The organism is Streptomyces sp. NPDC094032 (assembly GCF_040303965.1).
Lineage (GTDB): Bacteria > Actinomycetota > Actinomycetes > Streptomycetales > Streptomycetaceae > Streptomyces.
Genome location: NZ_JBEOUE010000013.1, coordinates 113,785 through 169,135, shown reverse-complemented (window position 1 = coordinate 169,135; position 55,351 = coordinate 113,785). Strand labels below are relative to the sequence as shown.

Here is a 55,351-nt window from a genome sequence, read left to right as displayed (position 1 = left end):
GTCGTACAGGAGCAGCCCGGCACCGCCGAGCAGGACGACGGCGAGCAGCGCGGCGGGGATCCGGCGGACCGCCCAGAAGCGGCGGCCGGGGGGTTGCGGGTCGGGGGTGTCGGGGGGCCGGTCGGGGTCCTGGCCGGGTTTCGTGAGCACGGGGACGGGGGTGGGGGCGGCGCCCCCGTCCGGGGCGCCGCCCGAACCGGAGCCGGAGCCGGCCCCGTCTCCGGGATCCGGACCCCGCCCGTCCTCAGGGCCAGTCGTCATCGCAGGCGCTCCCGGGCCTTCTCGTGCGCGGTGTGCGCGGAGTGGAGTTTCTCTACGTGGACGGCCACCTCGTGGACCTCCAGGCCGGCCAGTTCCTCCACCCGGTGGCGGACCCGGCCGCGGACGGCGCCGCACTGGCGGCCGATGTCGGAGGGGTAGGCGAGTTCGAGGCTCACCGCGACGCGGGCGCTCTCGCGGTGGACGACCACCGAGGCGTGCGGCTTAGAGGCGCCCTTGGGGAGGGTGTCGAGCGCCTCACGGGCCGCCTGCGCGGCGATCTTCGCGACGACGCGGTCGGCGACGGTGGTCGCGCCCCGTGCGGCCGCCCCCACCCGGTCCCTGGCCAGGTCCGCTGCCACCCCGGGTCACCTCCGCCGGTCGCCGCGCTCGCGGCTCCGGAAGAACTCGCCGACCTCCAGGTCGCCGTCGAGGAAGCGCCCGGCGATGAAGCCGACCGCTCCCAGCGCGGCGACCAGGACGAACGCCCCGAAGCCGCCGAAGTACCCGGCGAAGCCGAGCGCCATGCCGGCCACCAGGCCGACCACCGCCATGCTCATGCTGAGCCCTTTCGTCGTCGTGCCGTCGGCTACTGGAGCCGCGACTCCGGCTCCTCGTCCTCTTCGTCCGGCAGCTTGACGTCGCTGACGGCGATGTTGACCTCGACGACCTCAAGTCCTGTCATCCGCTCGACGGCGGCGATGACGTTCTCCCGGACCGCCCCGGCGACATCGGAGATGGAGACCCCGTAGTCGACGACGATCTCCAGGTCGAGGGCGGTCTGCACCTCGCCGACCTCGGCCTTGACGCCCCGCGTGACGCCGGACTTGCCGCCGCCGGGCACGCGGTCCCGGACGGCGCCGAGGGTGCGGGAGAGCCCGCTGCCCATGGCGTGGACGCCGACGACGTCGCGGGCGGCGAGGCCGGCGATCTTCTCGACCACCCCGTCGGCGATCGTGGTCCGTCCCCGGGACGCGGGGTCGCCGCCGCCGCGCCTGGTCACCGGGGTCTGCTGGTCGGAGTGCGCGCTGTCAGCCATCAGCGTCCGTCCTTCCGTGAGGCTTTTGTCTTGTTTGCCCACACTAAGGGTGCTTGCCCGGTCTCGCGCCGGGGATGCGGCAGGCTGGGGCCATGACGACGGTGGAGATGGGGCGCGCGACGGACCGGCTGCTGCCGCTGGGCGGGCCGGCGGACGGGGCGTGGATCGCGGAGCGGGCGGTACGGGAGGTGCTCGCCGAGGCCGCGCGGACGGTACGGGGCACGGTGCCGGAGCCGCCGCGGTTCCGGCTGGCAGTGGCGGCGGCCGAGGCGCCGTTCCCGGTGCCACCGGGCGGACTCCCGCCCGGGGAGCTGGGCATCGCCCTGGAGTTCGCGGCGGTCGCGGGGCGGCCCCTGCCGGAGCTGGCCGGGCGGCTGCGGACGGCGCTGCTCGGGGCTGCCGAGGAGAGCTTCGGGCTGGTGGTGGCGGGGGTGGACCTCCGGGTCACGGAGCTGCTCGACACCCCACCGGATCCGGTGACCCCCACTCCCCCGCCCGGGCGAACCTCGCCGCCCGCGCCGCCGGACCCGGCGGCCCTCGCCGCGCTCGCGGTGGAGGGCGTGGCCGCCCTCACGGACGCCTACGGGGGCCCGGTCCAGCGCGCGGCCGGGGATCTGCGGCTCGAACTGGCGGTGACCGCGGGCCGCCGCGCCCTGGACGTGGCCCGCGCCGTCCGTACGGCCGTGACCGCCGCCGCCCCGGAGGCGACGACGGTCACGGTGGTGGTGTCGGAGCTGCGCTGAGCCCCAGGGCCTCAGTCGCCGAGGCCCGCGAGGTCGCGCAGGCGGCGGGCCTGGGCGGCGCGCTCGGCGGTGCGCTGCTCCTCGTACGAACGGCCGGTGGCGCCCTGGAGCAGCGCCTTGGTCTCGATGACGGCGGAGCGCGGCGCGGAGAGCAGCGCGGCGCTGAGGTCCCGTACCGTCGCGTCGAGCTCGGCGGCGGGCACGGCGATGTTGGTCAGGCCGGTGCGCTCGGCCTCCTCGGCGTGGACGAACCGGCCGGTGGCGCAGATCTCCAGCGCGCGGGCGTAGCCCACGAGGGAGACGAGGGGGTGCGTACCGGTGAGGTCCGGGACCAGGCCCAGGCTGGTCTCGCGCATGGCGAACTGCACGTCGTCGGCGACGACCCGCAGGTCGCAGGCGAGCGCGAGCTGGAAGCCCGCGCCGATGGCGTGCCCCTGGACGGCCGCGATCGACACGATGTCGCTGCGGCGCCACCAGGTGAACGCCTCCTGGTACTCGGCGATGAGCGCGTCGAGGTCCTCCTCGGACCCGCGCGCCATCTCCAGGAAGGACGGCTCTCCGTCGAAGCCCTCGGGCGTGAACGCCTGCCGGTCGAGGCCCGCGGAGAAGGACTTGCCCTCACCGCGCAGGACCACGACCCGCACGCTGCCCGGCAGTGACCGGCCGGCCTCCGTCAACGCCCGCCACAGAGCGGGAGACTGGGCGTTGCGCTTCGCCGGGTTGGTCAGGGTCACCGTGGCAACGGCGTCCTCGACGGTGAGCCGTACACCGTCCTTGTCGAATACGAGCTCAGAGTCGTCGAGCGTAGTCATGGGGGCGCCTCCGGTCCGGTACAGCACGTCAGCCGATGCTAAGTGACTGCACAGTAACCACTCGGTCGACCACGCGGTCGACCGAGTGGCCACCGGGAGACCCGGTGGTCCGGTCGGGCCGCCCCGATGTCAGGCCGAGGCCGCCTTCTTGCCCCGTGTCGCTCCGCCGCGTCCCCGCAGCGTGACTCCGGACTCGCTGAGCATCCGGTGGACGAATCCGTAGGAGCGGCCGGTTTCCTCGGCCAGCGCCCGGATGCTCGCACCGGAGTCGTACTTCTTCTTCAGGTCTGCCGCGAGCTTGTCGCGCGCGGCGCCGGTCACCCGGCTGCCCTTCTTCAGAGTCTCGGCCACCCGTGCCTCCTCATGGGAAGTGCGCTCTGGACTTCTCATGATCACCCCTCCCGGACTTCCTGGCCACCCATTCGACAAGGTCCGTGCCATCGGCTTGGCGCGGGCGGACGGGAACGACACGAACGGAATCGACCGTTCCGCCGCGTCCGGGCGCGGCCTCCGAGCCCCCTGGGGCGGGAAGTGCCAGGTCAGCGACACGGCGGGAACACCAGTGCGGCGCGGGTCCTGGCGGAAGGATTCCGCAGGGCCCGCGCCGGGGGTACGAGACGCTCTCACTCAGATGAAGGATCACCCATGAGCCGAATGATCCAGCCCGGCATGATCACTCCGGGCCCGGGCGGTCCGCGCCGGTCAGGCCAGGGCGACCAGGTCCGCGTAGTCCGGGCCCCACAGGTCCTCGACGCCGTCCGGGAGCAGGATGATCCGCTCCGGGTCGAGCGCCTCCACGGCACCCTCGTCGTGGGTGACGAGCACGACCGCGCCCTTGTACGTGCGCAGCGCGCCGAGGATCTCCTCGCGGCTGGCCGGGTCGAGGTTGTTGGTGGGCTCGTCCAGGAGCAGCACGTTGGCCGAGGAGACGACCAGGGTCGCCAGCGCGAGCCGGGTCTTCTCGCCGCCGGAGAGCACCCCGGCCGGCTTGTCGACGTCGTCGCCGGAGAACAGGAAGGAGCCGAGCGTCTTGCGCACCTCGACCAGGTCGAGGTCGGGGGCGGCGGAGCGCATGTTCTCCAGGACCGTGCGCTCGGGGTCGAGGGTCTCGTGCTCCTGCGCGTAATAGCCCAGCTTGAGGCCGTGGCCCGGGGTGACCTCGCCGGTGTCGGGCCGCTCGACCCCGCCGAGGAGGCGGAGCAGGGTCGTCTTGCCCGCGCCGTTGAGGCCGAGGATGACGACGCGGGAGCCCTTGTCGATGGCCAGGTCCACATCGGTGAAGATTTCGAGCGAGCCGTACGACTTGGACAGGCCCTCCGCCGTGAGCGGGGTCTTGCCGCAGGGCGCGGGCTCCGGGAAGCGCAGCTTGGCGACCTTGTCGGAGACGCGGACCGCCTCCAGGCCCGACAGCAGGCGCTCGGCGCGCTTGGCCATGTTCTGCGCGGCGACCGTCTTGGTGGCCTTGGCGCGCATCTTGTCGGCCTGCGAGTTGAGCGCGGCGGCCTTCTTCTCGGCGTTCTGGCGCTCGCGCTTGCGGCGCTTCTCGTCGGCCTCGCGCTGCTGCTGGTAGAGCTTCCAGCCCATGTTGTAGACGTCGATCGTGGAGCGGTTGGCGTCCAGGTAGAAGACCTTGTTGACGACGGTCTCGACCAGGTCGACGTCGTGGGAGATCACGATGAAGCCGCCGCGGTAGGTCTTCAGGTAGTCGCGCAGCCAGGTGATCGAGTCGGCGTCGAGGTGGTTGGTCGGCTCGTCGAGGAGCAGGGTGTCCGCGTCGGAGAAGAGGATGCGGGCGAGCTCGATGCGGCGGCGCTGACCGCCGGAGAGGGTGTGCAGCGGCTGGCCGAGGACCCGGTCGGGCAGGCCCAGCGCGGCGGCGATGGTGGAGGCCTCGGCCTCGGCCGCGTACCCGCCCTTGGTGAGGAACTCGGTCTCCTGGCGCTCGTACTGCCGCATGGCCTTCTCGCGGGTGGCGCCGGCGCCGGAGGCGATGCGCTCCTCGTTCTGGCGCATCTTGCGGATCAGGACGTCGAGGCCGCGGGCCGACAGGACGCGGTCGCGGGCCAGCACGTCGAGGTCGCCGGTGCGCGGGTCCTGCGGCAGGTAGCCGACCTCGCCGGAGCGGGCGATGGTGCCGGCGGCCGGCTGGCCCTCGCCCGCGAGGCACTTGGTGAGCGTGGTCTTGCCCGCCCCGTTGCGGCCGACGAGGCCGATGCGGTCGCCCTTGGCGACACGGAAGGAAGCGGACTCGATGAGGACGCGGGCGCCGGCGCGCAGCTCGATACCGGAAGCGGTGATCACGGACAGACTCCTGGGCGGTGGGAAGGGCGGAAGGACGGCTGATGGCGGGCTTCGACGCCGCTAATGCACCCAGAGGAGACAGACCATGTGGTCAGTCTAACGGGCTCCTGCAACTGATTTTGGGCCATGCGGCATACCTCACATGCTTCACAAAAGGGGTGGCATACGGCGGAGCCGTCGATACTCGGCTCAAACGCGGAGGGCGGTGGGCATGCAGTTCGACGACGACGCCGACCTGGACACCTCGGAGGTCAAGGACGTCCGGGGCAGCCGGGTGCCGGGCGGCAGGGCCACCATCGGCGGCGGGGTCATCGGTCTGATCGCGCTGGTCCTGGGGCTCCTCTTCGGGGTGGGCCCCGAGCAACTCGGCCTGTCCTCGGGCGGCGACGAGCCGGCCGCGACGGCCTCCTCGGCGACCCAGGTGAGCCAGACCTGCAAGAAGGGGTCGGACGCGAACACCCGGGAGGACTGCCGGATCGTGGCGGTCGTCAACAGCGTGCAGGACTTCTGGCGGGCCGAGTACGCCCGGCGCGGCGGGCGGTACACGCCCGCCGCGACCGTGATGTTCACCCAGCGGGTGCCCACCGCCTGCGGCACGGCCACCTCGGCCGTCGGCCCCTTCTACTGCCCCGGCGACCGCCAGGTCTATCTGGACCTCGGCTTCTTCGACGAGCTGCGCACCAAGTTCGGCTCGTCGGGCGGCCCCTTCGCGCAGGCGTACGTGGTGGCGCACGAGTACGGGCACCATGTGCAGAACCTCATGGGGACGCTGGCCAGGGCCCAGGACGGGCGGACCGGTCCCGACTCCAACGCCGTGCGGGTGGAGCTCCAGGCCGACTGCTACGCGGGGGTGTGGGCGCGGCACGCGACGACCACCCCCGACGACCGGACCGGCCGGCCGCTGATCACCCGGCTGACCGAACAGGACATCCGCGACGGGCTTGACGCGGCCGCGGCGGTGGGCGACGACCGGATCCAGGAGCGCTTCCAGGGGCGGGTGACGCCGGAGAACTGGACGCACGGCTCGGCGGCGCAGCGGCAGCAGTGGTTCTCCACCGGCTACTCCACGGGCGACCTGGCCCGCTGCAACACCTTCCGGTGACGCGGCGGCCTCCGGCGCTGTGTCGGTGGCGACTGCCAGACTGAGACCCAGGTCACATTCGTCATGGAGTTCCGTCAGGGACTCCGCACAGGAGAGGAAGTGGTCGGGATGGCCGAGGCACCCGACATCTGTCCGACACTGCGGTACGAGGACGCGAAGGCCGCGATCACGCTGCTGACCGAGGCCTTCGGCTTCACGGCGACCGCGGTGTACGAGGGCGAGGACGGGCGTGTGATGCACGCGGAGCTCGCGTACGGGAACGGGATGGTGATGCTCGGCAGCTCGGGCTCCGGCAGCGAGTTCGACAAGCGCATGGCGGGCGGCGGCCCGACGGGGGTGTACGTGCGGGTGGCGGACGTGGACGAGCACCACGCGCGGGCCGTGGCCCACGGCGTGGAGATCGTGATGCCGCCCACCGACCAGGAGTACGGCTCCCGCGACTACATGGCCCTGGACGGCGAGGGCAACGTCTGGAGCTTCGGTACGTACGCCCCCGGCGCCGCGGCCGGGTAGCGACAGCCCGGACGCGGCCCGGAGGGGGTCAGGACCCGCCCGTGTGGACCTGGAAGGCGGCCCGGCGGACCGCCTTCGCCAGGGCCGGGTCGGGGTGCGCCGCGGCGAGCGCGACCAGGACCTGCACGGTGCGTGGGTGGCCGACGGCCCTGACCGCGTCGAGCAGGGCCGGGACGGTGCCCTGCACGGCCGAGTCCAGGTGGCGTACGAGCAGGGTGCTCTCGCCGTGGTCGGCGACGGCGGCGGCGGTGTCCACCCAGAGCCAGGTCGCCTCCTCGCGGGTGAGCACCTCGGGGGCGTCGTCGGGGTCGGCGCCCTCGTACTCGGCGAGCCAGAGCAGCGCGTACGGGCGCAGCGAGGGCTCGGCGAGGGCGGCGCGGACCTCGGGCTCGGCCGGGGCGCCGACCACCCGCAGGGCCTCGAAGGCGAGGCCGCGCAGCAGGGCGTCCTCGCCGCGGGCCACGGCGAGGAGCTCGCCGACGGCGCCGGCGAGGGTGCGGGCGGCGAGCCAGGCGCGGTACTCGTCGCGGGCCGGGCCCGGGGTGAGGCGGGCGCAGCCGCGCAGCATGTCCTCGGCGGACTGCTCGATGTTGCCGGCGGGGCTCTGGGCGGCGACGCAGATCTGCTCCAGCTTGACCCAGACCGCCCAGTTCCCGAGCGGGGTCAGGGTGGCCTGGCCGGTGCCCAGGGTCAGGGCGCCGACGGCGGCCAGGCCTTCGAGGGCCCAGTCGAGCAGCGCGGGCAGTCCCTCGGCGGCGGGGGCGGTCTCGACGGCGGTGCCGGGGGCCGGGACCTCGCAGCGCTCCTCGCGCAGCTCCTCGACGCGCTGCCCGAGCAGGTCGAGCAGGGTGGGCACGGGGACGGGCCCGGCGGAGAGCTGGAGCAGCGAGAGGATCTGCGGGACGGCCTCGACGACCTCGGCGACGGCGCCGGGGGCGACGGCCTCGGGCACCGGGTGGACCAGCGACCAGGCGTCGAGGAGGGCGACCCAGCCGCGCAGCACGGCGGAGTCGTCGCGGTCCCAGGCGTGCAGCCGCCAGCCGGGGCGGGCGGTGCCGCCGTGCAGTTCGACGAGTCCGGCGAGCCGGGCGCGGTCCCAGCCGGCCCGGACCTGGGCGGGTGTCAGATCGAGCGCGGCGGCGGCCCGTTGTCCGTCGCCGACGTCCGCGGGTGCGGTCTCGGTGTTGCGGTCCACGGCGGCCCAGCGGGCGATCCGTACGGCGTCGGCCAGCACGGCACGGGCCTGGCCGGCCAGTTCCGCCCGGGGCGGTGTCCCCTCGGGCGGCCGCGGCGCCGGGCGGGTGCGCCGGGTCGTCACGGCCCGCCGCGCGGTGGCGAGGGCCCGCGGACGGACGAGTCGGAGTCTGGAGTTGCGCGCCAATGGTTCATCGGGCTTTCGAGACGTCACGGGGGCAGTCTTCCCGCTGACGGCCCGAAAGCCCAATCGGAATCCGCAACGCCGCTGCATCGGGCCCGGCGTCGGGTGCTGGGGCCTGTCCTAGACGAGCGGCGTCAGGAAGCGCCGCAGGGCCTCCTCGTAGCGGAGCGGGTCCGCGTTCCACATGGCCGCGTGGGGGGCGTTGCCGACCGTGGTGAGGGTGACCAGGTCGGGGCGGAGGGCGGCCAGCCGCTGCGAGCGGTCCCAGGGGGCGATCGTGTCGTCGGGTCCGTGGAAGAGGAGGGTCGGCACCCGCAGGCCGGAGGGGTCGGCGGCCTCCGCGAGCCGGTCGCCGTGCAGGCCGGTCCTGCCCTGGGCGGCGCGGACGGCGAGCGGGACGAGGGGGCCGGGGATGCCGCGGGCGGCGACGAGGTTGCGCAGGGTGGCCTCCCAGTCGAGGACCGGGGAGTCGAGGACCAGGCCGCTGACGCGGTCGCGCACCCCGGAGCCCGCGGCGGCGTGCAGGGCCATCGCGGCCCCCGCGCCCCAGCCGTGCAGGACGACCTGTTCGGCGCCCCGGCGGACGGCGTAGCGGATGGCGGCGTCGACGTCGCGCCACTCGGAGTCGCCCAGGTGGGCGAGGCCGTCGGGGGCGGGGGGCGCGCCCTCGTCGCCGCGGTAGGCGGGGACGAGGACGGGGACCTGCCGGCGCTGGAGGAAGGGGACCAGGTTGAGCGCGTGCTCGCGGGTGGCGCCGAGGCCGTGCAGGGCGATCACCCAGGTGGAGTGGGCGCCGGGGACGAGCCAGGCGGGGAGGTTGCCGAGCTCGCCGGGGATCTCGACGTCCTCGTAGGAGAGGCCGAGGGCGGTCTCGGGGGTGCCGCAGTGCAGCTGGGGGGTGAAGCGGACGCGGGCGCCGGTGGAGAGGGTGCCGAGCTCGACCCGTTCGAGCCGGCGCACGACGGTGTCCGCGGTGTGCGGGACCCGGTCGAGGACGGGGCCGACGACCGCGTGCAGTCCGGCGGCCTCGATCCCGTAGGTGCCGGGGCGCAGGGAGGCCAGGCTGCGGGTGAGGGTGATCCGGCCCGGTCCGGTGGCGTGCACCGTCAGTTTCGGATCCCCGGGGAGGGGCCGTCCGGACGGCACCCCCAGGGCGGCGTCGCTTGCGTACCGGCCGGCCGCCACCGCGGCCGCGCCGACACCGATCACTGTGGTGACGGCCACTGCCGTCGCTGTAGCCGGGCGCACGCTCCCAGTGTCGGCAGAGGGCGGGAAGGCTGCCACCGGACGGCACCCCGGACGAGTGACAAGGGTCTCCCCCGCGGGGTCGTCCGTACGGCTGACGGGGTCGGTGGCGGGTCCACGGGACGGAACGGGTGGAGAGTGGTGGAAGGGGGGTGAGTCGTATCCGTCCCGGTACGCCAGGGCTTACCCCGGGTCGCACCGTGACCGCATGGTGGACGGCCCTGCCGTCGGGGCGGGATCGGGGACGTATCGGGGACGTAAGCGGAATCTCCGGACCCTGGTTGGGGACACCACACAGCCCGACCCAGTTCATCTTCCGTTCACCCAGGTTGCGTACGTTCGACGAGTCACTGACGTCAAACGATTGCCTGGGTAAATGGAACACATCACGCTGCTGCTCGCGATTGTGGTCGTGACAGCTCTCGTGTTCGATTTCACGAACGGTTTCCACGACACCGCCAACGCGATGGCGACGACCATCTCGACCGGTGCTCTCAAGCCCAAGACGGCGGTGGCCATGTCCGCCGTGCTGAACCTCGTCGGCGCGTTCCTGTCCGTGGAGGTCGCCAAGACGATCTCCGGCGGGATCATCAACGAAGAGGGCATTCGCACAGAAGTGATCTTCGCGGCGCTCGTCGGCGCCATCCTGTGGAACCTGCTGACCTGGCTGCTCGGTCTGCCGTCCAGCTCCTCCCACGCCCTGTTCGGCGGCCTCATCGGCGCCGCCGTGATGTCGGCCGGCTGGGACGCGGTCAACGGCCCGACCATCGTCACCAAGGTCCTGATCCCGGCCGTCGCCGCGCCGATCGTCGCCGGTCTGGCCGCGATGGTCGCGACCCGCCTGACGTACCGCCTCGGCGCCAAGTCGAACACCGGCACGAAGGCCACCGCCAAGGGCTACCGGGCCGGCCAGATCGCGTCCGCCGGTCTCGTCTCGCTCGCCCACGGCACCAACGACGCCCAGAAGACGATGGGCATCATCACCCTCGCCCTGGTCACCAGCGGCGTCCTGGCCCCCGGCGCCAACCCGCCCATGTGGGTCATCGTCTCCGCCGGTGTCGCCATCGCGCTCGGCACCTACCTCGGCGGCTGGCGCATCATCCGCACCATGGGCAAGGGCCTCACCGACCTCCAGCCGCAGCAGGGCTTCGCCGCCCAGACCAGCGCCGCGACGGTCATCCTGGCCTCCTCCCACCTGGGCTTCTCGCTCTCCACCACCCAGTCCTGCTCGGGTGCCGTGATGGGTGCCGGCCTCGGCCGCAAGGGCGGTGTCGTCCGCTGGTCGACCGCCACCCGGATGTTCGTCGCCTGGGGTCTGACCCTGCCCGCCGCGGGCCTGGTCGGCGCCGCCGCCGAGTTCCTCACCAAGCAGGGCACCTGGGGCATCGCCGCCGTCGCGGTCCTGCTCGTGGCCGGCTCGGCCGTGATCTGGTCGCTGTCGCGCCGCAAGCCGGTCGACCACACCAACGTCACCGCCGACGACATCGACGCCCCCGCCGCCCCGGCCGAGCCCGCGGGCGTCGTGACCACCGCCATCGCGGCCGTCACCCCGCCGCCGCCGGCCGGCTCCGTCGCCGCCGTCGCGGACGCGGACCTGAAGACCACCATCCCCACCCCGGGCCCCACGGACCCGGCCGCTCCCCCGGCCCCCGCCGCCGCGGTCTAAGGAACTGGAACCAAGCATGAAGATCGACTGGGCAGCCCTCGGCTCCGTCTTCGGAGTCAGCCTCGTGGCGACCGTCGCGCTGGTGGGCCTCTTCACCCTCGGTGTCATGGGCCTCTCCAAGCAGGAGGAGGCCGCCGAGAACGGCGGCTCCGCCACGCTCGCCGTCACCGGCGCCTACGCCTGCTTCGCGCTGTGCCTGGCGGCCGTCTCCTACGGCATCTACCTGATCGTCGCCTGACGCACCGAGCACACCGGCCGGGCGGTCCGCACCACGAGGTGCGGGCCGCCCGGTCCTCGTGTCTGTGGCGCTCCGCACAGTGACCCGACGCAGGTCAAGGGTGAGTTGACGGCTGTTCGCACAGCGTGGTGGACTGCCGGGGCCATTACGGCGGCAGTAGAGGAAGTCCGGTGCGATTCCGGCGCGGTCCCGCCACTGTGACCGGCCCCCCGGGGCCGGGAGTCAGGAACTCTCGCCGCCGGTCACGTCGATCCAGGGCGCGGACCCTGAGTGAGGACAGAGCGCCATGCCCGGCCGCGGCCTCAGCATTCCCGGTGCCTTCTCGGGTGCCACCAGCGCCTTCGCGTACGGAGCGGCCGCCGGCCTCGCCGTCGACCTGCTCGCCGGCGACCCCCGCCGCGGCCATCCCGTCGCCGCCTTCGGGCGCGCGGCCGGCGCCGTCGAGGAACACCTGCTGCGCGACCACCGCGGCTGGGGCGCCCTGCACACCGCCGTCTGCGCCGGATCCACCGTGGCGCTCGGCGCGCTGGCCGCCCGTACGGTACGGGGCAGCCGCACCGCCACCGTCGCCCTGACCGCCGCCTCCGTGTGGGCCGTCGTCGGCGGTACGACCCTGGGCCGCGAGGCCCGCGCGATCGGCGGGGCGCTCGCGGCCGGGGACCTGGAGGTCGCCCGGGAGCGCCTGCCGCACCTGTGCGGACGCGACCCGCACTCCCTGGACGGTCCCGCGATGGCCCGCGCGGTCGTCGAATCGGTCGCCGAGAACACCTCCGACGCCGTGGTGGGCGCCCTGTTCTGGGGCGCCGTCGCGGGCGTGCCGGGCCTGCTCGGCTTCCGGGCGGTGAACACCCTGGACGCGATGGTCGGCCACAAGTCGCCGAAGTACCGCCGCTTCGGCTGGGCCTCGGCCCGGCTCGACGACCTCGCGGGATGGCCCGGCGCCCGGCTCACCGCCGTGCTCGCCACCGTCGCGGGCGGCGACCCGCGCGGCGCGGCACGCGCCTGGCGCGCGGACGCCTCGAAGCACCCCAGCCCCAACGCGGGCCCGGTGGAGGCCTCCTTCGCGGGCGCGCTCGGCGTACGGCTCGGCGGGACGCTGGCGTACGGCGGCCGGGTCGAGCACCGGCCCGTGCTCAACGGCGAGGGGCGGCCCGTCGAGGTCGCCGACATCGACCGGGCGGTACGGCTGTCCCGCCGGGTCACCGGACTGACCCTGGCCGCCTGCGTGGGCGGCCGGATGATCGCGAGCGCGCTGAAGCGGAGGAACGCATGAGGGGTGGGGGGCTGCTCGTCGCCGGGACCACGTCCGACGCGGGCAAGAGCGTCGTCACGGCCGGCATCTGCCGCTGGCTGGTCCGGCGGGGGATCAAGGTCGCGCCGTTCAAGGGGCAGAACATGTCCCTGAACTCCTTCGTGACCCGGGAGGGCGCGGAGATCGGGCGCGCCCAGGCCATGCAGGCGCAGGCCGCCCGCGTCGAGCCGAGCGCGCTGATGAACCCGGTGCTGCTCAAGCCCGGCAGCGACCGCTCCAGCCAGGTCGTGCTGATGGGCAAGCCGGTCGGCGAGATGAGCGCCCGCGGCTACCACGGCGGACGCCAGCAGACGCTGTTCGAGCCGGTGATGGCGTGCCTGGAGGAGCTGCGGGGCACGTACGACGCCGTGATCTGCGAGGGGGCGGGCAGCCCGGCCGAGATCAACCTGCGGCGCACGGACATCGTCAACATGGGCATCGCGCGGGCCGCGCGGCTGCCCGTCGTGGTCGTCGGCGACATCGACCGGGGCGGGGTCTTCGCCCAGTTCTTCGGGACGACGGCGCTGCTGGCGCCCGAGGACCAGGAGCTCGTCGCCGGCTACCTGGTGAACAAGTTCCGGGGCGACGTGACGCTCCTGGAGCCCGGCCTCGACATGCTCCACGGGCTCACCGGACGCCCGACCCTCGGTGTCCTGCCGTACGCGCACGGGCTGGGCATCGACGAGGAGGACGGGCTGCGCGTCTCGCTGCGGGGCACCGTCCGGGAGTCGGTGGTGGCGCCGCCGGTCGGCGCCGACGTGCTGCGGGTCGCCGTCTGCGCCGTACCGCTGATGTCCAACTTCACCGACGTGGACGCGCTGGCCGCCGAGCCGGGCGTCGTCGTCCGGTTCGTGGACCGGCCCGAGGAGCTCGTCGACGCGGACCTGGTCGTCGTGCCCGGCACCCGGGGCACCGTCAAGGCCCTCGCCTGGCTGCGGGAGCGCGGGCTCGCCGACGCGCTGGCGCGACGCGCCGCCGAGGGGCGCCCGGTGCTCGGCATCTGCGGCGGCTTCCAGGCGCTCGCCGAGCGGATCGAGGACGACGTCGAGTCGAGGGCCGGCGTGGTCGACGGGCTCGGGCTGCTGCCCGTACGGGTGCGCTTCGGGGTCGAGAAGACCCTGGCCCGGCCGGTCGGCGAGGCGCTCGGCGAGCGGGTCGAGGGGTACGAGATCCACCACGGCGTCGCCACCGTCGAGGGCGGCGAACCCTTCCTCGACGGCTGCCGGGTCGGCGCGGTGTGGGGCACCCACTGGCACGGCTCGCTGGAGAGCGACGGCTTCCGCCGGGCCTTCCTGCGCGAGGTCGCCGCCGCCTCGGGACGGCGCTTCGTCCCGGCCCCCGACACCTCGTTCGGCGCGCTCCGCGAGGAGCAGCTGGACCGCCTCGGCGACCTGATCGAGGAGCACGCCGACACGGACGCGCTGCTGCGGCTCATCGAGGAGGGCGTCCCGGCGGGGCTGCCGTTCGTGCCGCCGGGTGCGCCGTGAGCGCCCCGCCCGCGCCGACCCCGCCCGCACCGACCCCGCCCGTCCCCCTCTCCGTACGACTCGAAGGAGTGACCACCCGATGAGCACCCGCTTTCCGTTCACCGCCGTCGTCGGCATGGACGACCTGCGGCTCGCGCTGCTCCTGAACGCGGTCAGCCCGGCCGTGGGCGGTGTGCTGGTCCGTGGCGAGAAGGGCACCGCGAAGTCGACCGCCGTGCGCGCGCTCGCCGAGCTGCTGCCGGCCGTGTCCGTGGTCGCGGGCTGCCGCTTCAGCTGCGACCCGGGCTCCCCCGACCCCGGCTGCCCGGACGGGCCGCACGAGGCGGCGGGCGGGGCCTTGGGCGCGGACGAACGGCCCGCGCGGATGGTCGAGTTGCCCGTCGGCGCCTCCGAGGACCGGCTGGTCGGCGCGCTCGACATCGAGCGGGCGCTCGCCGAGGGCGTGAAGGCCTTCGAGCCGGGGCTGCTCGCCGACGCGCACCGGGGCATCCTCTACGTCGACGAGGTCAACCTCCTCTCCGACCACCTGATCGACCACCTGCTGGACGCCGCCGCCATGGGCTCCTCGTACGTCGAGCGCGAAGGCGTCTCCGTGCGGCACGCCGCCCGCTTCCTGCTCGTCGGCACCATGAACCCCGAAGAGGGCGAGCTGCGGCCGCAGTTGCTCGACCGCTTCGGGCTCACCGTGGAGGTCGCCGCCTCCCGGGTGCCCGAGCAGCGGGTCGAGGTGGTCCGGCGGCGGCTCGCCTTCGAGGACGACCCGGCCGCGTTCGCCGCGCGCTGGGCAGGCGAGGAGGCCGCGCTGCGCGAACGGATCGTCGCCGCCCGGGAGTTGCTGCCGCAGGTGACGCTCGGGGACGCGGTGCTGCTCCAGATCGCCGCGACCTGCGCCGCGTTCGAGGTGGACGGCATGCGCGCCGACATCGTGATGGCCCGTACGGCGACCGCGCTCGCGGCCTGGGCGGGCCGGACCGAGGTCACGTCCGAGGACGTCCGGCAGGCGGCGCTGCTCGCGCTCCCGCACCGGCGGCGGCGCAACCCGTTCGACGCGCCGGGCATGGACGAGGACAAGCTGGACGAGACCCTTGAGCAGTTCAAGGGCGAGGAGCCGGACGACGAGCCCGAGCCGGAGCCGGACGGTCCGGGCGACGGGGGTCCCGGTGGGGGCGGTGGCGGGATTCCGCCGCAGGGGGACGGGCCCGCGCCCGAGAGCGACGGTGCCGCGCCCGAGGAGGCCCCGGCGCCCGCGCCGCAGAGCGGGGCTTCCGGCTCCGGTTCCGGCTCCGGGGAGCGCGCCGCCGTGCGGGCCGCCGAGCCGTTCCGTACGAAGACGCTGAGCGTGCCCGGCCTCGGCGAGGGGGCCGCCGGGCGCCGCTCCCGGGCCCGTACCGAGCACGGCCGCACGACCGGCGCCACCCGCCCGCGCGGCGCGCTGACCAAGCTGCACCTGGCCGCCACCGTGCGGGCCGCCGCCCCGCACCAGAAGGCCCGGGGGCGCAGCGGCCCCGGTCTGGTGGTGCGCAGGGACGATCTGCGGCAGGCGGTCCGGGAGGGCCGGGAGGGCAACCTCGTGCTGTTCGCCGTGGACGCCTCCGGTTCGATGGCGGCCCGGCAGCGGATGAGCGCGGTGAAGGGCGCGGTGCTCTCGCTGCTGCTCGACGCGTACCAGCGGCGCGACAAGGTCGGTCTGATCACCTTCCGGGGGCGGGACGCGGAGCTCGCGCTGCCGCCGACCTCGTCGGTGGACGCGGCCGCCGCGCGGCTCGAACAGCTCCCGACGGGCGGGCGTACGCCGCTGTCGGCGGGGCTGCTGAAGGCGCACGACGTGCTGCGGGTCGAGCGGCTGCGGGACCCCTCGCGGCGCCCGCTGCTCGTGGTCGTCACCGACGGCCGCGCGACCGGCGGCGGCCCCGATCCGCTGGCGCTCGCCACCCGCGCCGCGCGGCTGCACGCCGCCGACGGCACGGCGAGCGTCGTCGTGGACTGCGAGACGGGACCGGTGCGGTTGGGCCTCGCCGGGACCCTCGCCCGTGAACTCGGCGGCACCGCCGTCACCCTGGACGAGCTGCGCGCCGACTCGATCGCCGGGCTCGTCAAGGACGTACAGGCAGGAGAACGGACTATGAGGAGGGCCGCTTAATGCCGCAGGGACAGGTCTCCGTCGTGCCCGACGACGGTCTCACCACCCGCCAGCGCCGCAACCGCGCACTCGTGATGGTGCACACGGGCGTCGGCAAGGGGAAGTCGACCGCCGCGTTCGGCATGGCGCTGCGCGCCTGGAACCAGGGGTGGCCGATCGGGGTGTTCCAGTTCGTCAAGTCCGCGAAGTGGAAGGTCGGCGAGGAGAACGCCCTCAAGGCGCTCGGCGAGACCGGCAAGGGCGGCACGGTCACCTGGAACAAGATGGGCGAGGGCTGGTCCTGGATCCAGCGCGAGGTCGCCGAGGGCGAGCAGTCGCACGAGGACAAGGCCCGCGAGGGCTGGGAGCAGGTCAAGCGGGACCTCGCCGAGGAGCGGTACAAGTTCTACGTCCTCGACGAGTTCGCGTATCTGCTGCACTGGGGGTGGATCGACGTGAAGGAGGTCGTCGAGGTGCTGCGGGACCGGCCCGGTCACCAGCACGTCGTGATCACCGGCCGCAACGCGCCGCAGGAGCTCGTGGACTTCGCGGACCTCGTGACCGACATGTCGAAGGTGAAGCACCCGATGGACGCGGGTCAGAAGGGCCAGCGGGGCATCGAGTGGTAGCACGTCTCGTCATCGCCGCGCCGTCGTCGGGCGCGGGCAAGACCACGGTCGCGACCGGTCTGATGGCCGCGTTCGCCGGCCGTGGTCTCGCGGTGTCCCCGCACAAGGTCGGCCCCGACTACATCGACCCGGGCTACCACGCGCTCGCCACCGGGCGGCCGGGGCGCAACCTCGACGCGTACATGTGCGGTACGGAGCTGATCGCGCCGCTCTTCCTGCACGGCGCGCGCGGGTGCGACCTGGCGGTCGTCGAGGGCGTGATGGGGCTGTACGACGGCGCCGCGGGCCAGGGCGAGCTGGCGTCGACCGCGCAGGTCGCGAAGCTGCTGCGGGCGCCGGTGGTGCTCGTCGTGGACGCGTCGTCGCAGTCGCGGTCGGTGGCGGCGCTGGTGCACGGCTTCGCGTCCTGGGACCCGGAGGTGCGGCTGGGCGGGGTGATCCTCAACAAGGTCGCGACGGATCGGCACGAGGTGCTGCTGCGGGAGGCGCTGGAGGAGTCGGGGGTGCCGGTCCTCGGCGTGCTGCGGCGGGCGCCGGCCGTGGCTACGCCGTCGCGGCATCTGGGGCTCGTGCCGGTGGCCGAGCGGCAGGCGCAGGCCGTCGATGCGGTGGCGGCGCAGGCGGAGCAGGTGCGGGCTGGGTGCGATCTGGATGCGCTGATGGCGCTGGCGCGGTCGGCGCCGGCGTTGCGCGAGGAGCCGTGGGATGCCGCCTCGTCGTTGTGGGCAGGCGTTCCGCAGGGCGGAACGGGTGGGCACAACGCGACCACCGGCCTGCAGACGGCGAACGCGCTGTGGGTGTCCGGGGTAGAAGAGCGGCTGCACGCCGGTGGTCCCGTGGTGCCCACCCGTCCCGCCCTGCGGGACGATTGCCCACCACGGCGGGTTGCCGTTGCCGGTGGGGCTGCCTTTACCTTCTCGTATGCCGAGCATGCTGAGTTGCTCAGCGCCGCCGGTGCCGAGGTCGTGACCTTTGATCCGCTTCGGGATGAGGTGCTGCCTGAAGGGACTCGGGGGCTTGTCATCGGGGGTGGTTTCCCCGAGGTGTACGGGGAGGAGCTGTCTGCGAACGTGCCTCTGCGGAAGGCCGTTGCCCAGCTTGCCGCGTCCGGGGCGCCCGTTGCCGCCGAGTGTGCTGGGCTGCTTTATCTGGCGCGGTCGCTGGACGGGCGGCCGATGTGTGGGGTGCTCGATGCCGACGCGCGGATGTCGGAGCGGCTCACGTTGGGGTATCGGGACGCGGTCGCCGTGAACGACAGTGTGCTGGCGGCGGCGGGGACGCGGATGCGGGGGCACGAGTTCCACCGCACGGTGATCGAGCCGGGCGCCGGGGAGCTGGCGGCCTGGGGGCTGCGGCAGCCGGAGCGCCGGGTGGAGGGCTTCGTGCAGGGCGGGGTGCACGCGAGTTACGTGCACACGCACTGGGCGGGGGCGCCGCTGGCCGCCGCGCGTTTCGTGGAGCACTGCGGCGCGTGAACTCAGCCGCCCGAAAGGCCCACCACGAGCCAGATGAAGGCCACGCCGGCCACCGTGCACAGCAGGGTGGTCAGGGCGGGGTGTTCGTGGTGGGCCTCCGGCAGGATCTCGGCGGCGGCGAGGTAGAGCAGGGCGCCGCCGAAGAACCCGAGATAGCTGCCGAGCAGTTCCTCCGGAAGGGTGAACAGCAGGGTGGAGGCGGCGCCGACGAGCGGGGCGACCGCGTCGGCGAGGAGCATGGCGAGGGCCTTGCGGCGGGCGTTCCCGTACAGGCTGGTGATCGTGTACGTGTTGAATCCGTCGGCGAAGTCGTGGGTGATGACGGCGAGCGCGACGGTCGCGCCCATGCCGCCGCCGACCTGGAAGGCGGCGCCGAGGGCGATGCCGTCCATGAGGCTGTGGCCGACCATGGCGGCGGCCGCCGTGAGGCCGACCTGCGGGGTCCGCTCCCCCGCCTCGGCGCCGTGCGCGGCGCTGCGGACGGCGAGGAGACGTTCCACCACGTGGGCGAAGAGGAAGCCGCCGACGAAGAGCAGCAGGGCCTGGGGGACGCCGAAGACCTTCTGTCCCGCGGCGTCCATGGCCTCGGGGAGCAGGTCGAGTCCGACGACGCCGAGCATGAGTCCGCCGGCGAGGCCGAGGACGAGGTGGCGCCGGTCGGTGACGCGTTGGGCCGTCCAGCCGCCGAACAGCGTCATGAGGAACGCGCCGAGCGCGACGACTACAGCCATGGGCCTTTGCTATCCGATGGCGGCTCGTCCCCGCACCTCGAAGCCGGGGGCCGGGTCGTGGTGGGGGTCGGGGCGCGGTCGGTCGCCGGGGCGGCGGAGGTGCTGGAGCTGATCGCGGCGGCGCTGCGCGAGGCCGGTCTGGGCGAGGGCGACGTGACCGCGCTGGCGACGCTGGAGGCGCGGGCCGGGGAGCCGGGGGTCGCGGGGGCGGCGGCGCGGCTCGGGGTGCCGGTGCGGGGGTTCCGGAGCGAGGAGCTTGCCGGGGTGCCCGTACCGCATCCGTCGGGTCGGGCGCTGGCCGCGACGGGGACGGCGTCGGTGGCGGAGGCGGCGGCGCTGCGGGCGGCGGGGCCGGGGGCGGTGCTGGTGGTGCCGAAGCGGCGGACGCGGAGCGTGACGTGCGCGGTCGCCCGTTCTGTGGCGGGTTGCCGGGATGATGCGGCTTTGTCGAACGAAGATGCCTTAGGCGTACGGTTGTTGGGCCGGGGCCACGGGTACATCGCAGGCGAGCCCGGCTCATCCCCCACACGCACTTCCCCCATCCCCACCCCCCACACGACGGCGGCCATGGACATCCACACGCATGCTGATGGACACGATCTGCGGCACCACGGCGACGCCGAGGTCCGGGACGAGAAGCTGACCGACCTCGCGGTCAACGTCCGGACGAACACGCCGCCGGACTGGCTGCGGGAGCGGATCGCCGATTCCCTGACCGGTCTGGCCGCCTACCCGGACGGGCGGGTGGCGCGGGCGGCGGTGGCCGAGCGGCACGATCTGCCGGCCCGGCGGGTGCTGCTGACGGCGGGCGCGGCGGAGGCGTTCGTGCTGCTCGCGCGGGCGCTGCCGGCGCGGCGGCCGGTCGTGGTGCATCCGCAGTTCACCGAGCCGGAGGCGGCGCTGCGGGACGCCGGGCACGAGGTGGGGCGGGTGCTGCTGCGCGAGGAGGACGGTTTCCGGCTGGATCCGGCGGCGGTGCCGGAGGAGGCCGATCTGGTGGTGATCGGCAATCCGACCAATCCGACGTCGGTGCTGCATCCGGCGGCGGACATCGTGGCGCTCGCGCGGCCCGGGCGGACGCTGGTGGTCGACGAGGCGTTCATGGACGCGGTGCCGGGCGAGCGGGAGTCGCTGGCCGGGCGGACGGACGTGCCGGGTCTGGTGGTGCTGCGGAGCCTGACGAAGACCTGGGGTCTGGCGGGGCTGCGGATCGGCTACGTGCTGGCGGCGCCGGAGACGATCGCCGCGCTGGAGCGCGTACAGCCGCTGTGGCCGGTGTCGACGCCGGCGCTTGTGGCGGCGGAGGCCTGCATGTCGCGGGCGGCGCTCGCGGAGGCGGAGGAGGCGGCGCACCGGATCGGGGTGGAGCGGGCCCATCTGCTGGCGGGGCTCGCGGAGTTCGACGAGGTGCGGGTGGTCGAGGCGGCCGAGGGCCCGTTCGTGCTGGTGCGGATCGAGGGGGCGGACGCGGTGCGGGACCGGCTGCGGGGGCTCGGCTTCGCGGCGCGGCGCGGCGACACCTTCCCGGGGCTCGACCGGAACTGGCTGCGGCTCGCGGTGCGGGACCGGGCGACGACGAACCGCTTCCTCCAGGCCTTGGACCAGGCGCTGCTGATGCTGGGCTGAGTCGGCGCTTCCGGGCGGGGTGGTGCCGCGCGTGCGGCACCACCCTCGCCCGTCCCCCCCGTCCCCCCGTCCCTCGTCCCCCCGTCCCCCGTTCTCTCCCTCGGTCAGCCGCGCGCGCGGGCGCGACCGCGCGCGAGGACCATGGCGCCGCCGCCGACGCCGAGGAGCAGCAGGGCGCCGCCGGCCAGGTACGGCGTCATGGAGCTGCCGCCGGTCTCGGCGAGGTTCTCGGTGGGGGTGGTGCCGCCGTTGTTGGTCGTGACGCCCGTGGCGTGGCTGGGCTCGGTGGAGGGCCGCTGCGAGGGCTGCTCGGACGGCCGCTGGGAGGGCTGCTCGCTCGGGCGCTCGCTGGGGCGCTCGCTGGGCTTGGTGCCGGCGGGGGTCGCGCAGGTGGCCTCGGCGAGGGTGACCTTGCCGCTGACCTCGGCGACGTTGAGGTTGAGCGGGTTGACCGTGACCGAGAGCTCCAGGGCGGTGGCGGCGGCGGTGCGGGAGGTGGTGGAGGTGCGGGAGAGGTCGAGGACGACCTCGCCGACGCCGGGCACGCTCACCTTGGTCTGGCCGCCGGTCGACAGGGTGGTCTTCTTGCCGAGGACGGTGATGTGGCCGAGCAGGTTGGACTCGGCGACCGGGCGCTTGCCGGCCTCGCAGACGGCCTTGGAGGTGACCTTCTCGACCTCGACGAGCGAGAGCAGCGGGAGTCCGGGGACGTGGACCCGCGCCTTGACGAGGTTGACGTATCCCTTGGCCGTGTTGCCCTGGACGGTCGCCTCGGAGGTGGCGACGTCGGCGCGCAGGACGTCGACCGGGCGGTTGTTCTCCGCTCCCTGGACCCGCACGGTGAGGGCGGTCCGCTGGGCGCTGGCCGGGGCCTCGACCTCGTTGAGGGAGGCGCGCAGCGGCACGCTCACCGCCTTGTTGAGCAGGTTCACGTCGAGTCCGGCGCGCAGGACGACGGCGGTGGCGTGCCCCTCGGCGCCCTCGCCGCCCGTGGCGTGGGCCGCCGGGGCCACGAGGAGCACGGGGCCGACCGCGAGCGCGGCGACGGTGGCGGCAGCGGCGGAACGGCGTACGGGCATGCGGAAGGTGTTGCTGTTCAAGACGGTGGAACCCCCACGAGAGACATGGCGTCGCCGGCCGCTCGCCACGGGGACTGTGGGTCGTTGCGGCAACGGCGACTGAGACACCGGAATCTTTACGCACTGTGGGTGAACTGGCAGACACCTGGCGTGAGTTCACCCCAAAGGGTGGTTTCCGAGTTCATATTCGAATCTATCGGCACAGGCGTTCTCACGAGCCCCGCGCGTCGCGGTGCGCGCGGGGCGCGGGGGCGCGTTCGGCGGCGCCCCCTGCCGACCGAGCGGAAGTGCTTCAACGATCCGCGCCGGGCGGGGGTAACGGATCGTCAACCCGCCGCGCGGTCCGCGACACGCTCCCGCGAGGGCCGCCAGTAGCCGAGGGCGCGCACCCGCTCCTTGGGCAGACCGAGCTCCTTGCGGACGTACGCGGCGAGCGCGCGGGTGGTCGCGGTGTCGCAGGCGATCCAAACGTACGGGTCGGAGGAGGCGGCCACCAGCGCCGGCAGCTCCTCGCGGACCCGGGCGACCAGCGCCGCCCCCGCGCCCTCGCGCGGCACCCGGCGCAGCTCGTGCCGGTCGGGGTCGAGCCGCACCGGGAGGGCGTCGTCGGAGGCGTGGGTGGTCTCGAACCAGAGCGTGGCGGGGGTGCCGGGGAAGGCGTCGAACAGGGAGTTCACGGCGGGCAGCGAGGCGGCGTCGCCGATCAGGAGGAGACGGCCGGGGGCCGGCTCGGGCGCGGTGAAGCCGGTGCCCTGGAGGGTGGCGTCGACGGTGTCGCCGGGGGAGCAGGCGCGGGCCCAGCGGCTGGCGATGCCGTCGTGGAGGGCGAACTCCAGGCTGAAGGTGCCGGATCCGGGGTCCGGGTCGACCAGGGTGTAGGCGCGCTGGTGCGGCTTGCCGTCCTGCTCGAACCAGAGCCGTACCCACATCGTGGGGTGGACGCCCGCGGCGGCGAGCAGCCCGCCGTCGGTGAAGCGCACCCTGCGGTAGTGCTCGGTCACCTGCTCGGCGCCGGTCACGGTGAATGTGAAGTCCCTGCCTCGGAACAGCTTGAGGACGACGCCCTCCCAGCCATGGCCCGTACGACCCACCCCGGTCTCCCCTGCTCTCGGTCCTGTAGATTAATTTAGGTCAGCCTAACCTAAGAAACGATGATCGGATCGGGGCCGAACGCAGTGAGCATCGAGGTCTACCGGGACGCCTACGGCATCCCGCACCTGCGCGCCGACGGTCCGCGCGAACTGGCCCGCGCCCAGGGCCTGGTGACCGCGCGGGACCGCGCCTGGCAGCTGGAGGTCGAGCGGCACCGGGCCCAGGGCACCACCGCCGCCTTCCTCGGCGCGGCGGAGACCGGCTGGGACACCTTCGCGCGGCAGGCCAGGCTGGCCGACACCGCGCGCCGCTGCCACGACCGGCTGGACGCGGAGACGGCCGCGTGGGTGCGGGCGTACGTGGACGGGGTCAACGAGGGCCTCGCGGAAGGCGCCTCGCGGGCACCGGAGTTCGCGGCGACCGGCCTGGAGCCGGGGCGCTGGGAGCCCTGGACGCCGCTCGCGGTGTGGCTCTCCACCCACATCCTGTTCGCCGGCTTCCCCACCAAGCTCTGGCGCGACCAGGTCGCGCGGCGGCTCGGCGAGGAGTGGACGGAGCTCTTCGCGACGGACGGCCCCGGCACCGCGGGCTCCAACGGCTGGGTCGTCTCCGGCGCCCGCACCGCGAGCGGCGCGCCGCTCGTGGCGGGCGACCCGCACCGCTTCATCGAGGCGCCCGGGGTCTACCAGCAGATCCGGCTCTCCTGCCCCGACCACGACGTCCTCGGCCTCGCCGTCCCGGGCGTCCCCGGCCTCGCCCACTTCGGGCACACCGGCCGCGTCGCCTGGGCGATCACCAACGCGATGGCCGACTACCAGGACCTCTACCGCGAGCGCCTGCGCCGCCGGCCCGACGGCCGCGTCGAGGCCCTCGGCCCGTCCGGCTGGGAGCGCGCGACCGCGCACACGGAGACGATCCGGGTCGCGGACGCGGCGGCCCCGGTCGAGATCGAGGTGATCGAGACGGCCCGGGGGCCGGTGATCATCGGCGCGGACGGCGGGAGCGACGCCGACGGCGGGAGCGACGCGGACGCCTCCGCCGAATGGGAGGCCGTCAGTCTGCGCCACCCGCCCCGGGTCACCGGCGAGCTGGGCTTCGCCGCGCTGCCCGCGCTGCTGCGGGCGCGGAACGTCGCGGACGTGGACCGGGCGCTCGACCCGTGGATCGAGCCGGTGAACGTCGTGCAGGCGGCCGACGCGGACGGCGGGCTGCTGCACCGGGTCGCCGGGTACGTGCCCGTGCGCGACCGGCTCAACTCGCTGCGGGTGGTGCCCGCCTGGGAGGCCGCGCACGCCTGGACGGGCGAGGCCGCGGAGCTGCCGCGCGCCGAGGTCGGGGAGCACGCGGTCATGGCCAACGCGCGCGGGCTCGCCGGGCCGCTGGGCGTCGAGTTCGCCCCGCCGCACCGCGCCGAGCGGATCACCGCGCTGCTTGACGCCTCCAAGGCCTGGACGCCGGCCGCGATGGAGGCCGTCCACGCCGACACCGACAACCCCGCCGCCCGCCGCCTGCTCGACGCCGTACGGGACGCTGTACGGGACACCGACGAAGCTGCGCTCTCCCCCGCCGCGCTGGCCGTGCGCGGCACGCTCCTCGGCTGGGACCGGCGGATGGACGCCGACAGCGTGGACGCCGGGCTCTACGCGGCGGTGCGCGGGGCGGTCGTCCGCCGGCTCGCGGCGCACGAGGCCTTCACGGACCTGCGCGCACCCGCCCCGTACCCCGCGCTGTTCCAGCCCTGGCTGGCGCTCGGCCCGCGGGTCGCCTTCGCCCTGGAGACGCTGCTGGTCGCCGGGCCCGTGCCGGCCGGGGACGTGCGGCGGATCGTGCGGGAGGCCCTGGAGGAGACCGGGGCCGCCGACGCCCCGCCCGCCTGGGGCGTCACGCACCGGCTCGCGCCCTGGCAGGCGCTGCCCGACACGGACGACGCGCAGTGGCCCGGACTCGCCGGTGACCACGACTGCGTGCTGTCCACCTCCAGCGTGCCCGGCTACACCGACCGGGCCGCCCGCGCCTCGGCCGCCCGCTACGTCTGGGACCTGGCCGACCGCCGCCGCAGCCTGTGGGTCGTGCCGTTCGGCGCCTCCGGGGTGCCCGGCGACCCGCACCACCGTGACCAGCTGCCCCTGTGGCTGCGGGGCGGTCTCGCCCCGGTCGTCACCGACTGGAACGACCTCGTGAAGGAAGAAGCATGAGCAGAACCGAGCACGTCCAGACCGTCGAGGGCTTCGGCACCGTCCGGGTCGACCGCATCGACCCCGAGCACCACGCCGAGCTCATCCACCGCTGGGTGAACGAGGAGCGCGCCCGCTTCTGGGGCATGAACGGCACGACCCTCGACCAGGTGCGGGAGATCTACGCGCACCTCGACTCGCTCACCACCCACCACGGCTTCCTGGTGCACCGGGACGACGAGCCGGTGGGCGTCTTCCAGACGTACGACCCCGAGGCCGACCGGATCTCCGAGTGCTACGAGGTCCGGCCGGGCGACATCGGCGTGCACCTGTTCCTCGCGCCCACCCTCGCCCCGGAACCCGGCTTCACCGAGCGCCTGTTCAGCGTCCTGCTCGACTTCGCGCTGACCGGCCGCAGCCGGGTCGTGGGCGAGCCGGACGCCGCCAACGAGAAGGTCCTCGCCCGACTGGCCCGCACCGGCTTCGAGCTGGGCCCGGAGATCGTGCTGCCGGAGGTGGACCTGCCGGAGGTCTTCATCCCGGAGAAGCGGGCCCGACTGGTCTACTACCCGCGGGCCTGACGGTCGCCGAGGGCCTGACTGGCCCGGGCCCCACGGTCAGCCGATCACCCGTCCGTTGACAACCACGCGCCGGGGCGCCGCCAGGGCGCGGACGTCGGCGCGCGGGTCCTCGCCGTAGACGACGAGGTCGGCCGGGGCACCCTCCTCCAGGCCGGGGCGGCCCAGCCAGGCGCGGGCGCCCCAGGCCGTCGCGGAGAGGGCGTCGAGGGCGGGGATGCCCGCCTTCGTCAGCTCCTCGACCTCCTCGGCGACCAGGCCGTGCGCCAGGGAGCCGCCCGCGTCGGTGCCGACGAAGACGGGGACGCCCGCGTCCCAGGCGGCGCGGACCGTGTCGTACCGGCGCTCGTGGAGCCTGCGCATATGCGCCGACCAGCGCGGGAACTTCTCCTGGCCGCCGTCCGCGAGGTGCGGGAAGGTCGCGATGTTGACCAGCGTCGGGACGATGGCGACGCCCCGCTCGGCGAAGAGCGGGATGGTCTCCTCGGTGAGCCCGGTGGCGTGCTCGACGCAGTCGATGCCGGCCTCGACCAGGTCGCGCAGCGAGTCCTCGGCGAAGCAGTGCGCGGTGACCCGGGCGCCGAGCCGGTGCGCCTCCGCGATGGCCGCCTCGACCTCGGCGCGCGGCCAGGACGGGGCGAGGTCGCCCAGGTCGCGCTCGATCCAGTCGCCGACCAGCTTGACCCAGCCGTCGCCGCGCCGCGCCTCGCGCCCGACGTACGCGACCAGTTCGTCGGGCTCGATCTCGTGCGCGTAGTTACGGATGTAGCGGCGGGTGCGGGCGATGTGCCGACCGGCCCGGATGATCTTCGGCAGGTCCTCGCGCTCGTCGATCCACCGGGTGTCGGAGGGCGATCCCGCGTCGCGGATGAGCAGGGTGCCGGCGTCCCGGTCGGTGAGCGCCTGCTTCTCCGCGGTGGCCCCGTCGACCGGACCGTGCTTGTCGAGCCCGACGTGGCAGTGGGCGTCGACCAGGCCGGGCAGCACCCAGCCCTCGACGGTCAGGGCCTCCCCGGCCAGGCCCCCGGGCCGCTCGAACGTGATCCGCCCGTCGACGCACCAGAGTTCGTCCCGTACGTCCTCCGGGCCGACGAGCACCCGCCCCTTCACATGCAGCACCACGTGATCGCTCATACGGGCACTCTACGGGCGCCAGTCGGCCTCCAGGTCGTGCGCGTCGGCCTTGGTCAGCTGGGTGAGGGCGGTGCCGTCGGCCCGTACCAGGAAGAGGTGCTGGGGGTCCGCGTCGTCCATGCCGCCCCGGGTGAAGACCACCCGCCGGCCGTCCGGCGACCACGCCGGGTACGTGTCGTTGGCGCGGGCCGAGGTGATGCGGTGCGCGCCCGTGCCGTCGGGGCGGACGACGTAGAGGTGAGCGAAGCCGGTGGCGTCCACGCGGCTGAAGACGATCCGGTCGCCGCGCGACCAGTCGGGCGTCCCGTCGTGGCTGCCGGGACCGGTGATCGGCGTCTGGGCCAGGGTGGCGAGCCGCAGGCGGATCAGGCGGCTGTTCCCGGCGGCGTCCGCGCGGTGGAAGACGAGGTACGTCCCGTCCGGCGACCAGGACGGGTGGAGGTCGTCGGCCGCGGTGTGGGTGAGCCGGGTCGCGGGGCTCCCGTCGGCGTCGGCGACGTAGATCTCGCGCTGGGTGCCGACCGGCTTGGCGAAGGCGATCCGGGTGCCGTCCGGGGACCACGCCGGGTCGGACGCGCCCTTGGTGCCGGGTACGGGCGTCAGGCCGCCGCCGGTGCTCTTCATCGTCCAGATGCCGTCGATCGCGCCCCCGGCCCCGTACCGGACGAAGGCGACCCGCTTGCCGTTCGGGGACCAGCGGGGCATGACGTCGCTGACGGTGGGGGTGTGGGTGAGCTGGACGGGCGTGCCGCCGGTGGGGGCGACGGTGTACAGGTCCTCGACGGGCGCGGTGGCGGTGTAGCGGGCGAAGACGAGGGACGGGGCCCCCGCCGCGCCCGCGTCTTGCGCGCCGCCCAGGGTCGTCAGCGGTGCGGTGACGGCGAGGACGGCGGCGGCCACGGCGGCGCGGCGCGGGAGCGCCCGGCCCGTCCGGTCGGTTGCCTCGACACCGGCGGTTCTCCCGGTTCTCCCCGGCATGGCGTCCACCCCGTCCCCTCGCGGCGGCTCCCCCGCGGGGCCGCTCCGGCGCGGAGCGTCCCACCGGCGGGGGCCGGGGGGAAGAGGGGCGGCGCATCGTTTCCGCGACGGTGTCGTTCTGTACCTCGGCGGGGGTCGGGAGCGGGGACAGGGGTGGGCATGGTCGAGGTCGACGCGCTGCTGCGGGGTGCGGGCGAGGTCTGCGAGCGGGAGTTACGGAAGTGGGTCGGCTCGCTGGACGGGACCGCCGCCGAGGTGGCCGCGTACCAGTTCGGCTGGTCCGGGAGCGGTACGCGCGGGGGCGGCAAGTTCGTCCGCGCCGCCCTGGCCCTGGCGTGCGCGCGGGCTGTCGGGGGCTCGGACGCGCGGGCGGTGCCGGCGGCCGCGGCGGTGGAGATGGTGCACAACCTCTCGCTGCTCTACGACGACATGCTCGACGGGGACGCCGTACGCCGCCACCGGCCCGCCGCCTGGCGGGTGTTCGGGCGGTCGGCCGCCGCCCGCTCGGCGGACGCGCTGCTGCTCACCGTGTTCGACATGCCGGGCGACGGAGGCGCGGTCGCGGAGGAGGCGGCGGCCGCGCTGCTGGACGCGGTGGTCGGGCTGGCCGTCGGCGAGGGTCTCGACCTGGTCTTCGAGGGGCGCGAGGAGGTGGCGCTGGAGGAGTGCCTGGAGATGGTCTCGGGCAAGACGGCCGCCCTCTTCGCCTGCGCCTGCCGCCTCGGCGCCCTGTACGGCGGCGCGGGTCCGGTCGCGGCCGACGGGTGGGCGGCGTTCGGGCAGGACCTCGGCATGGCCTTCCAGCTCGTGGACGATCTGCTGGGCATCTGGGGCGATCCGGCGGTCACCGGGAAGCCGGTCTTCAACGACCTCCGGAAGCGGAAGAGGTCCGTGCCGGTGGTGGCGGCGCTGGCCTCCGGCACCCCGGCGGGCCGGGAGCTGGCCCGCCGTTACGCGGCTGCGGAGGACGCCGACGGGGCCGAGGAGCTGGCCCGGCTCGTCGAGGAGGCCGGCGGCCGGCGCTGGACCGCCGCGCGGGCCGCGCGGCACGCCGCCGACGCGCGCGAGCGGGCGCACCGGCTGACGACCGTGCCCGGGGCGCGCGCGGAGCTGGACGCGCTCTGCGACCTGATCGTCAACCGCCCGTACTGACCGCCCAGGGGGCCGGCGCGTCCAGCAGGTGCGCGCGGCCCTGCCGGAACAGCTCGGCGTCGACCTCCTTGAGGCGGCGCAGCTCCTCCGGCTGGTGCGGGGTGTACACCTCGGCGGGCGGCGCGGGCTGCCCGGCCGCGTCGAGGAGGGCGTTCACGGCGAGCCGCGCGGCCTGGTTGGCGCCCTCCATGGTGGCCAGGTTCACGGGGCAGCGGACGTGGTCGCCGGCCAGGAAGAGGTTGGGCGTCGCCGTCACCGCGCGGGGGCGCGCGGCCCAGGAGCCGGTGGTGTTGATGAGCAGCGGCTCGTCGTTGACGGCGGGACCCGGTCCGTCCAGGCCGCGTACGGCCGGGTCGAGTTCCCAGGAGTGCAGCAGGCCGGCGTGCAGGAGCGTCCGGCCGCCGCCGTTGAGGCCGTCGCACAGCTGGGCCCAGACCTCCGCCGCGACCTCCTCGCGGGTGCAGTCGCGGGCGGGCTTCCCGTACAGGATGCCGGGGGTGTCCCAGGAGGAGATGTCGACCGAAAGGCAGTCGGCCACGGTGCCGTCGCCGTAGGTGGCGCGGAAGTCGGCGTCCCAGAACTGGGCCTGGCTGATCGAGGTGAGCGCCCAGGGCGAGTCGAGGAAGAGGGCGTGGCCGCGCACGACCGGCACCGGTTCGGTCAGGTAGTACTGGATGCCGACCATCCAGTCCGTGCGCAGGTCGGCCACGCTCTTCAACTCGGCGTCGGCCTCGGCCAGTCCGCGGTCGAGGAGGGCGCCGAGGCGGTGGACGGGGAGGGCGCAGACGTACCAGTCGGCGGCCAGCTCCCGCCGCTCGCCGCGCGGTCCGCGCAGTGCGGCCCCGGTGACGGCGCGCGCCCCGACGGTCAGCCGCTCCACCCGCCAGCCCAGCTCCAGGCGTACCCCGAGCGAGGCCAGGTGCCGGATCCAGGGGTCGATCCAGGCGGTGCTGGTGGGGCCGTTGAGCACCCGGTCGGCGGGCTCGGTCCCGGCGCGGCCGAGCAGGCCGTAGCCGAAGGCCTCCAGGAAGCCGCCGACGGTGTGGGTGCTGCACACCTCGGCCCGGGCCGCGACCACGGTCCGCGTCGCGCCCACCACGCACGCCTTGCGGTACTCCTCCGAGGCGCCGTCGGCCGCGTGGAAGTCCCACCAGGAGGTGTTCTCCCACTGGCCGAGGCGCCGCTCGTCGCTGCTGGTCGTGTAGACGAGCATCCGGTTGGCGAAGTGGAGGAGCTCGTCGCCGGTCAGGCCGTTCTCGCCGGCGCGGGGTCCGAAGGCGCGCAGGAACTCCAGCGGGCTGCGGGCCCCGCTCGCCGAGGACACGTCCGTGATCCGCTCGCCGCGGCGGCCGGAGCGGGCCGTGAGCATGTGGGTGGCCTCGCGGAGGTGGCCGGCCACGCCGTCCGGCCGCCCGTCGACGGGGATCCGGCGCAGGGTGTCCGGGAGGCTGCGGTAGAAGCCGGGGAAGAAGCGGAAGCCGTGCTCGCTGGGCAGGTCGAGCCGCCCGCCCCGGCCCGTTCCCGGCACCCAGGCGCTGCGGGCCTTGCCGCCCCAGCCGGCCGGCTCCACGACCGTCACCTCGAAGCCGCGCTCGGCGAGCTCCATGGCCGCCGTGAGCCCGGCGACCCCGCCGCCCAGGACGGCGACCCGTGAGCCGCGTCTCGTCGAAGCCCCCACGGCTCCCCCTCCCTCGTTCACGACAGACGAAGGCCGCCCACCGGCAGCGGAACCGCGATGGACGGCCTCGGGCGGGCGGGCTCAGACGCGCCCGAAGAACAGGCTGCCCGGGGCCTCCGGGTCGTCCGAGAAGTAGTACTCGCGCAGGGCGCGGATGAACTCCATGCGCGAGATCACCCCGTCGCCGTCGGTGTCCAGCGCGGCGAAGGACTCCATCGCGTCGGGCGCGTCGATCCGCCACACGTCCTTCAGGGCGCGGGCGAACTCGTCCTTGCTGATCTCGTTGTCCTCGTCGACGTCGACGACGTCGAAGATGGCGTGGCCGCCACCTTCCACCACGTTGAAGCGGCTGTTGTCCTCCACCATGAGCCGGCTGGCGGAGACGAACTGCTCCTTCGTGAGGCGGTCCGTCTCCACGTTGGCGTGGCGCATCAGCTCCAGCCAGTACATCTCGACGAAGACCTGGAGCGCCCTGGCCCGGCGGTCGTCCCTGCCCAGCTTGTACGCGTCGATGTAGCGGTCGGCGAGCTGCTTGTACTCCGTCCATTCGAGCTGACCGTCGCCGTTGGCGTCCATCGTGTCGAAGGAGCGCTCCAGCTTGGCGTTGATGACGTCCTGCGGGGTCGTGGTCATGGACCCGTCCTTTCGTGATCTTGCATGCGAGGCGAGCCCAGCATGGGGGCGGGCCCGCCCGGCCCGGCACCGAACAGTCCCCACATCACCTGATCGGGTGATCACACCGCGCGACCCGTAACCCTCCCGCCAACCCGCCCGTCCCCGGCCGGACCGCTTACGCTGACTCCAGCTCCATCCCGATGCATGCGACACGCATTCGATTCCGAAGAAGGCACCTCCGTGACCGTGACACATCCGCTTCTGGACCTGGCCCCGCTGACCGCCGCGCACTTCGCGTCGATCGAGCGCCGGGTCGCCGCGCTGCTCTCCACCGAGCAGGACGTGGTGATCACCCAGGGCGAGGCGCTGCTGCCCCTGGAGGGCTGCATCCGCAGCGGCGCGCGGCCGGGCTCGACCGCGCTGAACATCGTCACGGGACCGTACGGGCAGACCTTCGGCAACTGGCTGCGCGACTGCGGCGCCACGGTCGTCGACCTGGAGGTGCCGTTCCACACGGCGGTGACCGCCGAGCAGGTGGCGCGGGCCTTCGCCGAGCACCCGGAGATCGACTTCGTCTCCCTGGTGCACGCGGAGGCGGCGACCGGCAACACCAACCCGGTCGCGGAGATCGGCGAGGTCGTGCGGGCCCACGACGCGCTGTTCTACCTGGACGCGGTGGCCTCGATCGGCGCCGAGCCGGTGCTCCCGGACGCGTGGGGCGTCGACATGTGCATCATCGGCGCGCAGAAGGCCATGGGCGGCCCTGCGGGCGTCTCGGCGGTGTCGGTGAGCGCCCGCGCCTGGGAGCGCTTCGCCGCCAACCCGCGGGCGCCGCGCCGCTCGTACCTCTCCCTCCTTGACTGGAAGGAGCGCTGGATCGACGGCGGCCGCAAGGCGCTGCTGCACGCCCCGGCGCAGCTGGAGATGCTGGCCCTTGAGGCCTGCCTGGAGCGGATCGAGGCCGAGGGTCTGGACCCGCTGATGGCCCGGCACGCCTCGGCCGCGGCGGCCACCCGCGCGGGCGCGCGGGCGCTGGGCGGCGGCCTTGAGCCGTACGTGTACGAGGCGCGGGACGCGGCCCCGGTCGCCACGACGCTGCGCTCCCCCGCCGGGGTCGACGCCTCGGAGCTGGTGGCGAAGGCGCTGGCGGCGGACCCGTCGCTGCCGCTGATCGCGGGCGGCGGGGCGCTGGCCAAGGAGATGATCCGGGTCAACCACTACGGGGTCGACGCGACCCCCGGCGCCGTCCAGTCCTCGCTCGCGGCCCTGGGCGCGGCCCTCGCGGAGACGGGCCGCACGGTGGACCTGGAGGGCGCGCGCCGGGCGGTCACGGAGGCGTGGGCACGCTGACGCGCGCCGCCCCCCTGTCGTACAGAGCTCTTCGTACAGAGCTCTTCGTACGGAGCCGGGCTCAGCCCGCGATGACCTCCAGCGCGCGCTCCACGTCCGCCGAGGAGTTGTAGAGGTGGAAGGAGGCCCGCAGGTTGCCCACGCGGGCCGAGAGGAGGACGCCCGCGTCGCGCAGGGCGTCGGCGCGGGCGCCGAGGCCGGGGACGCCGACGACGGTCGACGCGTCGGCGACGGGGGTGTGGCCGAGCTCGGTGAGTCCGGCACGGAAGCGGGCGGCGAGGGCCTTGTTGTGGGCCTCGATGCGCTCGATGCCGACCTCCTCCAGGAGGGCGAGCGAGCGGGCCGCGCCGTGGTACGAGAGGAAGGCCGCGGGCTCGTCGAACCGGCGGGCCGAGCGGGCCAGTTCACGCACCGGGCCGTAGCTGTTGGTCCACAGCTCCTCGCCCGTGACCCAGCCCGCGTGGATCGGCAGCAGCGCGTCCTGGGCCTCCTCGGTGACGGTGAGGAAGGACGCGCCGCGCGGGCAGAGCAGGTACTTGTAGCCGCCGGCGACGGTGAAGTCCCACTCCGCCGCGTACAGCGGCAGCCAGCCCGCCGACTGGGTGGCGTCGAGGAGCGTGCGGGCGCCGTGCGCGGCGGCCGCGGCGCGGATCGCGGCGAAGTCGGCGGTCCGGCCGTCCGCCGACTGCACGGCGGAGAAGGCGACGAGGGCGGTCTCGGGCCGCACCGACTCCGCGAGCAGCTCCAGCGGCACGAAGCGGATCTTCAGGTCGCCGCGGACGGTGAAGGGCGTGATGACGGAGGAGAAGTCGCCCTCGGGGAAGAGGATCTCGGACCCGGCCGGCATGGACTGCGCCACCATGCCGACGTGGACGGAGACCGAGCTGCCGACCGCGACCCGGTCGGCGCCGATGTGGGCGAGCCGGGCGAAGGAGGCGCGGGCCTCGTCGACGATGTCGAAGCTGCCGGCGCCGTCGGGGCGCCCGGCCGCGGTCTCCTCGGCGAGGAGGGTGACGGCGTCGACCGTCCGGCGGGGCAGCAGGGCGCAGGCGGAGGTGTTCAGATAGGTCTGCTTGGGGGCGAACTCGGCTCCGCCCAGGGGCTCCAGAATGTCCATGCCCCCAGCCTGGATTCCCCACGATCTCCCGTCAATTGACATAGATCATGGGGAATCTCCAAGTGGCGCTTATGAGTCGGTCACCCGGTCGGCGCCTTGCGGACGCTCAGCAGTTGCCGCCGTCGATGTCGCAGGCGTCGGCGGCGGTGTCGCCGACGACGGGCTGGAGGGCGCGGCCCTGCCAGGCCTGCTCCAGAGCCTGGGTGAAGACCTCGGCGGGCTGCCCGCCGGAGACCCCGTACTTCCGGTCGAGGACGAAGAACGGCACGCCGTTGGCGCCGAGCTCGGCGGCCTCGCGCTCGTCCGCCCGTACGGCGTCGGCGTACGCGGTCGCGTCGGCGAGCACCGCGCGGACCTCGGCCTCGTCGAGACCGGCCTCGACGCCGAGGGCGACCAGGGTGTCGGCGTCGAAGACCGAGCGCTCCTCGGCGAAGTTGGCCCGGTAGGCGAGGTCGAGCAGCTCGCTCTGGCGGCCGCGCTCCTTCGCCAGGTGCAGCAGGCGGTGGATGTCGAAGGTGTTGCCGTGGTCGCGGCCCTCGGTCCGGTAGCCCAGGCCCTCGGAGTGGGCGTTGGAGGCGACGTGGGCCTCCATGGCGCGGGCCTCGTCGAGGGTGCGGCCGTACTTCGTGGCCAGCATCTCCAGGACGGGCGCGGTGTCGCCCTTGGCCCGGTCCGGGTCGAGCTCGAAGGAGCGGTGCACGACCTCGATGTCGTCCCGGTGGGCGAAGGCCGCGAGCCCCTTCTCGAAGCGGGCCTTGCCTATGTAGCACCAGGGGCAGGCGATGTCGCTCCAGATCTCGACGCGCATGGTGGGGTTCTCTCCAGACGGGGGCGGGGGTCGGGGTGTCCAAGGAGCGGAACGTCCCGACCCGCCGGATTCATTCCGCCGTGGGCCCGGGCGCGAGTGTGAGCCGGAGCACCAGGTGGTCCCCGGAGCGCGGACCGTCCGGGTCCGGGAGCCAGCCGCGAGCGGCGTAGAAGGCCTGGGCGCGGGTGTTCCGCTCGTACACCTCCAGGCGGGCCCGGCGCACCCCGGCGGCGCGCCAGGCCTCGGCGCAGGCGGCGTGCAGGGCGGTGCCAACGCCGCCGCGCCAGCGGACCGGGGCGACGTGGAGCTGGCTGAGGTGCATGACGCCGTCGCGCTCCCCGTACGCGGCGATGCCGAGGAGCTCCCCGGTCGTCGCGTCACGGGCGGCGAGCACCCGGCCTGCGTCGATCGCCGCGCCCCAGCCGGTCCGGGAGCGGTCCAGCTCCTCGGGCCCCTCGAAGGCGGCGTCGGGGAGGTGGCCGCGGCAGTAGGTCGCGCGGGCCTCGGCGTGGAGGGCGGCGACCGCGTCGAGGTCGGCGGGGGCCGCGCGGTCGATACGAAGGGGGGTTCCGGTCACGCACTCTCAGGACGCGGAGGCGGCGGGCGCGGTTGCGGGCGCGCCGACCCGGCCGAAGGACGCCCGGTAGGCACTCGGGGTCGGCCCGGTCCCGCGCGGCAGCGGTCGGGCCCGTGCCCGACGCCCGGGCCGCTCGCCTAGGCGGCCCTGCGGTACTGCCCGGGTGCCACCCCGTACTCCCGCTTGAAGGCCTTGGCGAAGGCGAACTCCGAGGAGTATCCCGAGCGTTGGGCCACGGCCCGCAGTGGCAGGTCGTCGGTGCGCAGCAGCCGTCCGGCGGTCGTCATGCGCCACCAGGTGAGGTACGCGAGCGGGGGCCGGCCCACCAGGGTGGTGAAGCGGCGGGCGAACGCGGCTCTCGACAGGCCGCCGAGGGCGCCGAGTTCCTCGACCGTCCAGGGGCGGGCCGGATCGTCGTGGAGGGCACGCAGGGCACCGGCGACGGCCGGGTCGCTCAGCGCGGCGGACCAGCCGGTGGAGCGGTCGGCGCGCTCGGCCAGCCACCAGGTGCGCAGCAGGTAGAGCAGCAGGGTGTCGAGGAGGGCGGGGACGATGGTGTCGGCGCCCGGCTGGGGTTCGGCGAGTTCGGCGCCGAGCAGGTCGACGGCGGCGCGCAGCCGGGGGTGGGCGCCGACCCGGGCCGGGATGTGGACGTACGGGGGCAGCTCGCTGAGCAGCGGGTGGGCGCGGGCCCGGCTGAGCTGGTAGGACCCGCACAGCAGCAGGGTCTCCCCGGCGCCCACGGGGCCCCGGTCGGGGAGGGTGGGCCAGGAGCCGTCGGGGGCGGGGACGGCGTCGACGAGCGGGGTGCCGGGGTCGTCGGCGAGGCCGTGTCCGACACCGTGCGGGAGCAGGACGACGTCGCCGGGGCAGAGCCGGACGGGCGGCGCGCCGTCCCGGGGCAGCAGCCAGGCGGTGCCCTGGAGCACGACATGGAATCCGGCGCCTCTGGAGGCGGGAAAACGGAAACCCCAGGGCGCGAATCTGACGGTACGGGAGGAGTGCGGCCGGCCGGTGCGCATGGCGGCGATGGCATCGCTCAGTACGTCCATGCCCCGCACCGTACCTCTCGTCCGCCGGGCGAGACGATCGGACATGGAAGGGAGTTGGGGAGACATGGATCGTCTCGTCGCCCCCTCTTAGCGTCGGGGACATGGGAAACGACATGACGACGAGGGCGGTTCTGTTCCACGAGCTCGGCGGCCCCGAGGTGCTGACCGTCGAGGAGGTGCCGCTGCGGGCGCCCGGGCCGGGCGAGCTGCGGGTGCGGGTGGAGGCGATCGGGCTCAACCGGGCCGAGGCGCTGTTCCGTTCGGGAACGTACTACTACCAGCCCACCTTGCCCGGCTCGCGGCTCGGCTACGAGGCGGCCGGGGTGGTCGAGGAGGTCGGCGAGGGCGTCACGGCGTACGCGCCGGGCGACGAGGTGATGGCGGCGGCCAACTTCGACTTCGGCGTGCACGGGGTGTACGCGGAGCGGGTGGTGCTGGCGGAGGAGTACGTGGTGCCGCGCCCCACGGGGGTGGACGCGGTGACCGCCGCGGCGGCCTGGCTGGCGTACTCGACCGCGTACGGCGGCATGGTGGAGGCGGGCGGGCTGCGCCCCGGGGACGAGGTGCTGATCACCGGCGCGTCCAGCGGGGTCGGCACGGCCGCGATCCAGACGGCGCTGCGGATCGGGGCGGTGCCGATCGCCACGACCCGGGGCGAGGCGAAGCGGCGGCGGCTGCTCGGCCTGGGCGCGGCGGAGGTGATCGCCACCGACTCCCAGGACCTGGTCGCGGAGGTGAGGCGGCGCACCGGCGGGCGCGGTGCGCGGGTCGCGTTCGACGCGATCGGCGGCCCCGGCTTCGCCGAGCTGGGCAACGCGCTGGAGCCGGGCGGCACGGCGGTGCTGTACGGCTGGCTGGACCACCGGCCGGCCGAGATGCCGATGAACTGGCCGCTGACCGTGCGGGGTTACGCCAACGGCGCGGTGGTACGGACGGCCGAGGGGCGGGCCCGGATGGCCGGTTTCATCGGCTCCGGGCTGCGCGACGGCTCGCTGGCGCCGGTGATCGCCGAGACCTTCGAGGGCCTGGCGGCGCTCCCGGAGGCGCACCGCCTGATGGAGTCCACCACCCACACCGGGAAGATCGTGGTGCGGGTGGTGGACTGACGGTCAGCTCCGGGGCACGCCCAGCGGGTTGTCGTCGCGCAGCTCCGGCGGGAGCAGGTGGCCGGGGGTCGACTGGTAGGTGACCGGGCGCAGCCAGCGCTCGATCGCCGTGCCGCCGACGGAGGTGCCGGTGGAGGTGGTCGCCGGGTAGGGGCCGCCGTGGTGCTGGGCGGCGGCGACGGCGACGCCGGTCGGCCAGCCGTTGACGAGGATCCTGCCTGCCAGCGGGGTGAGTTCGGCGAGCAGCGAGGCGGCGCCGGGGTCGTCGTCGGCGATGTGCAGGGTGGCCGTGAGGTTGCCGGGCAGCAGGCCGAGGACGGCGCTGATCTGCTCGCGGTCGGTGTAGCGGGCGACGACGGTGACGGGCCCGAAGCACTCCTCCAGGAGCGGCTCGTGGCCGCCCTCGGGCATCAGGCCCGCGTCGACGGTGAGCACCCCGGCGCTGACCGTGTGCTCCCCGCCCGCGCCCGGGGTGACGGGCGCGGTCACACCGGGCAGCGCGGCCCGCTCGCGCACCCCGTCGACGAAGGCGCCGCGCATCCGGTGGTCGAGCATCACGCCGGGCTCGGTCTCGCTGACGGCGGCGGTGAGGGCGGCGACGATCCGGTCGCCCGCCTCGCCCCGGGGCGCCAGGACGAAGCCGGGCTTGGTGCAGAACTGGCCCTCGCCCAGGGTCATGGAGCCGGCGAGCCCGGCGCCGATCTCCTCGGCCCGCTCCTCGGCGGCGGCCGGGGTGATCACCACCGGGTTGAGCGAGCCGAGTTCGCCGTGGAACGGGATGGGTACGGGGCGGGCGGCGGCGGCGTCGAAGAGCGCCCGCCCGCCGCGTACCGAACCGGTGAATCCGGCGGCGGCGACCAGCGGATGGCGGATCAGCTCCACGCCCGCGTCGAAGCCGTGCACGAGCGAGACCACGTCCGCCGGGAGCCCGGCCTTGACGGCGGCCCGGCGCAGCAGGGAGGCGCAGAGCTCGGAGGTGGCCGGGTGGCCGGGGTGGGCCTTGACCACGACGGGGCAGCCGGCCGCGAGGGCGCTGGCGGTGTCGCCGCCGGGGACGGAGAAGGCGAGCGGGAAGTTGCTCGCCGCGTAGACGGCGACGACGCCGAGCGGGACCTTCATGCGCCGCAGGTCGGGCGTGGGCGGGGTGGTGGCCGGGTCGGGCCGGGAGATCCGTACGTCGAGGAAGGCGGCCGCGTCGACGATGTCGGCGAAGGAACGCAACTGGGCGGTGGTGCGGGCGAGTTCACCGGTGAGCCGGACCGGCCCGAGGGCGGTCTCCGCGTCGGCGGCCTCGATGACGTGGTCACGGGCCTCGTCGAGGAGGTCGGCCGCGGTGCGCAGCAGCGCGGCGCGGGCGGTGCGGTCGGCGAGCGCGTCGAGGGTGCCGCGCGCCGAGCGCACGGCCCGGTCGACCTCCTCGGCCGTGGCCTCGACGGCGACCTGTTCGCGCGGCTTCCCCGTCCGAGGGTCCACGCTCCACACTGCTTCTGCCGCCACCGCCACGCACCTCGTTCGCTATTCTGAACACTGTCCTGATAGGTGAATCCCGCAGGGACTCTATTGACGGCCCGGCCGTCTCCACAAGTGGCTTCGGTACGAGGGGCGAGGGGCGGGCGCGATGCCGACGAGCGACACGGGCGGGGCCCCGGTCAAGTCCGCTGTGCGGACCGTGGAGTTGCTGGAGTACTTCGCCGGGCGGCCCGGCCTGCACGCGCTCGCCGCCGTCCAGGAGGCCGTCGGCTACCCCAAGTCCAGCCTGTACATGCTGCTGCGCACCCTCGTCGAGCTCGGCTGGGTGGAGACCGACGCGACCGGCACCCGGTACGGCATCGGCGTACGGGCGCTGCTCGTCGGCACCGCGTACATCGACGGCGACGAGGTGGTGGCCACCGCCCGGCCCACCCTCGACCGGCTGTCCGACGACACCACCGAGACCATCCAGCTGGCCCGCCTCGACGGCACGGACGTGGTCTGTCTGGCGACCCGCAGGTCCCCGCACCACCTGCGCCCGTTCACCCGCGTCGGACGCCGGCTGCCGGCCCACGCGACCGCGCTCGGCAAGGCGTTGCTCGCCACCCACACCGACGAGCAGGTGCGCCGGCTGCTCCCCGGGACGCTGCCCGCGCTCACCGAGCACACCCTCACCGACCGCGAGGAGCTCATCGAGGAGCTGCGCGCGATCCGCGAGCGGGGCTACGCGGTGGACCGCGAGGAGAACACCCTGGGGCTGCGCTGCTTCGGCATCGCGCTCCCCTACCGGACCCCGGCCCGGGACGCCGTGAGCTGCTCGGTGCCGGTGGCGCGGCTGACGCAGGGGCACGAACAGCTGGTCAGGGAGGCGCTGTTCGACGCTCGCGACCGGCTGGCGCTGGCGACCCGTCGGCTCTGAGGCCCCCTGGGTCCCCCGGCCTCCGGCCCCGGACCTCCGGGGTCCCCGGCCTCCGACCCCCACGCCTTCCGGTCCCCGGGGGGGCAGGCCGTCTCCCCCGTACGGCGGAGGCGGTTCACCATCGGGCAGGAGGTGCCGGGGCGGGTCCTGGCGGGACGGTGGGGACATGACCGCACCGATGCTCCCCGCTCCCGCCGCCCCGGCCCCCGCGCCCGCCGCCACCGTGCCGGCCGGCCCCCTCCGGCCGGTGCTGCGCGCCCTCGCGATCGTCGCCTGTCTCCCGTACATCACGCTCAAGGCCGTCTGGGTGGCCGGCGGCCGGGTCGGGATCCCGGACGGGAGCGTGCTGCTCGACCACCCGACGATGATGGCGGTCGCCAACGGGGTCTCCGTCCTCGCCGACGCCGTCGTGGTGCTCCTCGCGCTGCTGCTCACCCGCCCGTGGGGGCTGCGGGTGCGGGCCTGGACGCTGGCCTTCCCGATGTGGGCGGCGACCGGCCTGATCGGCCCGATCATGATCGCGTATCCGGCCCAGCTCGTCGTCTCCCTGCTCGGCGGCTCCGGCGACGGCTCCTCGGGCCCGCCCCGCGAGCCCTTCCTCGACTCCTGGGTCTTCCCCGTCGTCTACGGCGGTTTCATCGTCCAGGGCCTGAGCCTCGGCACCCTCTTCGCCCTGTACGCCCGCGAGCGCTGGGGCCGGGTCTGGCGCGGGCGGCTCGGGGAGCTGCCCGCCGCCACCGGCGGCCCCGTCGTACGGGCCGTCGCCGTGGCCGGGGCCCTGCTCGCCCTCGTGCCCGCCACCCTCTGCGTCCTGTGGGCCTCCGGCCTGACCAGCGGCCTCTCGCCGGACCTCGCCGCGCAGTACGACGCCGACCGGGCGGTCGTGGACGCCGTACGGGCGCTCCTCCTCGTCGTCGCCGCCGTCGCGACCCTGCTGCTCGTCCTGCGCCGTCCCGCCGGGCTGCGGACGCGCACCGCGATGGGCGTGTCCTGGCTGGCCTCGGGGGCGGCCGGGTGCTGGGGCGCGTACATGACGCTGGTCATGGCCATGCCCCAGGGCGATGCCGGTAAAGGCCCGACGGGCCTGATGATCACCGCCTACGCTGGCGAAATGATCACCGGATTCCTGCTGGCGGGCTGCCTCGCGGTCGTCCTCGGCCGCCGGAGCGCGACGGCGTGACCCGGCTCTGGGGCGTCCTCCTCGGGCAGCGGGCCCGGCGGCGCTGGCTGCATCTGATCCTCGGCGGCGCGCTGTTCATGCCGTACTGGCTGGTCGGGACGGTGGCCGTCGGGCCGTTCTCCCGGGACGGGAACGTCCTCGGGGGCAGTCTCGGCCTCCAGCTCGCGGCCTACGCCGTCGGGCTGCCGATCGCCGCCCTGACCGCCCTCTTCCCGCTCGCCCGGCCGATGTCGGTGGCGGCGGCGCGGGCGCTGTGCGGGGTGACGCCCGGCCGGTTCGCCGACGGGCCCGCCCGGGGGCGGGGTGCCCGGGCGCGGACCGCCGGATGGTTCACCCTCCACCTCGGGACCGGCGCCCTGCTCGCCGGGGCCACGCTGGCGCTGCCGCCGTTCGCGCTCGCGGTGAGCGCGCTGCCGTTCTCCCCGGAGCTGCGCGCCTCGGAGCTCGGCCGCTTCTGGCACCTGGACCGGCCCTGGCTCGCCTGGGCCGGGCTCCCGCTCGGGCTCCTGCTGCTGCTCGCCCTCGCGGGCGTCGCCGCCGCGACGGGCGCGCTGCTCGCCCGCGCGGCGCCCCGGCTGCTCGGGCCGAGCCCGGCGGACCGGCTCGCGGCGGCGGAGCGGCGCGCCGCCGAACTGGCCGTACGCAACCGGCTCGCCCGCGAGCTGCACGACTCGGTGGGCCACGCCCTGAGCGCGGTCACCCTCCAGGCGGGCGCGGCCCGCCGGGTCCTGGAGACGGACACCGCGGACCTCGCGTTCGTACGGGAGGCGCTCACCGCGATCGAGGAGACCACCCGGCGCACGGTCGGCGAGCTCGACGCGGTCCTGGGCCTGCTGCGCAGCGGCGAGGACGACGGCGACTTCGCCGCGCCCGGCCTGGACGCGCTGGACGCGCTGGTGAAGGGCGCCGGGCCGGGCGTGACGCTGACGGTGAGCGGGCGGCTCGCGGAGCTGCCGGAGGCGGTGTCGCGCGAGGCGTACCGGATCGTGCAGGAGGGGCTGACCAACGCGGTGCGGCACGCGCGGGGCGAGAAGGTGACGGCGCGGATCGCGCTGTCCGGGGACGAACTGGAGATCACGATGGAGAATCCGCTGCCCGGCACCCCACCGGTGGCCCGCCCGGACGGCGGCCGCGGCCTGCGCGGCATCACGGAACGCGCCCGCCTCCTGGGCGGCACCGCCCAGGCCGGCCCGACGGACGGCAACTGGCTGCTGGCGGCCCGGCTGCCGGTGGGGGCGGCGGGACCCGCGGGGACCGCGGGGGCGACGGGGACTGCGGGAGGACGGGGCTGATGGGCGGCGTGACGGACGGGACTGCGGACGGTCCCATGGGCGGCGGCTCTTCGGACGGCAGTACGGGCGACCTGGCGGACGGCCCGGCGGGCGACCTGGCGGACGGCCCGGCGGGCGGCCTTGCGAGCGACCCGGCGGGCGGCCCAGCGGACGGCACCATCCGGATCGTCCTCGCCGACGACGAGCGGATGGTGCGGACGGCGCTGCGGGTGATTCTGGACGCGGAGCCCGGGCTGAAGGTCGTCGGGGAGGCCGCCACCGGGGCCGAGGCGGTCTCCGTGGTGCGGGAGCTGCGGCCCGACGTGGTCCTGATGGATGTGCGGATGCCCGAGATCGACGGCATCCAGGCGACCCGCCAGATCCTCGCCACGCTGCCGGACGCGCCCCGGATCGTGGTGGTGACCACCTTCGAGAACGACGCCTACGTGTACGACGCGCTGCGGGTCGGCGCGGCCGGGTTCCTGCTCAAGCGGGCCTCGCCGGAGGAGCTGGTGAGCGCGGTGCGCCTGGTGGCCCGCAGCGACTCGCTGCTCTACCCGGCGGCCGTCCGAGGGCTCGCCGCCGAGCACGCCCGCCGCCATCCCCCGGTCGCCCCGCCGTGGGCGGCCCGGCTGACCGAGCGGGAGGCGGAGGTGCTGCGCCGGATGGCGAAGGGGCTGACCAACGCGGAGATCGCCGACGGGATGGGCGTGGGCCCGGCGACGGTGAAGACCCATGTGGCCGCGGTCCTCGCGAAGACCGGCGCGAGGGACCGTACGCAGGCGGTGATCGCCGCGTACGAGTCGGGGTTCATCACCCCGGGATGAGCCGCGGGGCCGGCCGGACACGGGGGTGCCGGCCGGTCCCGCTCCACCCGCCGGGCGCTCGCGGCGCCGGGATGAACATTCCCTGAGAAAACTGAGAAAGCTGAGAAAAGGGACACATCCGGAACGGCTGCGCCTGTTCCGTTCGTCCCCTCTAGCGGGATGAACAAGACGATCAGGCGCGCCTCGGTCTTCTCGCTGCTCCTGGTGCTCGCCCTGCTGGGCCGGGCCACCTGGGTGCAGGCGTACGAAGGCAAGGCCCTCGCGGACGACAAGAGCAACCGGCGGAACACCATCGCGCAGTACGCGCAGCCGCTCGGGAACATCATCGTGGCCGGTTCGCCGGTCACCGGTTCGAAGGAGACGAAGGGCGGCGACCTCGCGTACAAGCGTGACTACACCGACGGGAAGCTCTACGCGGCGGTCACCGGGTACAGCTCGCAGGCGTACGGCGCGACCCAGCTGGAGGGGATCTACTCCGATGTCCTGGACGGCACCGACACCCGGCTGAAGAACCCGGTGGACGCCGTCACCCGCAAGCAGACGGATCCGGGCTCCGTCCTGACGACGATCGACCCCGCCGTGCAGAAGGCCGGCTACGAGGCGCTCGGGAACAAGAAGGGCGCCGCCGTCGCCATCGACCCGAAGACGGGCCGCATCCTCGGCATGGTCTCGACGCCCTCGTACGACCCCTCGAAGATCGCGGGGCTCACCGACGGCGACGTCTGGAAGCAGCTGACCGAGGACGAGGACAAGCCGCTGGTCAACCGGGCGCTGCGGCAGCCGCTGCCGCCGGGCTCGACGTTCAAGCTGGTCGTCGCGGCGGCGGGCCTGGAGGACGGTCTGTACGGCTCGGTGGACACGCCGACGCGCAGCCCCAACCCGTACAAGCTGCCCGGCTCGACCCGCTATCTGGAGAACGAGAACCCGTCGGCGCCCTGCGAGAACGCGACCATCCGCACCGCGCTGCAGTACTCCTGCAACAACGTCTTCGCGAAGATGGCGGTCGACCTGGGCCAGGACAAGGTCAAGGCGATGGCGGAGAAGTTCGGCTTCAACGACAAGGAGCTGGACGTGCCCGTCCGCGCGTACGCCAGTGTCTACCCGTCCGGGATGGACAAGGCGCAGACGGCGCTGACCGGCATCGGCCAGTTCGACGTGACGGCCACGCCGCTCCAGATGGCCATGGTGTCGGCGGCCATCGCCAACGACGGTCTGATGGCGAGTCCGCACATGGTCTCCCAGGTCGTCGACGCCGACGGGAACGCCCTGAAGTCCTACGAGGACGGGGACACCAAGCGGATCGTCTCCTCGGAGACGGCGAAGCAGCTGCGCAGCGCGATGCAGACGGTGGTCGACAAGGGCACCGGCAGCAACGCGGCGATCGACGGCATGGAGGTCGGCGGCAAGACGGGCACGGCCCAGCACGGCGAGAACAACAGCAAGACGCCGTACGCCTGGTTCACCTCCTACGCGAAGGACCCGGCCACCGGCAAGGAGGTCGCGGTGGCGGTGCTGATCGAGGACTCGGGCGCGGCGCGCTCGGAGGTCAGCGGCAACGGCCTGGCGGCGCCGGTGGCGCAGAAGATGATGAAGGCCGCGCTGAAGTGACGTAACGCCCGAAGTGCCGTGGAAGCGGGGGCCGGTGGAACGACCGCCCCCGCTCCACGATATGCAGGGCGCATGCTCTCGACCGCACGCCTGCCCCGTTCCCCGTCCGGCTGGACCATGGCCGTCTTCGGCACCCTCGCCGCCTCCCTGGGGGTGGTGGGTCTCGTGTCCCCCGACACCACGATCCGTCTCATGGGGCTGACCCCCATACCCGGCGCGGACCGGGCGGACGCGGACCACACCCTTCTCTTCCTCACGGCCTCGTCCATGGCCGCCCTGAACATGGGCGTCTACTACGTGCTGGCGGCCCTGGCCGACTGGAAGGCCTTCTTCCGCTGGACGGTCCCCTTCCGCCTCCTCACCTGCACGGTCTTCACCCTCGCCGTCGTCACCGACCGCGCCCCGGCCGGTTTCCTGGGCGTGGGCCTCTGGGAGGGCCTGGGGGCGCTGGCCACGGGGGTGGCGCTGCGGTGGGAGAAGCGGTCCGCGGCGACGCGGCCGACCCCGGCGGGCGCCGGCAGTTAGGGCATCTGCCGGATCCGGCGAGGCCTCCTCAGACGTCAGCCTGCGGGAATGCGTCTACCTCTCTACCTCTGCGCCGTCCTCGTCTCCGGGTTCGGCACCACCGCGATGTGGCTGGTCTCCGGGATCTGGGTGAAGTCCCTGACCGGCTCCGACTCCCTCGCGGCGCTCACCGCGTTCGCCCTCTGGGCGCCCGCGCTGTTCGGCCCGCTGCTCGGCGGGCTCGTCGACCGGGTCCCCCGGCGCCCGCTGCTCGTCGCGGTGAACCTGACCATGGCGGCCCTGCTGCCGCTGCTGCTGTGGGTGGACCGGGCGGACAGGGTCTGGCTGCTGTTCACCGTGCTCCTCGTGTACGGGACGCAGGGCGCGGTCCACGAGGCGGCGGAGGCGGCGCTGGCCGCGAGCGCGCTCGACCCGGAGCGGCTCGGCTCCTTCAACGGGCTGCGGATGACCGTGAACGAGGCCATGAAGCTGGTCGCCCCGCTGGTCGCCGCCGGGCTCTTCGCGCGGTACGGCGGCGGGCCTGTCGCGCTGCTCGACGCGGCGACGTTCGCGCTGGCGGCGGGCGTGTTCGCGCTGCTGCGGGTGCGGGAGGCGCGGATCCCGGCGGCGGCCTCCGAGCGGGGCCGGATCGCGGACGGGCTCCGGCTGGTGTGGGGCTCGCCGGGGCTGCGGGCCCTGGTGGTGGCGGGCGGCTTCACCATGTTCCTCGCCGGGCTCAACGGCGCCGCCGTCTACGCCGTGGTGGACCGGGGCCTCGGCCACGCCCCCGCGTACGCCGGTGTGCTGTACGCCGCACAGGGCGCGGGCTCGGTGGCGGCCGGCCTCGCGGCGGGACCGCTGCTGCGCCGGATACCGGAACGGCCCCTCGCGGCGACCGGACTCGCCCTGTTCGCCACGGGCTCCGCCGCCCGGGCCCTGCCGTACGACGCCGTGGCGCTGACGGCGAGCGCGTTGATCGGGGTCGGCCTCCCCTGGGTGCTGATCGCCGCGATGACGGCAGTCCAACGAGGCGCCCCGGCCGAGGCCGTAGGCCGCGCCGCCGGCACGGCGAACACCCTGCTCTTCGTCCCGAACGCGCTGGCCCTGGCGGCGGGCGCGGGCCTGGTCGCGGTCCTGGACGTACGGGTGCTGCTGCCGGTGGTGGGACTGGCGGGCCTCGCGGGCGCGACAGCACTGGCGGTGGCGCCGGGGGCGCGGAAGGCCGTCGCGCGGGGTGGGCGGGGAAGCCTCGTCGGCTGAGCCGGGCCGAGTGCCGCAAGGGCACACCCGAAGCGTCCCGCCAGGGCACGCCCGGCGGGCGGCGCCGCTTCCGGACGCTCCCAGAGCGCTCCGGACGGCGACCGGACCCCCTCCCGGCGCCAACCCCGCCCGGTACGGCCGGAGTTCGGCGGGTGCCGGGTCCTTGACGGCTTGGCCTGGTACTGCCTAGCGTGGCGGGCCTTGCCCGACCGTGCGTCCGGACCGTGAACGGAGACCGGCCCATGACCCCCGCTCCCCGCACCGTTCTGCTCACCGGCGCCGCCGGTGGTGTCGGCAGCCTGATGCGGGAGCTGCTGCCCGCGTACGGGTACGCGCTGCGGCCGCTCGACGTCCGGCCCGTCCCCGGGGTGCCGGACGCGGTCGTCGCCGACCTCGCCGACCGGGCTGCGCTGCGCGAGGCCGTGCGCGGGGTGGACGCCGTCGTCCACCTCGCCGGGATCTCCCTGGAGGCCGGGTTCGACGAGCTCGTGGCCGCCAACGTCACCGGGCTCCAGCGCCTCTACGAGGCCGTGCGCGAGGAAGGCGTCCCTCGGGTCGTCTTCGCCTCCAGCAATCACGCGGTCGGGTTCACGCACCGCCCGCGCCTGGGCGAACCGCCGGTCCCCGTCGACACCCCGCACCGGCCCGACACCTTCTACGGGCTCTCCAAGGCCTTCGGCGAGGACCTGGCCCAGTACTACTGGGACCGGTACGGGGTGGAGACCGTCTCGGTGCGGATCGGCTCCTGCTGCCCCGAGCCGGTCTCGGTGCGGATGCTCTCGACGTGGCTGAGCCCCGCCGACTGCGCCCGGCTCCTCCACGCGGCGCTCACCGCGCCGGAGGTCGGGCACACCGTGGTGTACGGCTCCTCCGCCAACACCCGGGAGTGGTGGGACCTCGCGTCGGCACGGGCGCTCGGTTACGAGCCGAAGGACGACTCCGAGGTCTTCGCGGACCGGATCATCGCGGAGCGGGGGCTTCCGGCCCCGGGCAGCGCCGACGACGTGTACCTGGGCGGGCACTTCTGCGTGGACCCGCCGCGCTGGACGCCCTGAAACGCGGCGGGAAAGGGGAACGGGCCCGGCCGGACAAAAGCGGGGGAGCCGGCCAGGCCCGGGTCGACGCGGGCGGCTGGCGCACGCGGACAACCCGACGATATGACCCGCCCAAGATCGTCGCGAGCCGCCGAACGCGGCAACCGTCCAGAAAGCGCGATCTATTCACGCCACCCTCGCGCACCGCACCCAAGCGCCACCCTCGCGCGCCACGCCCACGCGCCGCACCCGCACACCCCGCCACACCGGCACGCCCCCGTCACCGCCACAACGTCACCGCCGCAACGTCGCCGAAGGCGACTCCCCGAACCGCTCCCGGTACCGCGCCGCGAACCGGCCCGGGTGGGCGAAGCCCCAGCGCCAGGCCACCTCGGTCACGCTCAGGCCGTCCGGGGCGCCCGCCCGCAGCTCCTCGTGGACCCGCTCCAGGCGCACCTCGCGGACGTACGCCATCGGGGACATCCCCACGTACTCCCGGAACGACTCCTGGAGCCGGCGCACGCTCACGCGCGCGAGGGCGGCCAGTTCGGTGCTGGTGAAGGGGTGCTCGGGGCGGGCCCGTACCGCGTCCATCACACGCTTGACCGGCCCCGGCCTGGCGGGCCCGCCCGGGTGGGCCAGCTCCTCCCGCCAGGGGTGCTCGGCGGCCAGCAGCAGCCCGTTGAGCAGCGCCTCCTGGAGCGGCCTGGACACCAGCTCGTGGGTGGCGAGGCCGTCGCCCGCGAGCGCCCCGGCGGCGACCTGCCGGGCGAAGGTCACCCAGCTGAGGCCGGGACCGCTCGTGATGTCGAGCCCGGCGCCGAAGGTGAGCCGGCCGCGCGGCGGACGCCCGAGCAGCTGCTCAAGGCGCTCGTACAGCGCGGTCGCGTCGATCTTGACCGAGAGGGCGCGGCAGTCCCCGCTCCACCGGTCGAGGACGGTGTCGCCCGCCGGGTCGAGCAGCATCGCCTCCCGGCTCGTCGCCACCAGCGCGGGCCCGCCGCCGCCCTGGCGCACCTCCATGGTGCCGCTCATCGGGGCGTTCAGGTGGAAGGCCCCCAGCTCACCGAAGCGCATGCGGACGTCCGCGCCGCAGGTCAGGTCGCCGATCATCAGCGGCCCGAGCCCGACGGTGTCGAAGCGCGCCGCGAAGGGACGTTCCCGCGCCTCGATGACGTCCATGAAGTTGGCGTAGTAGCGCGCGCCGATCTCCTCGCGCGCCTCGTCCACGTCCCGCGTCTGAAAAGAGCTCCCACCCACGGTTCGTAAGAGTATTCGTATGACGGATGCGGCCGGGGTGGTCCAACCGGGCGAAGGTAAGGGAACGGCAAAAGCGGCTCGTTCGTTACCCCCGGCATGACCGCAATGACCCCCGGCTCGAACATCCCTCTCACCGCCGCGCGCGTGGCGGTGGACGTCGCCGCGCCCGTGCGGCTCGACGTGTCGGGCCTGCTGCTCGGCGCCGACGGCAAGGTCCGCTCCGACGACGACTTCATCTTCTACAACCAGCCCGCCGGGCCCGGCGTCAGCTACCGCTCCGGCGGCGGCAGCGCCCCGGACGCGATCGTGGTGGACACCGGCGCCGTCCCGGCCGGTGTCGAGAAGATCGTCGTGACCGCGAGCCCCGACGCCGCCGGCCAGACCTTCCAGGGCATCGAGCCCACGGCGACCGTGCGCAACGCCGACGACGGCAGCGTCCTCGCCACCTTCACTCCGCCGAGTCTGGGCACGGAGACGGCCCTCGTGGTGATGGAGATCTATCTGCGCAACGGCGCCTGGAAGGCGCGCGCGGTGGGTCAGGGGTACGCGAACGGGCTCGCCGGGATCGCGACCGACTTCGGCGTCAGCGTGGAGGAGCCGGCCCCCGCCGCGCCCCCCGCCCCGGCCCAGGCCCCCGCGCCCGTCGCCGCTCCCCCGGCCCAGGCCCCGGCCCCGGCCGCGCCGCCCGCGGCCCCCGCCGCCGCCCCCCTCGGCGCCGGGAAGATCAACCTGGACAAGGGCCGGGTCAGCCTCCAGAAGAACCAGACGGTGTCCCTGGTCAAGGGCGGCCGCCCGCTGCTCTCCCAGGTCAAGATGGGTCTCGGCTGGGAGCCCGCCTACCGGGGCAAGGACATCGACCTCGACGCCTCGGTCATCGCGTACGGCCCCCAGCGCAACCACCTGGACAGCTGCTACTTCGGCAAGCTGTCCATCCTCAACGGCGCGGTCAAGCACTCCGGCGACAACCTGACCGGCGAGGGCGCGGGCGACGACGAGGTCATCGTGGTCGACCTGGGCCGGCTGCCCGCCGACGCGACCGGTCTGGTCTTCACCGTCAACTCCTTCTCCGGCCAGAAGTTCACCGAGGTCGCCAAGGCGTACTGCCGGCTCATGGACGCCGCCACCGGCGAGGAGCTGGTCCGCTTCGACCTGACCACGGCCGAGCCGCAGACCGGCGTGATGATGGCCAAGCTGATCAAGCAGTTCACCGGCGAGTGGGAGATGACCGCGATGGGCGACTTCGTGAAGTCGCGGACCGTCCGGGGCATGGTGAAGCCCGCCGCCCAGGCCCTCTAGCCGGCCTGGGCCGTCCGAGCCGTCCGAGCCCTCTTCGGCTAGAACAGCGCGCTGTACGCGTTGAGGGCCGGCTGGCCGCCCAGGTGGACGTAGAGCACGGTCGAGTCCCGCTCGATCTCGCCCCGGTCCACCAGGTCGACCAGACCGGCCATCGACTTCCCCTCGTAGACGGGGTCGGTGACCATGCCCTCGGTCCGGGCGGCGAGCCGCATCGCGTCCAGCGTGGCCTCGTCCGGGATGCCGTACACCCCCGCGTGGTAGCGGGCGTCCAGCTCGACGTCGGCGGCCGTCAGCGGGCGCTCGACGCCGATCAGCGCGGCCGTGTCCCGGGCAATCCGGGTGATCTGCTCATGGGTGGGCTCCGGCTTCGCGGAGGCGTCGATACCGATCACCCGGCGGGCCCGCCCGCCCTCCTCGGCGAGCGCGGCGAAGCCCGCGACCATGCCGGCCTGGGTGGAACCGGTCACCGAGCAGACCACCACGGTGTCGAAGAAGACGCCGAGCTCGCGCTCCTGCTCGGCCACCTCGTACGCCCAGCGGGCGAAGCCGAGACCGCCGAGCCGGTGGTCCGAGGCGCCCGCCGGAATGGCGTACGGCTTGCCGCCGGCCTCCACCACCTCGCTCAGCGCCCGCTCCCAGCTCTCCTTGAAGCCGATGCCGAACTCGGCCCGCACCAGCCGCACATCGGCGCCTGCGAGCCGGCTGACCAGGATGTTGCCGACCTTGTCGTAGACGGAGTCGGGCCACTCGACCCAGCTCTCCTGCACCAGCACGCAGCGCAGCCCGGCGTGCGCGGCGACGGCCGCGACCTGGCGGGTGTGGTTGGACTGCACGCCGCCGATGGAGACGAGGGTGTCGCAGCCCTGGGCGAGGGCGTCGGCGACCAGGTACTCCAGCTTGCGGGTCTTGTTCCCGCCGTACGCGATACCGGAGTTGCAGTCCTCCCGCTTGGCCCACAGGGTGGCGCCGCCGAGGTGTCCGGTGAGCCGCTGGAGGGGGTGCACGGGCGAGGGCCCGAAGAGCAGCGGATAGCGCTCGAAGTCGTCGATCGTCGGCATACGGGCTCCCTGGGGGGTGGTCTCGGTCGGGTCCTGGACGCCTAGAGCCGGTCCGGCGGGTCCGTCGCCTCGTCGGCGAGCTCTTCGAGGGCCCGCCATATCTCCGAGGTCACCCGCACCGCCTCCTCCGTGTCGCCCGCCTCGCACGCGTCGATCAGGCGCGCGTGGAGCTCGGCGGAGCCGCAGGTTCCGGCGTCGCCGAAGAGGCGGCGCTCGACCCGGCGGATCAGGGGCGTGTAGCGGGCGATCGTGGCGGCCACCGCGTGGTTGCCGCTCGCGCCGACGAGGACGTCGTGGAGCTCGTCGTCGGCGCGCAGGGCGGCCTCGACGTCCGCCGCGCGCACGGCCGAGGCGAAGCGCGCGTTGGCCTCGCGCATCGCCCGGATGCCCTCGGGGCCGAGCAGCGGTACGGCGGTGCGGGCGGCGAGTTCGTGCATCACCCGCACCACGGAGGCGGCGTCCCGCACCACCCGGCTGACCAGCCGGGTGACCCGGGTGTAGCTCTGCGGCTTGGTCTCCACGAGACCCTCGTCGCCGAGCCGCGCCAGGGCCTCGCGCACCGGGGCGCGCGAGAGGCCGAGGCGTTCGGCGAGGTCGGCGTCCTTGACCACGGAACCGGGCGCGAGCTCGCCGCGCACGATGGCCTCGCGCAGCGCCTCGTACGCGCGGTCGCGCAGCAGGGTCCGGCTCACCGGCCGTAAGGCGTCCATGGGCTGACATGTTAGGTGTCAGTCCCCGGACGGCACCAGGGGCGGGAGGTCAGCGGCGCGGCTGGCGGCGCCACGGGCCGGTGATCGCGAGCATGATGCCGGGCTCCTGGATGTTGGCGAACAGGGTGTCGCCGTCGGGCGAGAAGACCACGCCGGTGAACTCGCTGTCGTTCAGGTCGTTGCGGGCGATCGGGTAGGTCCGGCCGCTCTCGGTCGCGCCGAAGAGGTGCTGGACGCCCTCGCCGTCCTCGGCGATGACGAGCCCGCCGTACGGGGAGACCGTGATGTTGTCCGGGCCGTCGAAGGCGCCGTCCTGCTCCGGGGCCGCGTTGACACCGAGCAGCACCTGGAGGGTGAGGGTGCGGCGCTTGGGGTCGTAGAACCAGACCTGGCCGTCGTGCGCGGTGCCGGGGCTCTCGGCACGGGCGTACGAGGACACGATGTACGTGCCGCCGTCGGCCCACCACATGCCCTCCAGCTTGCGGGCGCGGGTCACCTCACCGGCGGCGAACTGCTTGCGGACGGAGGTCGTGCGGGCGTCGCGGTCGGGCACGTCGACCCAGTCCACGCCGTAGACGGTGCCCGTCTTCGTGGCGCGGGAGAGGTCGTCGACGAAGCGGCCCGCCGAGTCGAAGCACTTGAAGGCCTGGAGGACGCCGGCGTCGTCGGCGAGGGTGGCGAGCCGGCCCCGGCCGTGCTCGAAGCCCTGCGGCGGGACCCAGCGGAAGAACAGGCCGTTGGGGCCCGAGGCGTCCTCGGTGAGGTAGGCGTGGCCGCGCCTGGGGTCGATGACGACGGCCTCGTGGGCGTAGCGGCCGAAGGCCTTGACGGGCTTCGGGGCGCGGTTGGCGCGCTGGTCGTGCGGGTCGACCTCGAAGACGTAGCCGTGGTCCTTGGTCATGCCGTTCTTGCCGGCCAGGTCCTCGGTCTCCTCGCAGGTGAGCCAGGTGCCCCAGGGGGTGCGGCCGCCCGCGCAGTTGGTGGAGGTGCCGGCGATGCCGACCCACTCGGCGACGGTGCCGTCGCGGTGCACCTCGACGACCGTGCAGCCGCCGGCCGCGGCCGGGTCGTAGACCAGGCCCTCGGTGAGCGGGACGGGGTGGGCCCAGTTGGCGCGGGGGCCCTTGAGCTCGTGGTTGTTGACCAGGTACGTGGTGCCGCGGCGCCCGGCGAAGGTGGCGGTGCCGTCGTGGTTGGAGGGCGTGAACTCGCCGGACTCCAGGCGGGTGACGCCGCTGTGGGTGATGACGCGGTACGTGAAGCCCTCGGGCAGGGCGAGGACGCCGTCCGGGTCGGGGACCAGCTCGCCGTAGCCGAGCCGGTGGCCGTGTCCGTGGCCCTCGCCGTGGCCCTCGGCCGCGAACTCCTGCGGGTCGTCGGCGGCGAGCGCCTCCGGCGCGGTGGCGAGCGTGCCGACGGCGCCGGTGAGCGCGAGGCCCGCGCCGGTCGCGGCGGACTTCTTGGCGAACTCTCTGCGGTTGAGAGACATGACGGTTCTTCTCCCTGTCGTCACCCGGTGTCGCGGCACACGGTCGCGCCCCCGCATAAACGGCGGTTGAACGGAAAGGCGATCCTTCATGAACCTGCCCCACAGCGGCCGGCGCGTTCTGGTCAGCGGCGCGTCGCGCGGTCTGGGCCGCGCGGTGGCCCGGGCCTTCGCGGCCGACGGCGACCGGGTGGCCGTGCACTACGGCTCGCGCGCCGAGGAGGCCCGCGAGACCCTCGCCTCCCTGGAGGGCACCGGTCACGCGCTGGTCTCCGGCGACCTGGCCGACCCGGCGGAGGCTGCCCGGATCGCGGAGGAGGCGGCCGGGGCCCTCGGCGGCTGCGTCGACGTGCTCGTCAACAACGCGGCCGTGAACCTCCCGCACCCGCCTGCCACCACCCCGTACGAGGAGTGGGTCGGGCTCTGGCAGCGGCACGTCTCCGTGAACCTGCTGGGCACGGCGTATCTCAGCCATCTCGTGGCCGGGCGGATGATCGAGGCCGGAGCACCCGGCCGGATCGTCAACATCGGCTCGCGCGGCGCCTTCAAGGGCGAGCCGGACCACCCGGCGTACGGCGCCACGAAGGCGGCCGTGCACGCCCTGGGGCAGTCGCTGGCCGTCGCCCTCGCCCCGTACGGGATCGGGGTGGACGGCGGAGGAGGTCGCCGCGGCCGTCCGCTGGCTCGCCTCCCCCGAGGCCGAATGGGCCTCGGGGACGGTGCTGGACCTCAACGGGGCGTCGTACCTGCGGACCTGAGCGTGGCCCTGGTGTGTCAGCCCTTCGAGCGGGCCTTGAAGGCCGCCTTGCGGGCCTCCTTCGCCGTGGGCTTGTCACGGTGGAGGCGGCCGATGGCCTCCAGGACCTCGGCCGTCGCCGGGTGCTCGACCCGCCAGGCCGCCTCGAAGAAGCCGCCGTGGCGGCTGGTCAGGCCCTCGATGAGGTCCTGGAGTTCGGTCAGGTCGCCGTCGGCGTCGAGCTGGGCCGCGATCGTGTCGATGGCCAGCCAGAAGATCATCGCCTCCGGCGGGGCCGGGATGTCCGCCGCGCCGTGCTCCGCGAGCCAGACCCGGGCGAGGCCGCCGAGCTCCGGGTCGTCCAGGACCTCCCGCACGGCGGGCTCCGCCTCGGCGCCGACGAGGGAGAGGGCCTGCTGCGCGTGGAGGCGGCGCAGCGGGGAGTCGGGGTCGCTGCCCCGGGCGGCGGCGAGGAGTTCACGGGCGGCGGCTCCGGCCTCACGGGCGGCGAGCCAGCCGGCGGTCTCGGCGCGGGCGGCGGCCTGCGGGTAGTGGGCGATGCCGTCGAGGAGGGCGTCGGCGCCCTTGTCGGCGAGCTCGCCGACCGCGGGGACGACGAGTCCGGCCTCCAGCATCCGGGCGCGCACGCCGTAGAGGCCGAGCGGGGTGAGCCGGACCATGCCGTAGCGGCTGACGTCCTCGTCGTCGACGGGCGGGGCGGGCTCCTCGCCCTCCTCGGCCATCAGGGCCTCGTCGACGGGGTCGTACGCGACCAGGCCGATCGGTTCGAGGACCCGGAACTGCTCGTCGAGCCGCATCATCGCGTCGGAGACCTGCTCCAGGACGTCGTCGGTGGGCTCGCCCATGTCGTCGGGGACGACCATGGAGGCGGCGAGCGCGGGCAGCGGCACCGGGCCGTCACCGGCGCCGCCCTCGCTGACGGTCAGCAGGTAGAGGTTGCCGAGCACGCCCTCCAGGAACTCGGCCTCGCCCTCGGGGTCCCAGTCCAGGGCCTCGAAGTCGATCTCGCCGTCCTCGCCGACGAGCGCGTCGAGGTCGTCGATGTAGGGCGCGGCGGCGTCGGCGAAGACGGCGTCGAAGCCCTCCAGCCAGATCGCGAGGACGTCCTGCGGGGAGCCGCCGGTGACCAGCGCCAGGTTGTCGGCGGGCGTCACGGTGCCGTCGGCGTCCTCGCGCTCGCCGTCCTCGACCTCGACCAGGCCGGTGTCGACGGCGAGCCGCCAGGCCTCGCTCGCGTACGCCTCGGCGTCCGGGTCGCCGGTCAGGCCGAGGGCCTCGGCGGCGGCGGGCAGCTGCTCGTCGACGAGTTCGCCGCCCGCCCCGACCCGGGTCTCCGGACCGGCCCAGCGGGCGAGCCGCACGGCGCGGGCGAGGAGGGGGGTGGCCAGGGCGTCCCGCGCCAACTCCGCGTCCGAGCGCAAGCGAACGGGGGGCAGGGTCTGGCGGTCCGGTGCCATCTGGGGGGTTCTCCTCGGCGAGTGCGGGGGGCCTTCACGGCGCTTCGAGCGGCCTTCAGCGTAGACGTATTCGGGGGGCGGTCCCGCGGTTCACGGAGGCGTCAGCCTTCG

General features: G+C 74.5%; 51 protein-coding genes, 1 pseudogene and 1 riboswitch (1 of these 53 cut by a window edge). Of the genes and pseudogenes, 26 read left to right on the top strand and 26 right to left on the bottom strand.

Going from position 1 to position 55,351, the window contains the following annotated elements:
* The 4 genes in view from ABTZ54_RS20180 to ABTZ54_RS20165 are tightly spaced (at most 29 nt apart) and all read right to left on the bottom strand, a layout consistent with a single transcriptional unit that may run on beyond the window.
* A protein-coding gene (locus ABTZ54_RS20180; protein ID WP_351664983.1) for a DUF6286 domain-containing protein crosses the window boundary here: on the bottom strand, positions 1 to 261 show its 5' end (the start). 453 nt of this gene lie to the left of the window's left edge; only the first 261 of its 714 coding nucleotides appear in the window; its start codon is at positions 259 to 261; its stop codon lies beyond the left edge, outside the window.
* Complete coding sequence (locus ABTZ54_RS20175; RefSeq protein WP_351664981.1) at positions 258 to 620, bottom strand: Asp23/Gls24 family envelope stress response protein; 363 nt, start codon at positions 618 to 620, stop codon at positions 258 to 260. Before ABTZ54_RS20175 ends, ABTZ54_RS20180 begins: the two co-directional genes overlap by 4 nt.
* 6 nt (positions 621 to 626) lie before the next feature.
* Positions 627 to 818, bottom strand: a complete 192-nt coding sequence (locus ABTZ54_RS20170; protein ID WP_351664979.1) for a hypothetical protein — start codon at positions 816 to 818, stop codon at positions 627 to 629.
* 29 nt (positions 819 to 847) lie between these two features.
* Positions 848 to 1,297: an Asp23/Gls24 family envelope stress response protein gene (locus ABTZ54_RS20165; protein WP_351664977.1), complete on the bottom strand. Its 450-nt coding sequence runs from the start codon at positions 1,295 to 1,297 to the stop codon at positions 848 to 850.
* Positions 1,298 to 1,389: 92 nt separating this feature from the next.
* Here ABTZ54_RS20165 and ABTZ54_RS20160 point away from each other — a divergent pair, with 92 nt between their 5' ends.
* On the top strand, positions 1,390 to 2,040 hold the full coding sequence (locus tag ABTZ54_RS20160) for a hypothetical protein (protein ID WP_351664975.1): 651 nt from the start codon (positions 1,390 to 1,392) through the stop codon (positions 2,038 to 2,040).
* An 11-nt stretch (positions 2,041 to 2,051) separates the two neighbouring features.
* Here the strand turns inward: ABTZ54_RS20160 and ABTZ54_RS20155 are convergent, their stop codons facing one another.
* The 3 genes from ABTZ54_RS20155 to abc-f all read right to left on the bottom strand — a co-directional run bounded on the left by ABTZ54_RS20155 (position 2,052) and on the right by abc-f (position 5,153).
* Positions 2,052 to 2,852, bottom strand: a complete 801-nt coding sequence (locus ABTZ54_RS20155; protein WP_351664973.1) for an enoyl-CoA hydratase/isomerase family protein — start codon at positions 2,850 to 2,852, stop codon at positions 2,052 to 2,054.
* A gap of 129 nt (positions 2,853 to 2,981) precedes the next feature.
* Positions 2,982 to 3,203, bottom strand: a complete 222-nt coding sequence (locus ABTZ54_RS20150) for a helix-turn-helix domain-containing protein (protein ID WP_006123601.1) — start codon at positions 3,201 to 3,203, stop codon at positions 2,982 to 2,984.
* Positions 3,204 to 3,554: 351 nt separating this feature from the next.
* Complete coding sequence (gene abc-f, locus ABTZ54_RS20145; protein WP_351664971.1) at positions 3,555 to 5,153, bottom strand: ribosomal protection-like ABC-F family protein; 1,599 nt, start codon at positions 5,151 to 5,153, stop codon at positions 3,555 to 3,557.
* A 211-nt stretch (positions 5,154 to 5,364) separates the two neighbouring features.
* Between abc-f and ypfJ the strand changes: the two genes are divergently transcribed.
* Both ypfJ and ABTZ54_RS20135 read left to right on the top strand, forming a co-directional pair.
* The gene (gene ypfJ, locus ABTZ54_RS20140) at positions 5,365 to 6,255 is read left to right on the top strand and encodes a KPN_02809 family neutral zinc metallopeptidase (protein ID WP_351664969.1); all 891 of its coding nucleotides are present in this window, start codon (positions 5,365 to 5,367) and stop codon (positions 6,253 to 6,255) included.
* Between the two features lie 108 nt (positions 6,256 to 6,363).
* A complete protein-coding gene (locus tag ABTZ54_RS20135) occupies positions 6,364 to 6,768 on the top strand; it encodes a VOC family protein (RefSeq protein ID WP_351664967.1) in 405 nt (134 codons plus the stop codon).
* A gap of 28 nt (positions 6,769 to 6,796) precedes the next feature.
* Here ABTZ54_RS20135 and ABTZ54_RS20130 read toward each other — a convergent pair whose 3' ends face one another.
* Together ABTZ54_RS20130 and ABTZ54_RS20125 are read right to left on the bottom strand one after the other, a co-directional pair.
* A complete protein-coding gene (locus tag ABTZ54_RS20130) occupies positions 6,797 to 8,176 on the bottom strand; it encodes a hypothetical protein (protein WP_502997281.1) in 1,380 nt (459 codons plus the stop codon).
* Between the two features lie 90 nt (positions 8,177 to 8,266).
* Positions 8,267 to 9,394: an alpha/beta hydrolase gene (locus tag ABTZ54_RS20125; protein WP_351664963.1), complete on the bottom strand. Its 1,128-nt coding sequence runs from the start codon at positions 9,392 to 9,394 to the stop codon at positions 8,267 to 8,269.
* A 373-nt stretch (positions 9,395 to 9,767) separates the two neighbouring features.
* Here ABTZ54_RS20125 and ABTZ54_RS20120 point away from each other — a divergent pair, with 373 nt between their 5' ends.
* The 7 genes from ABTZ54_RS20120 (at position 9,768) to ABTZ54_RS20090 (ending at position 18,296) form a co-directional block, all read left to right on the top strand.
* A complete protein-coding gene (locus ABTZ54_RS20120) occupies positions 9,768 to 11,057 on the top strand; it encodes an inorganic phosphate transporter (protein WP_351664961.1) in 1,290 nt (429 codons plus the stop codon).
* 16 nt (positions 11,058 to 11,073) lie between these two features.
* The gene (locus ABTZ54_RS20115; protein ID WP_351664959.1) at positions 11,074 to 11,295 is read left to right on the top strand and encodes a hypothetical protein; all 222 of its coding nucleotides are present in this window, start codon (positions 11,074 to 11,076) and stop codon (positions 11,293 to 11,295) included.
* Between the two features lie 112 nt (positions 11,296 to 11,407).
* Positions 11,408 to 11,549: riboswitch (cobalamin riboswitch) on the top strand.
* A 32-nt stretch (positions 11,550 to 11,581) separates the two neighbouring features.
* On the top strand, positions 11,582 to 12,568 hold the full coding sequence (locus tag ABTZ54_RS20110) for a cobalamin biosynthesis protein (RefSeq protein WP_351664957.1): 987 nt from the start codon (positions 11,582 to 11,584) through the stop codon (positions 12,566 to 12,568).
* Positions 12,565 to 14,073: a cobyric acid synthase gene (locus ABTZ54_RS20105; protein ID WP_351664955.1), complete on the top strand. Its 1,509-nt coding sequence runs from the start codon at positions 12,565 to 12,567 to the stop codon at positions 14,071 to 14,073. Before ABTZ54_RS20110 ends, ABTZ54_RS20105 begins: the two co-directional genes overlap by 4 nt.
* Positions 14,074 to 14,152: 79 nt before the next feature.
* Positions 14,153 to 16,213, top strand: a complete 2,061-nt coding sequence (locus ABTZ54_RS20100; protein ID WP_351664953.1) for a putative cobaltochelatase — start codon at positions 14,153 to 14,155, stop codon at positions 16,211 to 16,213.
* On the top strand, positions 16,213 to 16,821 hold the full coding sequence (cobO, locus tag ABTZ54_RS20095) for a cob(I)yrinic acid a,c-diamide adenosyltransferase (RefSeq protein ID WP_351664951.1): 609 nt from the start codon (positions 16,213 to 16,215) through the stop codon (positions 16,819 to 16,821). Before ABTZ54_RS20100 ends, cobO begins: the two co-directional genes overlap by 1 nt.
* Positions 16,815 to 18,296 (top strand): cobyrinic acid a,c-diamide synthase CobB, encoded by a 1,482-nt coding sequence (locus ABTZ54_RS20090; protein ID WP_351664949.1) that lies wholly within the window; start codon positions 16,815 to 16,817, stop codon positions 18,294 to 18,296. The genes cobO and ABTZ54_RS20090 overlap by 7 nt, the downstream gene beginning before the upstream one ends.
* A gap of 2 nt (positions 18,297 to 18,298) precedes the next feature.
* Here the strand turns inward: ABTZ54_RS20090 and ABTZ54_RS20085 are convergent, their stop codons facing one another.
* The gene (locus tag ABTZ54_RS20085; RefSeq protein WP_351664947.1) at positions 18,299 to 19,027 is read right to left on the bottom strand and encodes a ZIP family metal transporter; all 729 of its coding nucleotides are present in this window, start codon (positions 19,025 to 19,027) and stop codon (positions 18,299 to 18,301) included.
* A 57-nt stretch (positions 19,028 to 19,084) separates the two neighbouring features.
* Between ABTZ54_RS20085 and cobC the strand changes: the two genes are divergently transcribed.
* Positions 19,085 to 20,653: an Rv2231c family histidinol phosphate aminotransferase CobC gene (gene cobC / locus ABTZ54_RS20080; RefSeq protein ID WP_351664945.1), complete on the top strand. Its 1,569-nt coding sequence runs from the start codon at positions 19,085 to 19,087 to the stop codon at positions 20,651 to 20,653.
* 104 nt (positions 20,654 to 20,757) lie between these two features.
* Here cobC and ABTZ54_RS20075 read toward each other — a convergent pair whose 3' ends face one another.
* On the bottom strand, positions 20,758 to 21,753 hold the full coding sequence (locus ABTZ54_RS20075) for an SCO1860 family LAETG-anchored protein (RefSeq protein WP_351664943.1): 996 nt from the start codon (positions 21,751 to 21,753) through the stop codon (positions 20,758 to 20,760).
* Positions 21,754 to 22,058: 305 nt separating this feature from the next.
* Complete coding sequence (locus tag ABTZ54_RS20070) at positions 22,059 to 22,823, bottom strand: siderophore-interacting protein (protein ID WP_351664941.1); 765 nt, start codon at positions 22,821 to 22,823, stop codon at positions 22,059 to 22,061.
* Positions 22,824 to 22,883: 60 nt separating this feature from the next.
* On the opposite strand from ABTZ54_RS20070, the gene ABTZ54_RS20065 reads away from it, so the two are divergent.
* Together ABTZ54_RS20065 and ABTZ54_RS20060 are read left to right on the top strand one after the other, a co-directional pair.
* The gene (locus ABTZ54_RS20065) at positions 22,884 to 25,019 is read left to right on the top strand and encodes a penicillin acylase family protein (protein WP_351664939.1); all 2,136 of its coding nucleotides are present in this window, start codon (positions 22,884 to 22,886) and stop codon (positions 25,017 to 25,019) included.
* Positions 25,016 to 25,579: a GNAT family N-acetyltransferase gene (locus tag ABTZ54_RS20060; RefSeq protein WP_351664937.1), complete on the top strand. Its 564-nt coding sequence runs from the start codon at positions 25,016 to 25,018 to the stop codon at positions 25,577 to 25,579. Before ABTZ54_RS20065 ends, ABTZ54_RS20060 begins: the two co-directional genes overlap by 4 nt.
* 36 nt (positions 25,580 to 25,615) lie before the next feature.
* Here the strand turns inward: ABTZ54_RS20060 and ABTZ54_RS20055 are convergent, their stop codons facing one another.
* Positions 25,616 to 26,710 carry an amidohydrolase family protein gene (locus tag ABTZ54_RS20055; RefSeq protein WP_351664935.1) on the bottom strand — a complete coding sequence of 365 codons (1,095 nt, stop codon included), beginning with the start codon at positions 26,708 to 26,710 and terminating at the stop codon, positions 25,616 to 25,618.
* A gap of 9 nt (positions 26,711 to 26,719) precedes the next feature.
* On the bottom strand, positions 26,720 to 27,688 hold the full coding sequence (locus ABTZ54_RS20050) for a beta-propeller domain-containing protein (protein ID WP_351664933.1): 969 nt from the start codon (positions 27,686 to 27,688) through the stop codon (positions 26,720 to 26,722).
* Positions 27,689 to 27,847: 159 nt separating this feature from the next.
* Here ABTZ54_RS20050 and ABTZ54_RS20045 point away from each other — a divergent pair, with 159 nt between their 5' ends.
* Positions 27,848 to 28,840, top strand: coding sequence for a polyprenyl synthetase family protein (locus tag ABTZ54_RS20045; protein ID WP_351664931.1), 993 nt, complete (start codon positions 27,848 to 27,850; stop codon positions 28,838 to 28,840).
* Here ABTZ54_RS20045 and ABTZ54_RS20040 read toward each other — a convergent pair.
* Complete coding sequence (locus ABTZ54_RS20040; protein WP_351664929.1) at positions 28,824 to 30,518, bottom strand: hydroxysqualene dehydroxylase; 1,695 nt, start codon at positions 30,516 to 30,518, stop codon at positions 28,824 to 28,826. The two genes, ABTZ54_RS20045 and ABTZ54_RS20040, sit on opposite strands and share 17 nt — an antisense overlap.
* Before the next feature lie 81 nt (positions 30,519 to 30,599).
* Positions 30,600 to 31,151: an EF-hand domain-containing protein gene (locus ABTZ54_RS20035; protein ID WP_351664927.1), complete on the bottom strand. Its 552-nt coding sequence runs from the start codon at positions 31,149 to 31,151 to the stop codon at positions 30,600 to 30,602.
* 228 nt (positions 31,152 to 31,379) lie between these two features.
* Between ABTZ54_RS20035 and ABTZ54_RS20030 the strand changes: the two genes are divergently transcribed.
* The gene (locus tag ABTZ54_RS20030) at positions 31,380 to 32,483 is read left to right on the top strand and encodes a pyridoxal-phosphate-dependent aminotransferase family protein (protein ID WP_351665089.1); all 1,104 of its coding nucleotides are present in this window, start codon (positions 31,380 to 31,382) and stop codon (positions 32,481 to 32,483) included.
* A 61-nt stretch (positions 32,484 to 32,544) separates the two neighbouring features.
* On the opposite strand, the gene ABTZ54_RS20025 is transcribed toward ABTZ54_RS20030, so the two are convergent.
* The 4 genes from ABTZ54_RS20025 to ABTZ54_RS20010 form a co-directional block, all read right to left on the bottom strand.
* Positions 32,545 to 33,600, bottom strand: coding sequence for an aminotransferase class V-fold PLP-dependent enzyme (locus tag ABTZ54_RS20025; protein ID WP_351664925.1), 1,056 nt, complete (start codon positions 33,598 to 33,600; stop codon positions 32,545 to 32,547).
* Between the two features lie 106 nt (positions 33,601 to 33,706).
* The gene (locus ABTZ54_RS20020) at positions 33,707 to 34,408 is read right to left on the bottom strand and encodes a DsbA family oxidoreductase (protein ID WP_351664923.1); all 702 of its coding nucleotides are present in this window, start codon (positions 34,406 to 34,408) and stop codon (positions 33,707 to 33,709) included.
* Positions 34,409 to 34,478: 70 nt separating this feature from the next.
* Complete coding sequence (locus ABTZ54_RS20015) at positions 34,479 to 34,985, bottom strand: GNAT family N-acetyltransferase (RefSeq protein WP_351664921.1); 507 nt, start codon at positions 34,983 to 34,985, stop codon at positions 34,479 to 34,481.
* Positions 34,986 to 35,122: 137 nt separating this feature from the next.
* Positions 35,123 to 36,037: an AraC family transcriptional regulator gene (locus ABTZ54_RS20010; RefSeq protein WP_351664919.1), complete on the bottom strand. Its 915-nt coding sequence runs from the start codon at positions 36,035 to 36,037 to the stop codon at positions 35,123 to 35,125.
* A gap of 101 nt (positions 36,038 to 36,138) precedes the next feature.
* On the opposite strand from ABTZ54_RS20010, the gene ABTZ54_RS20005 reads away from it, so the two are divergent.
* Positions 36,139 to 37,143, top strand: coding sequence for a zinc-dependent alcohol dehydrogenase family protein (locus tag ABTZ54_RS20005; RefSeq protein ID WP_351664917.1), 1,005 nt, complete (start codon positions 36,139 to 36,141; stop codon positions 37,141 to 37,143).
* A 3-nt stretch (positions 37,144 to 37,146) separates the two neighbouring features.
* Here ABTZ54_RS20005 and ABTZ54_RS20000 read toward each other — a convergent pair whose 3' ends face one another.
* Positions 37,147 to 38,640: an aldehyde dehydrogenase (NADP(+)) gene (locus ABTZ54_RS20000; protein WP_351664915.1), complete on the bottom strand. Its 1,494-nt coding sequence runs from the start codon at positions 38,638 to 38,640 to the stop codon at positions 37,147 to 37,149.
* A 121-nt stretch (positions 38,641 to 38,761) separates the two neighbouring features.
* Between ABTZ54_RS20000 and ABTZ54_RS19995 the strand changes: the two genes are divergently transcribed.
* From ABTZ54_RS19995 to ABTZ54_RS19960, 8 genes are all read left to right on the top strand, one after another.
* The gene (locus ABTZ54_RS19995) at positions 38,762 to 39,532 is read left to right on the top strand and encodes an IclR family transcriptional regulator (protein ID WP_351664913.1); all 771 of its coding nucleotides are present in this window, start codon (positions 38,762 to 38,764) and stop codon (positions 39,530 to 39,532) included.
* A 166-nt stretch (positions 39,533 to 39,698) separates the two neighbouring features.
* Positions 39,699 to 40,712 (top strand): hypothetical protein, encoded by a 1,014-nt coding sequence (locus tag ABTZ54_RS19990; RefSeq protein ID WP_351664911.1) that lies wholly within the window; start codon positions 39,699 to 39,701, stop codon positions 40,710 to 40,712.
* Entirely contained in the window at positions 40,709 to 42,004 is a 1,296-nt protein-coding gene (locus tag ABTZ54_RS19985) for a sensor histidine kinase (RefSeq protein WP_351664909.1), read from the top strand. Before ABTZ54_RS19990 ends, ABTZ54_RS19985 begins: the two co-directional genes overlap by 4 nt.
* Positions 42,005 to 42,162: 158 nt before the next feature.
* Entirely contained in the window at positions 42,163 to 42,810 is a 648-nt protein-coding gene (locus ABTZ54_RS19980) for a response regulator transcription factor (RefSeq protein WP_351665087.1), read from the top strand.
* Positions 42,811 to 42,969: 159 nt separating this feature from the next.
* On the top strand, positions 42,970 to 44,418 hold the full coding sequence (locus tag ABTZ54_RS19975) for a peptidoglycan D,D-transpeptidase FtsI family protein (RefSeq protein WP_351664907.1): 1,449 nt from the start codon (positions 42,970 to 42,972) through the stop codon (positions 44,416 to 44,418).
* Positions 44,419 to 44,490: 72 nt separating this feature from the next.
* Entirely contained in the window at positions 44,491 to 44,943 is a 453-nt protein-coding gene (locus tag ABTZ54_RS19970) for a hypothetical protein (RefSeq protein ID WP_351664905.1), read from the top strand.
* A gap of 48 nt (positions 44,944 to 44,991) precedes the next feature.
* Positions 44,992 to 46,182 carry an MFS transporter gene (locus ABTZ54_RS19965; protein ID WP_351664903.1) on the top strand — a complete coding sequence of 397 codons (1,191 nt, stop codon included), beginning with the start codon at positions 44,992 to 44,994 and terminating at the stop codon, positions 46,180 to 46,182.
* 242 nt (positions 46,183 to 46,424) lie between these two features.
* Positions 46,425 to 47,237: an NAD-dependent epimerase/dehydratase family protein gene (locus ABTZ54_RS19960; protein WP_351664901.1), complete on the top strand. Its 813-nt coding sequence runs from the start codon at positions 46,425 to 46,427 to the stop codon at positions 47,235 to 47,237.
* Positions 47,238 to 47,510: 273 nt separating this feature from the next.
* On the opposite strand, the gene ABTZ54_RS19955 is transcribed toward ABTZ54_RS19960, so the two are convergent.
* On the bottom strand, positions 47,511 to 48,446 hold the full coding sequence (locus ABTZ54_RS19955; protein ID WP_351664899.1) for an AraC family transcriptional regulator: 936 nt from the start codon (positions 48,444 to 48,446) through the stop codon (positions 47,511 to 47,513).
* A gap of 126 nt (positions 48,447 to 48,572) precedes the next feature.
* Between ABTZ54_RS19955 and ABTZ54_RS19950 the strand changes: the two genes are divergently transcribed.
* Positions 48,573 to 49,772, top strand: coding sequence for a TerD family protein (locus ABTZ54_RS19950; protein ID WP_351664897.1), 1,200 nt, complete (start codon positions 48,573 to 48,575; stop codon positions 49,770 to 49,772).
* A gap of 38 nt (positions 49,773 to 49,810) precedes the next feature.
* Here ABTZ54_RS19950 and ABTZ54_RS19945 read toward each other — a convergent pair whose 3' ends face one another.
* From ABTZ54_RS19945 to ABTZ54_RS19935, 3 genes are read right to left on the bottom strand one after another with little or no spacing between them, the layout of a single operon-like run.
* Complete coding sequence (locus ABTZ54_RS19945; protein WP_351664895.1) at positions 49,811 to 50,830, bottom strand: 1-aminocyclopropane-1-carboxylate deaminase; 1,020 nt, start codon at positions 50,828 to 50,830, stop codon at positions 49,811 to 49,813.
* A 41-nt stretch (positions 50,831 to 50,871) separates the two neighbouring features.
* The gene (locus ABTZ54_RS19940) at positions 50,872 to 51,540 is read right to left on the bottom strand and encodes a GntR family transcriptional regulator (protein ID WP_351664893.1); all 669 of its coding nucleotides are present in this window, start codon (positions 51,538 to 51,540) and stop codon (positions 50,872 to 50,874) included.
* A gap of 49 nt (positions 51,541 to 51,589) precedes the next feature.
* Positions 51,590 to 53,029: an alkaline phosphatase PhoX gene (locus tag ABTZ54_RS19935; RefSeq protein WP_351664891.1), complete on the bottom strand. Its 1,440-nt coding sequence runs from the start codon at positions 53,027 to 53,029 to the stop codon at positions 51,590 to 51,592.
* A gap of 88 nt (positions 53,030 to 53,117) precedes the next feature.
* Between ABTZ54_RS19935 and ABTZ54_RS19930 the strand changes: the two are divergent.
* Positions 53,118 to 53,784 (top strand): annotated as a pseudogene (locus tag ABTZ54_RS19930) (SDR family NAD(P)-dependent oxidoreductase).
* A 16-nt stretch (positions 53,785 to 53,800) separates the two neighbouring features.
* On the opposite strand, the gene ABTZ54_RS19925 reads toward ABTZ54_RS19930, so the two are convergent.
* A complete protein-coding gene (locus ABTZ54_RS19925; RefSeq protein ID WP_351664889.1) occupies positions 53,801 to 55,240 on the bottom strand; it encodes a hypothetical protein in 1,440 nt (479 codons plus the stop codon).
* Between the last annotated feature and the right edge of the window lie 111 nt (positions 55,241 to 55,351).

Bases quoted from the DNA above. Each gene is read 5' to 3' on its own strand.
- ABTZ54_RS20050 (WP_351664933.1), bottom strand. From the start codon at position 27,688: ATGCCGGGGAGAACCGGGAGAACCGCCGGTGTCGAGGCAACCGACCGG.
- ABTZ54_RS20005 (WP_351664917.1), top strand. From the start codon at position 36,139: ATGGGAAACGACATGACGACGAGGGCGGTTCTGTTCCACGAGCTCGGC.
- ABTZ54_RS19995 (WP_351664913.1), top strand. From the start codon at position 38,762: ATGCCGACGAGCGACACGGGCGGGGCCCCGGTCAAGTCCGCTGTGCGG.
- ABTZ54_RS19960 (WP_351664901.1), top strand. From the start codon at position 46,425: ATGACCCCCGCTCCCCGCACCGTTCTGCTCACCGGCGCCGCCGGTGGT.
- ABTZ54_RS20155 (WP_351664973.1), bottom strand. From the start codon at position 2,852: ATGACTACGCTCGACGACTCTGAGCTCGTATTCGACAAGGACGGTGTA.
- ABTZ54_RS20105 (WP_351664955.1), top strand. From the start codon at position 12,565: ATGAGGGGTGGGGGGCTGCTCGTCGCCGGGACCACGTCCGACGCGGGC.
- ABTZ54_RS19935 (WP_351664891.1), bottom strand. From the start codon at position 53,029: ATGTCTCTCAACCGCAGAGAGTTCGCCAAGAAGTCCGCCGCGACCGGC.
- ABTZ54_RS20170 (WP_351664979.1), bottom strand. From the start codon at position 818: ATGAGCATGGCGGTGGTCGGCCTGGTGGCCGGCATGGCGCTCGGCTTC.
- ABTZ54_RS20120 (WP_351664961.1), top strand. From the start codon at position 9,768: ATGGAACACATCACGCTGCTGCTCGCGATTGTGGTCGTGACAGCTCTC.
- ABTZ54_RS20085 (WP_351664947.1), bottom strand. From the start codon at position 19,027: ATGGCTGTAGTCGTCGCGCTCGGCGCGTTCCTCATGACGCTGTTCGGC.
- ABTZ54_RS20160 (WP_351664975.1), top strand. From the start codon at position 1,390: ATGACGACGGTGGAGATGGGGCGCGCGACGGACCGGCTGCTGCCGCTG.
- ABTZ54_RS19975 (WP_351664907.1), top strand. From the start codon at position 42,970: ATGAACAAGACGATCAGGCGCGCCTCGGTCTTCTCGCTGCTCCTGGTG.
- ABTZ54_RS20055 (WP_351664935.1), bottom strand. From the start codon at position 26,710: ATGAGCGATCACGTGGTGCTGCATGTGAAGGGGCGGGTGCTCGTCGGC.
- ABTZ54_RS19970 (WP_351664905.1), top strand. From the start codon at position 44,491: ATGCTCTCGACCGCACGCCTGCCCCGTTCCCCGTCCGGCTGGACCATG.
- ABTZ54_RS20060 (WP_351664937.1), top strand. From the start codon at position 25,016: ATGAGCAGAACCGAGCACGTCCAGACCGTCGAGGGCTTCGGCACCGTC.
- ABTZ54_RS20110 (WP_351664957.1), top strand. From the start codon at position 11,582: ATGCCCGGCCGCGGCCTCAGCATTCCCGGTGCCTTCTCGGGTGCCACC.
- ABTZ54_RS20100 (WP_351664953.1), top strand. From the start codon at position 14,153: ATGAGCACCCGCTTTCCGTTCACCGCCGTCGTCGGCATGGACGACCTG.
- ABTZ54_RS20025 (WP_351664925.1), bottom strand. From the start codon at position 33,600: ATGGACATTCTGGAGCCCCTGGGCGGAGCCGAGTTCGCCCCCAAGCAG.
- ypfJ (WP_351664969.1), top strand. From the start codon at position 5,365: ATGCAGTTCGACGACGACGCCGACCTGGACACCTCGGAGGTCAAGGAC.
- ABTZ54_RS19945 (WP_351664895.1), bottom strand. From the start codon at position 50,830: ATGCCGACGATCGACGACTTCGAGCGCTATCCGCTGCTCTTCGGGCCC.
- cobO (WP_351664951.1), top strand. From the start codon at position 16,213: ATGCCGCAGGGACAGGTCTCCGTCGTGCCCGACGACGGTCTCACCACC.
- ABTZ54_RS20020 (WP_351664923.1), bottom strand. From the start codon at position 34,408: ATGCGCGTCGAGATCTGGAGCGACATCGCCTGCCCCTGGTGCTACATA.
- ABTZ54_RS20045 (WP_351664931.1), top strand. From the start codon at position 27,848: ATGGTCGAGGTCGACGCGCTGCTGCGGGGTGCGGGCGAGGTCTGCGAG.
- ABTZ54_RS19965 (WP_351664903.1), top strand. From the start codon at position 44,992: ATGCGTCTACCTCTCTACCTCTGCGCCGTCCTCGTCTCCGGGTTCGGC.
- ABTZ54_RS20165 (WP_351664977.1), bottom strand. From the start codon at position 1,297: ATGGCTGACAGCGCGCACTCCGACCAGCAGACCCCGGTGACCAGGCGC.
- ABTZ54_RS20115 (WP_351664959.1), top strand. From the start codon at position 11,074: ATGAAGATCGACTGGGCAGCCCTCGGCTCCGTCTTCGGAGTCAGCCTC.
- ABTZ54_RS19925 (WP_351664889.1), bottom strand. From the start codon at position 55,240: ATGGCACCGGACCGCCAGACCCTGCCCCCCGTTCGCTTGCGCTCGGAC.
- ABTZ54_RS20135 (WP_351664967.1), top strand. From the start codon at position 6,364: ATGGCCGAGGCACCCGACATCTGTCCGACACTGCGGTACGAGGACGCG.
- ABTZ54_RS19990 (WP_351664911.1), top strand. From the start codon at position 39,699: ATGACCGCACCGATGCTCCCCGCTCCCGCCGCCCCGGCCCCCGCGCCC.
- ABTZ54_RS19950 (WP_351664897.1), top strand. From the start codon at position 48,573: ATGACCGCAATGACCCCCGGCTCGAACATCCCTCTCACCGCCGCGCGC.
- ABTZ54_RS20035 (WP_351664927.1), bottom strand. From the start codon at position 31,151: ATGACCACGACCCCGCAGGACGTCATCAACGCCAAGCTGGAGCGCTCC.
- ABTZ54_RS20065 (WP_351664939.1), top strand. From the start codon at position 22,884: ATGATCGGATCGGGGCCGAACGCAGTGAGCATCGAGGTCTACCGGGAC.
- ABTZ54_RS19940 (WP_351664893.1), bottom strand. From the start codon at position 51,540: ATGGACGCCTTACGGCCGGTGAGCCGGACCCTGCTGCGCGACCGCGCG.
- ABTZ54_RS20010 (WP_351664919.1), bottom strand. From the start codon at position 36,037: ATGGACGTACTGAGCGATGCCATCGCCGCCATGCGCACCGGCCGGCCG.